This is a genomic window from Streptomyces sp. NRRL S-118 (genome assembly GCF_000716335.1).
Lineage (GTDB): Bacteria > Actinomycetota > Actinomycetes > Streptomycetales > Streptomycetaceae > Streptomyces.
Genome location: NZ_KL591002.1, coordinates 88,155 through 145,825 on the forward strand (window position 1 = coordinate 88,155; position 57,671 = coordinate 145,825).

A 57,671-nucleotide genomic window follows, 5' to 3' on the forward strand; every position below is an offset into this window, starting at 1 on the left:
GTCCCCGGGGGCGGGTGTCGTCCGGTGGTGGGGGCCTGGGCTGGTTCGGGAGGGGGCGGCTCTCCGGGGCCCGCCGTGGGTCGGGTGTCGTTCGGCGTGTTCTGTCCCCGGGGGCGGGTGTCGTCCGGTGGTGGGGGGCGCGGGCCGGTACGGAAGTCGTGGCGGGCGGTCATGCCCCCGTTCACGTGGGCCGATAGGCTCGGCGCCAGGAAACCCGAAGGCGAGTGAGCCGAAGGGGCGCGCGGGCGTCGAAAGGGAGAACGCGCGGAGGTCCGCGAGGTACGAGCGGACCGAGCACGATCGACCGTCGACGCCCGCAGCAGGCGCCCCGGAGGCGAACCGAGCCCCAAAAAGAGGGGGAGCACCATGACGCCGGGGCGCAGGAGCAGTACGTTCACGCGGCTGTTGCGGCACGGGTTCACCGATCCCTCCGCCGCGGAGCGGCTGCTGGAGCTGCCGGCGCTGTCGGCGGTGCGCGAGGATCCGGTGCTGCTGGACGCGCTGGGGGCCACGGCCGACCCGGATCTGGCGTTGCGCGGGCTGGTGCGGCTGGCCGAGGCGCAGCGCGACGGGCAGCTGCTGGGGACGCTGATCGGCGCCAAGCCGCTGCGGGACCGGCTGCTCGGGGTGCTCGGGGCGTCCGAGGCGCTCGGTGACCATCTGGCGCGCCACCCGGAGGACTGGCGGGCCCTGGTGACGTACGAGGCGACGGACCTGCATCCGGGGGTCGCCGACTTCGAGCGCGAGCTCGCGAAGGCCGCGGATCCGGTGTCGCTGCGCGTCGCGTACCGGCGGTGCCTGCTGGCCATCGCGGCGCGTGACGTGTGCGGGACCATCGACGTGGCGGAGACGGCCGCCGAGCTCGCCGACCTCGCCACGGCGACCCTGCGCAAGGCGCTGGCCCTGGCCTGTGCCGCGGCGCCCGGCGATGCGGCCGTGTGCCGGCTCGCGGTGATCGCCATGGGCAAGTGCGGGGGCAACGAGCTCAACTACGTGTCGGACGTGGACGTCATCTTCGTGGGGGAGCCGCGCGACGGCGGCGACGAGGCGAAGGCGCTGCAGGCGGCGACGCGGCTGGCGTCGCATCTGATGCGCATCTGCTCCGAGACGACCGTCGAGGGCGCCATCTGGCCCGTCGACGCCAATCTGCGGCCGGAGGGCCGCAACGGGCCGCTCGTGCGGACGCTCTCCAGCCACCTGGCCTACTACCAGCGCTGGGCCAAGACGTGGGAGTTCCAGGCCCTGCTGAAGGCGCGTGCCGTCGCGGGGGACGCCGAGCTGGGCGCCGCGTACATCGACGCGGTCTCACCGCTCGTCTGGCAGGCCGCGGAGCGCGACAACTTCGTCACCGACGTGCAGAGGATGCGCCGCCGGGTGGTCGACAACATCCCCGTCGCGCAGGTGGACCGGGAGCTGAAACTGGGGCCCGGCGGTCTGCGGGACGTGGAGTTCGCCGTGCAGCTGCTCCAGCTGGTGCACGGCCGCAGTGACGCCACCCTGCACAGCGGGTCGACGCTGGAGGCGCTGAGGGCACTGGCGGCCGGGGGCTACGTGGGGCGGGTGGACGCGTCCCAGATGGACGAGGCGTACCGCTTCCTGCGGGCCATGGAGCACCGGATCCAGCTGTTCCGGCTGCGGCGCACGCACCTGGTGCCGGAGAGCGAGGACGACCTGCGGCGGCTCGGGCGGTCGATGGGGCTGCGGACCGATCCGGTGGCCGCGCTCAACCGGGAGTGGAAGCGGCACGCGGCGGTGGTGCGGCGGCTGCACGAGAAGCTGTTCTACCGGCCGCTGCTGGACGCGGTGGCGCAGCTCGCGCCCGGCGAGACGCGGCTGAGCGCCAAGGCCGCCGGGCAGCGGCTGGAGGCGCTGGGGTACGCCGATCCCGTGTCCGCGCTCCGGCACCTGGAGGCGCTGTCCTCGGGGGTGACCCGGAAGGCGGCGATCCAGCGGACGCTGCTGCCGGTGCTGCTGGGATGGTTCGCGGACTCGGCGGACCCGGACGCGGGACTCCTGGGTTTCCGCAAGGTGTCCGACGCCCTGGGCAAGACGCCGTGGTACCTGCGGTTGCTGCGGGACGAGGGCGCCGCGGCGGAGAACCTCGCGCGGGTGCTGTCGGCGGGGCGGCTGGCCCCCGACCTGTTGCTGCGGGCCCCCGAGGCGGTGGCCATCCTGGGCGCCCCGGAGGGGCTGAAGCCACGCGGCCGCGATCACCTGGAGCCGGAGATCCTCGCGGCCGTGGGGCGCGCGGAGAACGCCGAGCAGGCCGTCGCCGTGGCCCGTGGCGTCCGGCGCCGGGAGCTGTTCCGTACCGCCGCCACCGACATCGTCGCCTCGTACGGCACGGAGGACCGGCCCGCCGAGGTGGACACCGGGGCCTTGGTCGACCGCGTCGGCAACGCGGTGACCGATCTGAACGCCGCCACCATCTCCGGCGCCCTGCGCGCCGCCGTGCGCGAGCAGTGGGGCGAGGAGCTGCCGACCCGGTTCGCCGTCATCGGCATGGGCCGCTTCGGCGGGCACGAGCTCGGGTACGGCTCCGACGCGGACGTGCTGTTCGTGCACGAGCCCCGCGAGGGCGTGGACGAGCAGGAGGCGGCGCGGGCCGCGAACACGGTGGTCGCGGAGATGCGGCGGCTGCTCCAGCTGCCGACCGCCGACCCGCCGCTGGTCATCGACGCCGACCTGCGGCCCGAGGGCAAGAGCGGCCCGCTGGTGCGGACCCTGAAGTCGTACGAGGCCTACTACCGCCGGTGGTCGCTCGGCTGGGAGAGCCAGGCGCTGCTGCGCGCCGAGCCCATGGCAGGGGACCCGGACCTGGGCCGGCGCTTCATCGAGCTGGTCGACCCGCTGCGCTACCCGGCGAAGGGGCTGGACGAGGCGGCCGTACGGGAGATCCGCCGGCTCAAGGCGCGGATGGAGACCGAGCGGATGCCGCGGGGCGCCGATCCCACCCTGCACACCAAGCTGGGGCGGGGCGGCCTGTCGGACGTGGAGTGGACGGTGCAGCTGCTCCAGATGCGGCACGGGCACGAGGTGCCGGGCCTGCGCACCACCCGCACCCGGCGGGCGCTGGCCGCCGCGCTCGAGGCGGGGCTGATCGACGGGCGGGACGCGCGGACACTGGACGAGGCGTGGGTGCTCGCCACCCGGGTGCGCAACGGCGTGATGCTCGTCCGGGGACGGGCCGGCGACACCTTCCCGTCCGACGGCCGGGAGCTGGCCGCGGTGGGCCGCTACCTCGGGTACGGCCCGGGGCACGTCGGCGAGATGGTCGATGACTACCGCCGTACGACGCGCCGCGCGCGGGCCGTGGTGGACGAGCTGTTCTACGGAGCGTGAGGCAGGGTCCCCACCTGGCGCGGCAGCCGGTGGGGGACGCTGCGGTACCAGACGGTCGCCAGGGTGTAGCCGAAGGCGAGGCAGATCATGCCGCCCACCGCGTCGAGCCAGAAGTGGTTGGCGGTGGCGACGATGACGACCAGGGTGAGCGTCGGGTACAGGAAGCCCAGGATCTTCGCCCAGGGCGCCTTCGCGAGCGCGTAGATGGTCAGGCCGCACCAGAGGGACCAGCCGATGTGCATCGACGGCATCGCGGCGTACTGGTTCGACATGTGCTTCAGGTCACCGGAGGCCATCGAGCCCCAGGTGTGGTGCACCAGCACCGTGTCGATGAAGTTCTCGCTGGTCATCAGGCGCGGCGGGGCCAGCGGATACAGGTAGTAGCCGAGCAGGGCGATCCCGGTGGTCGAGAACAGCACCAGGCGGACGGCGGCGTACCGCCCCGGATGCCACCGGTACAGCCACACCAGCACACCGATCGTGACGATGAAGTGCAGGGTGGCGTAGTAGTAGTTCATGCCCACGATCAGCCAGGTCACCGAGTCGATGGCGTGGTTGACCGTCTTCTCGACCGCTATGCCCAGGGCCTGTTCGGCGCGCCAGATCCAGTCGGCGTTGCGCAGTGCCTCCGCCTTCTGCTCCGGGACGGCGTTGCGGATGAGCGAGTACGTCCAGTAACTCACCGCGAGCAGCAGGATCTCGAACCAGATGCGGGGACGCCGCGGCGCGCGCAGCCGCTCCCAGGTGGTGGGGGGCGCGGGCGCGGGGCGCGGGCGCTGCTCCTCGATGGGTGACGGCGGGGCCGCCGTGGGGCCTTCCATTGTTCTCACTGTTGTGTCACCCATGGGCCGAGAGTCTGCCAGATATGTCCACTGGGTCGATCATCCGTCAGTCGGGTCCTCATCGCCATCGATCCGTCTTTCGGATGACCGCTGACCCTGAGGTCCCGAGGCCGTCGACCCGCGCACCACCAGCTCGGGCATGAAGACGAACTCGCTGTGCGGGGCGGGGGTGCCGCCGATCTCCTCCAGCAGGGCCCGGACCGCGGCCTGCCCCATCGCCTGCACGGGCTGGCGGATGGTGGTCAGGGGCGGGTCCGTGAACGCTATGAGGGGGGAGTCGTCGAAACCGACGACGGAGATGTCGCGGGGCACGTGCAGCCCCTCCTGGCGGGCCGCGCGGATGGCACCGAGAGCCATCATGTCGCTGGCGCAGACGATGGCGGTGCAGCCGCGCTCGATGAGCGCGGTGGCGGCGGCCTGGCCGCCCTCCAGGGTGTAGAGCGAGTGCTGGATCAGCTCCTCGGACTCCTCGGGGCCGAGGCCGAGGCGGTCGCTCATGCCGCGCTTGAAGCCCTCGATCTTGCGGACGACGGGCACGAACCGCTTCGGGCCGACCGCCAGGCCGATCCGGGTGTGCCCGAGCGAGGCGAGGTGCGTGACGGCGAGCTGCATCGCGGCCCGGTCGTCCGGGGAGACGAAGGGGGCCTGCACCTTCGGCGAGAAGCCGTTGAGGAGGACGTACGGGACGCCCTTGCCGCGCAGCTGGTCGTAGCGCGTCATGTCGGCGGTGGTGTCGGCGTGCAGGCCGGAGACGAAGATGATGCCGGAGACACCGCGCTCCACGAGCATCTCGGTGAGCTCGTCCTCGGTGGAGCCGCCAGGGGTCTGGGTGGCCAGGACCGGGGTGTAGCCCTGGCGGGTCAGGGCCTGGCCGATGACCTGGGCGAGGGCCGGGAAGATCGGGTTGTCCAGCTCGGGTGTTATCAGCCCGACGAGCCCGGCGCTGCGCTGCCGCAGCCGCACGGGCCGCTCGTAGCCGAGCACGTCGAGGGCGGCCAGCACGGACTGGCGGGTGGCCGCGGCCACACCCGGCTTGCCGTTGAGCACGCGGCTGACTGTGGCTTCGCTGACCCCCGCCTGGGCTGCGATGTCGGCTAGCCGCGCGGTCATAGGATGCGACTGTACCGGCCTCACGTCAGCTTGCCCACCAGACGCAGGAATCAGGGGCCAGGAGTACCGTCCTCCCCTCGGCTCCGTCGGGGTCGTCGTCGGCCAACTCCCGGGCGGGAGGGGGTACTTTCCCGGCGAGGGGGGCCGCGTCGCCGCCGGGGGAGCCGGCCGGCGGAGCGCTGGACAGCAGCGGGCGGCCGGGGGCGGGCAGCCGTACCGGGTCCGGGTTCAGGTTCACCGTGCAGATGAGCGAGGCCCCCTCGGCGCGGCGTCGGAAGGCCAGGACGCCCGGGGGCGCCGGCAGCCACTCGACGCCGTCGCCCGCGCCGAGCGCCGGGTGGGCGCGGCGCAGGGCGAGCGCGCCGCGGTAGAGCTCCAGTGTGGAGGCCGGGTCGCCGGTCTGGGCCTCGACGGACAGCTCGCGCCACTCGGGCGGCTGCGGCAGCCAGCTGCCGGCGGGGCCGAAGCCGTACGAGGGGCCCTGGGAGGTCCACGGGATCGGGACCCGGCAGCCGTCGCGCAGTCCGTCCTGGCCCTCGCCGCGGAGGAACGCCGGGTCCTGCCGGGCCTCGTCCGGCAGCTCCGTCACCTCCGGCAGCCCGAGCTCCTCGCCTTGGTAGACGTACGCGGAGCCGGGCAGCGCCAGCATCATCAGGGTGGCCGCGCGGGCCCGGCGCAGCCCGGCCGCACCGGCGCCGTACCGCGTGGTGTGCCGTACGACGTCGTGGTTGGACAGCACCCACGTGGTCGTCGCGCCCACGGACGTGGTCGCCCGCAGCGAGTCGTCGACGACCCGCCGCAGCGCGTCCGCTTCCCACGGGCAGTTCAGGAACTGGAAGTTGAACGCCTGGTGCAGCTCGTCGGGCCGTACGTACAGGGCGAGCCGCTCCGCCGACGGCGCCCACGCCTCGGCGACGCCGATGCGCTCGCCGCCGTAGGTGTCGAGCAGCCGGCGCCAGGTCCGGTGGATCTCGTGGACGCCGTCCTGGTCGAAGAACGGGAGCTGCTGCGAGCCGATGAGCCGCACCTGCTCGCGGTGCCCGATGTCGGGCAGGCCGGGGGCCTTGACCATGCCGTGCGCGACATCGATGCGGAACCCGTCGACGCCGAGGTCCAGCCAGAAGCGCAGCACCGACTCGAACTCGGCCCGCACCTCCTCGTCGTCCCAGTTCAGGTCGGGCTGCTCGGGCGCGAAGAGGTGCAGGTACCAGCTGCCGTCGGCCACCCGGGTCCACGCCGGGCCGCCGAAGACGGACTCCCAGTCGTTGGGCGGGAGGGACCCGTCCGGGCCCGTGCCGGGGCGGAAGTGGTAGCGCCGGCGGCCCCGGCCGGCGAGGGCCTCCCGGAACCAGGGGTGCTGGTCGGAGGTGTGGTTCGGGACGATGTCGACGATGACCCTCAGGCCCAGCTCGTGGGCGGTGCGGACCAGGTCGTCGGCGTCCGCCAGGTCGCCGAAGAGGGGGTCGACCGCGCGGTAGTCGGAGACGTCGTAGCCACCGTCCGCCTGCGGGGAGGCGTAGAACGGCGTGAGCCACACCGCGTCGGCGCCGAGCGCCACCAGGTGCGGCAGCCGCTCCCGGGCGCCCCGCAGGTCGCCGATGCCGTCGCCGTCGCTGTCGGCGAAGGAACGCACATACACCTGGTAGATGACGGCATCCCGCCACCAGCCGTGCTTGGAAGGGCTTGCAGGGCGCAGATCGTCCGGGGCCGGGGCGGGCGAGGTGAGCTCATGGACCATGTGCGGTTTCCCTCTCGGGTGCGCCGGGACGGGGTTTCGTACAACCAACGAGGTGGGGGGTGGCCATGAAACGGTCCTGCAAGGACTCTGCAACGCATTGCGAAAAGGCTTGCAGAGGCGCCAGGGGGTCCGCAACCCCCCGGAACCGGCGTGTCAAGCGATGTGACGGCAACCGTAGGGACACGTGGATGTAACGATCAGGCGCCCTTGCAGAAATTTGCCGCAAGGTCTTTCGGCGCGTTTTCATCCCTGTTACGTTCCTGCCCAGCCCGGCGCGCCGCGAGGGAGCGGTCTGCAGGAGGCGAGTGACGCCTTCATCTTTCCGGGAACAGTTGAAGGAGTTCACATGCGGCGTGGCATAGCGGCCACCGCGCTGGTCGCGGCCCTGGGCCTGACGATCGCGGCTTGCGGTGGTGACGACGGAGGCAACGGCACGAACAGCTCGGGCGAGCTCTCCGGCACCGTCACCTTCTGGGACACCTCGAACGAAGCCGAGAAGCCGACCTACAAGGCGCTGGCCGAGGGCTTCACCAAGCTGCACCCCAAGGTCAAGGTCAAGTACGTCAGCGTCCCCTTCGGCGAGGCCAACGCCAAGTTCAAGAACGCCGCCGGCGGCAACTCGGGCGCCCCCGACGTCATGCGCACCGAGGTCGCCTGGGTCGCCGACTTCGCCAGCCTGGGCTACCTCGCCCCGCTCGACGGCACGCCCGCCATCGAGAACCAGGTCGACTGGCTGCCGCAGGCCGCCGCGAGCACCAAGTACGAGGGCAAGACCTACGCGGTGCCGCAGGTTATCGACACCATGGCGCTCTTCTACAACAAGAAGATGCTCAAGGACGCCGGCGTCGAGGTCCCCAAGAACATCGACGAGCTCAAGGCCGCCTCGAAGAAGATCAGCGAGAAGTCGCCCGGCAAGACCGGCCTCTACCTGCGCGGCGACGACCCGTACTGGTTCCTGTCCTTCCTCTACGGCGAGGGCGGCGACATGGTCGACGCCAAGTCGAAGACGATCACCATCGACGACCCGTCCGGCGTCAAGGCGTACAAGACCATCAAGGACCTGGTCGACTCGAAGGCGGCGATCACCGACGCCTCCGACGGCTGGAACAACATGCAGAACGCGTTCAAGTCCGGCAAGGTCGCGATGATGCTCAACGGCCCGTGGGCCATCGCCGACGCCCGCGCCGGTGCGCAGTTCAAGGACCCGGCCAACCTCGGCATCGCGCCCGTCCCGGCCGGCAGCACCGACCAGGGCTCCCCCCAGGGTGGCTGGAACCTCTCGGTCTACGCCGGTTCCAAGAACCTCAACGCCTCGTACGAGTTCGCCAAGTACATGGGCTCCGCCAAGGTGCAGCAGCAGACCACCGAGAAGCTGAGCCTGCTGCCGACCCGCCTGTCGGTCTACACGCAGCCGACCGTGGCCGACAACGAGATGGTGAAGTTCTTCAAGCCCGCGGTCGACAAGGCCGTCGAGCGTCCCTGGATCCCGCAGGGCAACTCGCTCTTCGAGCCGATCCGCCTCCACATGGCCAACGTCCTCACCGGCAAGACGACGCCGGAGAAGGCCGCCGCGGAGACCGGTGACGCGTACCGCAAGCTCCTGAAGGACTACAAGTAAGCAGTGAGAAGGGCTGACCGACCCATGGCTGTCGAGACCAGCCAGTCGGTGGCGAAGGCCGCGGGCGCCCACAGCGCCCGCGGCCGCGGCCGCCGCACTGACAACCACCCGGGCGCCGAGCCCCCGGGCAAGCTCCGCAGGGCGCTGTCCACCCACTGGTACGCGTGGAGCATGGTCGCCCCGGTGGTGATCGTGATCGGCGTGATCATCGGCTACCCGCTGGTGCGCGGCTTCTACCTGTCGCTGACGAACGCCAACGAGGCCAACGTCGAGCGCACCATCGGCGTGAACCACATCCCCGCGACGTACGAGTTCGTCGGTCTCGACAACTACACGGCGGTCCTCACCGACGAGGTGTTCTGGAACCGCCTCGGCTGGACCCTCGTGTGGACGGTCACCTGTGTCGCCCTGTCGGTGGCGCTCGGCCTCGCGCTCGCCGTCATGCTCAACCGGAACCTGCGGGGACGCACCTTCTACCGGATGGCCCTGGTCCTGCCCTGGGCCGTCCCGCCGTTCGTCTCGGTCTTCACCTGGAAGCTGCTCTACAACGAGCGCAACGGCCTGTTCAACCAGCTGCTGGCGGGCGGCGGCATCGACGGCGTCTCCTGGCTGAACGACCCCACCTGGGCCAAGGTGGCGGTGATCGCGGTCAACGTCTGGCTGGGCGTGCCGTTCATGATCCTCTCCATGCTGGGCGGTCTGCAGTCCATCCCCGGCGAGCTGTACGAGGCCGCCGAGATGGACGGCGCGAGCCCCTGGCAGCGCTTCCGCCACATCACCCTGCCGGGCCTGCGGCCCGTCTCCGCCACGGTGACGCTGCTGAGCTGCATCTGGACCTTCAACATGTTCCCGGTGATCTACCTGCTCACCCGCGGCGGGCCGGGCGACGCCACCGAGATCCTCGTGACGTACGCCTACCGGCTCTCGTTCGTCGTCAGCCCGCGCGACTACGCGGCATCCGCGGCCTGGGGCGTGGTCATCCTGCTGCTCCTGTCGCTCTTCGCGGTGGTCTACCGCCGCGCGCTCAAGAAGCAGGGAGACATGTGGTGACCGACACGACCCCCACCCCGCGCAAGGTCCGGCTCCGCGGTGAGCGCTCGCCGCTCGCCTCCGCCGGCCTGCACCTGACGCTGCTGATCGCCGCGGTCGTCGCCGTCTTTCCCCCGCTGTGGCTGGTGATCACCTCGTTCAAGCCGACGAACGACGCGTTCGACACCTCGCTCGTCAAGAACTTCACCTTGGCCAACTACAGCCACGTCATCTCCGACACCGAGTTCCTGTCGTGGGTGGGCAACTCCCTGATCGTCGTCGGGCTGACCACCGTCATCGGCGTGTTCATCTCCGCCACCACCGGCTACGCCGTCAGCCGCTTCCGCTTCCCGGGGCTCCGCCCCCTGATGTGGCTGCTGCTGATCACCCAGATGTTCCCGGTCGCCGTGCTCATCGTGCCGCTGTACAACCTGCTGGCCTCGCTCGGCATGCTCAACCAGCCCATCGGCCTCGTCATCACCTACCTCACCGTCGCCGTGCCCTTCTGCGCCTGGATGATGAAGGGGTACTTCGACGGCATCCCCGCCGAGATCGACGAGGCGGGCCGGGTCGACGGCCTGACGCCCTTCGGCACCTTCTGGCGGCTGATCATGCCGCTCGCCAAGCCGGGCCTCGCCGTCACCGCGTTCTACACCTTCATCACCGGCTGGGCCGAGGTCGCCTACGCCTCCGCCTTCATGACCGGTGAGGAGAACCTCACCCTCGCGGGCGGCCTGCAGACCTTCGTCAACCAGTACACCGCCGACTGGGGCTCGCTGACCGCCGCGGCCGTGCTCATCGCCGCGCCCGCGACGATCGTCTTCGCCCTCGTCCAGCGGCACCTGGTCTCCGGACTCACCGCGGGCGCCACCAAGTCGTGACCCCGTTACGCGATCCGCGCCGTACCGCTCCGTCCCGGTCAGCGGCGACCGGTCCGGCCCGTCACCGGGCCGGTCGCCGCCCCCACTCCTTTTTCGATCCCAGGGAAGACATGACCCAGCACCTCGCTGCCCCCGCCGCCCCGACCACCGGCACCACCGGCACGCACACGGGCTGGTGGAGAGACGCGGTGATCTACCAGGTCTATCCGCGCAGCTTCGCCGACGGAAACGGCGACGGCATGGGCGACCTGGAAGGCATCCGCAGTCGGCTGCCCTACCTCAAGGATCTGGGCGTCGACGCCGTCTGGCTCAGCCCGTTCTACGCCTCGCCCCAGGCCGACGCCGGGTACGACGTCGCCGACTACCGGGCCATCGACCCCATGTTCGGCAACCTGCTCGACGCCGACGCGCTGATCCGCGAGGCCCACGAGCTGGGACTGCGCATCATCGTGGACCTGGTCCCCAACCACTCCTCCGACCAGCACGAGTGGTTCCAGCGCGCCCTGCGCGAGGGCCCCGGGTCGCCGCTGCGCGAGCGCTACCACTTCCGCGAGGGCCGCGGCGCGGACGGTGCCGAGCCCCCCAACGACTGGGAGTCCATCTTCGGCGGACCGGCGTGGACCCGCGTCGCGGACGGCGAGTGGTACCTGCACCTGTTCGCCCCCGAGCAGCCCGACTTCAACTGGGAACACCCCGCCGTCCGCGACGAGTTCCGCTCCATCCTGCGCTTCTGGCTCGACATGGGCGTCGACGGCTTCCGCGTCGACGTCGCCCACGGGCTCGTCAAGGCCGAGGGGCTGCCCGACATCGGCGCGCACGACCAGCTCAAGCTGCTCGGAAACGATGTCATGCCGTTCTTCGACCAGGACGGCGTCCACGAGATCTACCGCAGCTGGCGCAAGGTCCTCCAGGAGTACGACGGCGAGCGCGTGCTCGTCGCCGAGGCGTGGACCCCGACCGTCGAGCGCACCGCGCACTACGTGCGCCCCGACGAGATGCACCAGGCGTTCAACTTCCAGTACCTGAGCACCCACTGGGACGCCGCCGAGCTGCGCGGCGTCATCGACGCCTCGCTCGCCGCCATGCAGCCCGTCGGCGCCCCGACCACGTGGGTGCTGTCCAACCACGACGTGACGCGGCACGCCACCCGGTTCGCCAACCCGGCCGGCCTCGGCACCCAGCTGCGCACCCCCGGCGACCGGGAGCTCGGGCTGCGCCGGGCCCGCGCGGCCACCCTGCTGATGCTGGCGCTGCCCGGCTCCGCCTACCTGTACCAGGGCGAGGAGCTCGGCCTGCCGGACGTCACCGACCTGCCCGACGAGGTCCGCCAGGACCCGTCGTTCTTCCGGGCGAGCGGCCAGGACGGTTTCCGTGACGGCTGCCGGGTGCCCATCCCGTGGACCCGGGAGGGCTCCTCGTACGGCTTCGGCAGCGGCGGGAGCTGGCTGCCGCAGCCCGCGGCGTGGGGCGCCCTGAGCGTCGAGGCGCAGGCCGGCGACCCGTCCTCGACGCTGGAGCTGTACCGCAGCGCGCTGCTGGTGCGCCGCGAGCAGCCGGGCCTCGGCGCGGGCGACGGCGTGGAGTGGCTGGAGGCCCCCGAGGGCGTGCTGGCCTTCCGCCGCGAGGGCTTTGTCTGCACCGCCAACACCACCGGCCGGGCGATACGGATCGACGTGCCGGGGCGGATGCTGCTCGCCAGCGCGCGGGTGCGCACCAGTGTGGACGGCACGGCCGAGCTGCCCGCCGACACCACCGTCTGGTGGGCGGTGTGACGGTCCTCGCGCCACGCGGCGACGGACCGGCCGAGCCGCGGGGCGACGGAGGAGGGGGCGCCCCGCGGCTCGCCGACATCGCGGCCCAGGCCGGTGTCAGCGAGGCCACCGTCAGCCGGGTCCTCAACGGCAAGGCGGGCGTCGCGGGCGGCACCCGGACGCGGGTGCTCGCCGCCCTCGACGTGCTCGGCTACGAGCGGCCCGTACGGCTCAAGCGGCGCAGCGCCGGACTCATCGGCCTGGTCATCCCCGAGCTCACCAACCCCATCTTCCCGGCGTTCGCCCAGGTCATCGAGCAGGTCCTGGCCGGGCACGGTTACACGCCCGTGCTGTGCACGCAGATGCCGGGCGGTGCCACCGAGGACGAGCTGGTCGAGCAGCTGGAGGAGCGGGGCGTCACCGGCATCGTGTTCCTGTCCGGGCTGCACGCCGACGCCGCCGCCGACCCGGCGCGGTACGTCAGGCTCGCCGCACGCGGTGTGCCGTTCGTCCTCATCAACGGGTTCAACGAGCACATCGACGCGCACTTCGTCTCGCCCGACGACCGCTCGGCCGCGCGCATGGCCGTGCGGCACCTGGTGGAGCTGGGCCACGAGCGCATCGGCCTGGCCATCGGACCCACCCGGTACGTCCCGTCGCGGCGCAAGGCCGAGGGGTTCGTCTCGGCGCTGAACCAGCTGCTGGGTGTCGACCGGGTGGATGCGGAACTGTGCGTGCAATCCACGCTGTTCGGGGTCGAGGGCGGGCACGCGGCGGCCGGTGTGCTGCTCGACCAGGGCTGCACGGGGATCGTGTGCGGCAGCGACCTGATGGCGCTCGGCGCCATACGGGCGGTGCGGGGGCGCGGTCTCGACGTGCCGCGGGACGTGTCGGTGGTCGGGTTCGACGACTCGCCGCTCATCGCGTTCACGGACCCGCCGCTCACCACCGTGCGCCAGCCGGTGCAGGCGATGGCGACCGCGGCGGTCGACGCGCTGCTGGAGGAGATAGACGGGAACCCGGTGCAGCGCACCGAGTTCGTGTTCCAGCCGGAGCTGGTGGTACGCGGTTCCACGGCGCAGCCGGGGCCGCAGCCGCGGTGAGGAGGCCCGGGACCTGCCCTGTTCGGGGCGGCGGGGTCTTCTTCGGCCCCGGGCCTCCCGGTATGTCACCGGCCGCGGAACAGCCGGCGTGGGACCGGCCCGATCGGCCGGGCGCGTGGAGCCCCGGGGTGGTGGGGACCCTCGGCCGACCGGACCGGAGCGCTGGTTGAAAGTAGCACCGCTGCAACTGCTTGCGAAAGGTTTTGCAGCGCGGAAACCGGCGGATTTCCGGGGTGTAACCGGACTGTGTCCAAAGGGTTGACCGTACGCCGACGGGCTCGTACGGTCTCGACCGAAAACTCTTGCTGCTTTTTTGCAGCAAGTGCCTTCACCCCCACGGCCTTACGGGCATGGCGCGTTGCCGTACGAGGCTGCACCGACGCATCCGCACCTCCCTTCCCCAGGAGGAAACATGGCCAGCAAGCCCGTGGCCGCCGCGCTCGCCCTCGTGGCGGGAGCCGCAGTGGCCGTCACGGCACCCCCCACCCCCGCGCAGGCCGCGCCGCCCGGCACCAAGGACGTCACCGCCGTGATGTTCGAGTGGAACTTCGCCTCCGTGGCGAAGGCGTGCACGGACACCCTCGGCCCGGCCGGTTACGGCTACGTCCAGGTCTCGCCCCCGCAGGAGCACATCCAGGGCGCGCAGTGGTGGACCTCGTACCAGCCCGTCAGTTACCGGATCGCCGGCCGCCTCGGCGACCGCGCCGCCTTCCAGTCCATGGTGAACGCCTGCCACGGCGCGGGCGTCAAGGTCGTCGCCGACACCGTCATCAACCACATGGCGGCCGGCTCCGGAACCGGCACCGGCGGTTCGGCGTACACCAAGTACGGCTACCCGGGCCTGTACTCGTCGCCCGACATGGACGACTGCACCGCGCAGATCAGCAACTACCAGGACCGGGTCAACGTCCAGCACTGCGAGCTGGTCGGCCTCGCCGACCTCGACACGGGCGAGGAGTACGTCCGCAACAAGATCGCGGGCTACATGAACGACCTGCTGTCGCTCGGCGTCGACGGCTTCCGCATCGACGCCGCCAAGCACATGCCGGCGAACGACCTGGCCGCCATCAAGGCCAAGCTCACCGATCCGTCCGTCTACTGGAAGCAGGAGGCGATACACGGCGCCGGCGAGGCGGTCTCGCCCAGCGAGTACCTCGGCAACGGCGACGTCCAGGAGTTCCGCTACGCCCGAGACCTCAAGCGGGTGTTCCTCGGTGAGAACCTCGCGTACCTGAAGAACTTCGGCGAGGCCTGGGGCCACATGGAGTCCGGCAGGTCCGGCGTCTTCGTCGACAACCACGACACCGAGCGCCAGGGCGACACGCTCACCTACAAGAACGGCTCCGCCTACACGCTCGCCAGCGTGTTCATGCTGGCCTGGCCCTACGGTTCCCCGGACGTCCACTCCGGCTACGAGTGGACCGACAAGGACGCCGGCCCGCCCAACGGCGGACAGGTGAACGCCTGCTACAGCGACGGCTGGAAGTGCCAGCACGCCTGGCGCGAGATCGCCTCGATGGTCGCCTTCCGGAACGTGGCCCGCGGTCAGGGCGTCACGAACTGGTGGGACAACGGCGGCGACCAGATCGCGTTCGGCCGCGGCGACAAGGCGTACGTCGCCATCAACCACGAGACGTCCGCCCTCACCCGCACGTTCCAGACCTCGCTGCCCGCCGGCGACTACTGCGACGTCCAGGGCAACCGGACCATCACCGTCGGCGGCGACGGCCGGTTCACGGCGACGCTCGGCGCGGGCACCGCCGTCGCGCTCCACGCCGGGGCGCGCACCTGCGGGGCCGGAACCACGACCCCGCCCCCCACGGCCACCGGCGCGTCCTTCGCGGTCAACGCCACCACCGTGCCCGGCGAGAACATCTACGTCACCGGCGACCAGCCCGCCCTCGGCAACTGGAACCCCGCGTCCGCCCTGAAGCTCGACCCGGCCGCGTACCCCGTCTGGAAGCTCGACGTCACCCTCCCCACGGGGACGTCCTTCGCGTACAAGTACCTCCGCAAGGACGCCGCCGGGAACATCACCTGGGAGAGCGGCGCCAACCGCACCGCCACGGTCCCGTCCGGCGGAAAGGTCACCTTGAGCGACACGTTCCGCACGTGACCCGGTGAGGGTGCCGCCCCGCGGGGGCGGCACCCGCCCGCCCTCCCTCCCGGCTCCGGCGGGCCGGGAGGGACCCCTCGCCTCCGGCGACACCTTGTCCCCCTCGGTTGCGGCGCGAAGCCGCCGCGTCGCCGGGTCCGGGGCGGCGCCCCGGACCCCTTCCTCCACCGGCCGCCGGCCGACAGCCGCGGGCCCGGGCGGGGTGGGAACCGACTCGTTAAGGAGAATCCTTGTTCCACATCAGACGGCGACGGCGAAGCGCCGTCACCGCGCTCGTCACCGCCCTCGGCGCGGGCCTCGTCCCCGCCCTGCCGGCGGCCGCCGTGACCGCCCCGCCCGCCCCGCCCTCCGACAAGGCGCTCGCCGCGCAGCCCGCGCGCCACGACCTGACCCGCGAGCAGTTCTACTTCGTGCTGCCCGACCGGTTCGCCAACGCCGACCCGCGCAACGACCGCGGCGGGCTCACCGGCTCCCGCCTCGCCACCGGGTACGACCCCACCGACAAGGGCTTCTACCAGGGCGGCGACCTCAAGGGCCTGACCGAGAAGCTCGACTACATCAAGGGCCTGGGCACCACCGCCCTCTGGATGGCGCCGATCTTCAAGAACCGGCCCGTCCAGGGCACGGGGAAGGACGCCTCGGCCGGCTACCACGGCTACTGGATCACCGACTTCACCCAGGTCGACCCCCACTTCGGCACCAACGAAGACCTGGAGAGGCTGATCGACAAGGCCCACGCCAAGGGCATGAAGGTCTTCTTCGACGTCATCACCAACCACACCGCCGACGTCATCGACTACCAGGAGAAGTCCTACGAGTACCTCTCCAAGGGCGCCTTCCCGTACCTGACCCGGGACGGCGTCCCCTTCGACGACAGCGACCACGCCGACGGCACCGTGCCCTTCCCGAGGACCGACCTCGGCACCTTCCCGCGCACCCCCGTCGTCCCCGCCGGCCAGAAGGACGTCAAGGTTCCCTCCTGGCTCAACGACCCCGCGATGTACCACAACCGGGGCGATTCGACCTTCGCCGGGGAATCCTCCACGCACGGCGACTTCGCCGGCCTCGACGACCTGTGGACCGAACGCCCCGAGGTCGTCGCAGGCATGGAGAAGATCTACCAGCGCTGGGTGCGCGACTTCGACATCGACGGCTTCCGCATCGACACCGTCAAGCACGTCAACAAGGAGTTCTGGACGCAGTGGGCCACCGCCCTCGACGCGTACGCCGCGAAGCGCGGCCGGGACGACTTCTTCATGTTCGGCGAGGTGTACTCCGCCGACCCCGCCTTCACCTCCCAGTACGTGCGTGAGGGCCGCCTCGACGCCACCCTCGACTTCCCCTTCCAGGCAGCCGTCCGCGGCTACGCCTCCCAGGGCGGCTCCGCCGCACAGCTCGGCCGGCTCTTCGGGGACGACTACCGCTACACCACCGACAAGGCCAACGCCTACGAGTCGGTGACCTTCCTCGGCAGCCACGACATGGGCCGCTTCGGCACCTTCCTCGCACAGGACAACACCCGGGCCGACGACGCCGAGCTGGTGCGCCGCTACCGGCTCGCCAACGAGCTGATGTTCCTCTCCCGGGGCAACCCGGTCGTCTACTCCGGCGACGAGCAGGGCTTCACCGGCGCGGGCGGCGACAAGGACGCCCGCCAGCCCCTGTTCGCCACGCGGGTCGCGGACTACCTGGACGACGACCAGCTCGGCACCGACCGCACGCACGCGTCCGCCGCGTACGACACCACGCACCCGCTCTACCGGCAGATCGCCGAGCTGGCCGCGCTCCGCAAGGCCCACCCGGCCCTCGCCGACGGCGTCCACACCGAGCGCTACGCCGCCGACGGGCAGGGCGTCTACGCCTTCTCCCGCACGGACGCGGCCTCGCGGAGCGAGTACCTCGTCGCCGCCAACAACGCCACCGCGCCGAAGACGGTGACCGTCCCCGCCGGCTCCCCGGACACGGACTACCGCACCCTGTACGGCGGCGCGGGCACCCGCACCAGCGACGGCGACGGCAAGCTCACCCTCACCGTGCCCGCCCTGTCCTCCGTGGTGCTCAAGGCCGCGAAGCCGCTGCCGGCGCCGGCCGCCGCGCCCGCGATCGACCTGAAGGCCCCGGCCGCCGGCGCCGCCGGCACCGTCGAGGTCACCGCCGACGTCGACGGCGGCGCACTGAACCGGGTCGTCTTCGCCGCCCAGCAGGGCAACGGCAGCTGGCAGGTCCTCGGCTCCGCCGACCACGCCCCGTACAAGGTGAACCACACCGTCACCGCGGGCGAGGGCGCCCCCCTGCGCTACAAGGCCGTGGTCGTCGACAGCGCGGGCCGCACCGCCGGCGACCTCGCCACGACCGTCGCCGGCCGCGCCCCCGCCGAGCCGGCACCGACCGCCACCCAGCGGGACTACGCCGTCGTCCACTACCGGCGCGCCGACGGCGACTACACCGACTGGCGGCTCTACGCCTGGGGCGACATCGCCGACGGCGAGGCCACGACCTGGCCCGAGGGGCACGCCTTCACCGGCCGCGACGCCTACGGCGCCTTCGCCTGGGTCAAGCTGAAGCCCGGCGCCTCCAGCGTCAGCTACCTCGTCATCGACAAGGACGGCAACAAGGACGTCTCCGCCGACCGCACCATCGACCTCTCCACGTCCGGCGAGGTGTGGATCGAGCAGGGCAAGGAGGCCGCCGCGACCCAGCCGCCGGCCGGCGCCTACCCGCCGCAGGACACCACCAAGGCCCTCCTGCACTACCGCCGCGCCGACGGAGCGTACGACGGCTGGGGCCTGCACGTGTGGACCGGCGCCGCACAGCCCACCGACTGGGCGAAGCCGCTGCAGCCCGTCCGCACCGACGCGTACGGCGCCGTCTTCGAGGTGCCGCTCGCAGCGGGGGCCACGTCGCTCAGCTACATCCTCCACAAGGGCGACGAGAAGGACCTGCCCGGCGACCAGTCGCTCGACCTCAAGGCGAGCGGCCACGAGGTGTGGCTGCTGGGCGGACGCGACAAGCACCTGCTGCCGCAGCCCCTGGGCAGCGGCGCCGCCCTCGACCTCACCAAGGCCACGGCGGTCTGGATCGACGACACGACCGTCGCCTGGAACGGCAGCCCCGCCGCCGCATCCACCCAGCTGCAGTACTCGCGCACCGGCTCCATCGCCGTCCGGGACGGCGTGCTCACCGCGGACGACGCGCGCCTGCTCCGGCTGAACCGCACCACGCTCACCGAGGCGCAGCGGGAGAAGTTCCCCCACCTGGCGAAGTACACCGCCCACACCGTCGACCCACGCGACCGCGACCGGATCCGCGAGGCCCTGCGCGGACAGCTCGTCGCCACCCAGTACGCCGCCAACGGCGCACTGCTGTCCGCGACCGGTGTGCAGACCGCCGGCGTCCTCGACGCCGTGTACGCGGCCAAGGCCCGGCAGAAGGCCCTCGGCCCGGTGTTCCGCCACGGCAGGCCCACGCTCTCGGTGTGGGCGCCCACCGCCCAGCAGGTCGCCCTCGAACTCGGCGGCCGGCGCGTGCCGATGAAGCGTGACGCCACCACCGGCGTCTGGTCGGTCACCGGTCCGGCGAGCTGGCGGAACAAGCCGTACCGCTACCTGGTCACCGTCTGGGCGCCCGGCGCCGGGAAGGTCGTCACCAACAAGGTCACCGACCCCTACTCCACCGCGCTCACCACCGACTCGGTGCACAGCCTGGTCACCGACCTCGCCGCCCCCGAACTCGCCCCCAGGGGCTGGTCCGGGCTGCGGAAGCCGGCCCCGGTCCCGCTGCGCGACGCGCAGATCCAGGAGCTGCACATCCGCGACTTCTCGATCGGCGACCCCACGTCGAAGCACCGCGGCGGCTACCTCGCCTTCACCGACACCTCGTCGGACGGCATGAAGCACCTGACGTCGCTGGCGAGGAGCGGCACCTCCTACGTGCACCTGCTGCCCGCCTTCGACATCGGCACCATTCCCGAGAGGAAGTCCGCGCAGACCACGCCGGAATGCGACCTCCCGGCGTACGCGCCCGACTCCGACGAGCAGCAGGCGTGCGTCGCCAAGGCCGCCGCCAAGGACGGCTTCAACTGGGGCTACGACCCGCTGCACTACACCGTCCCCGAGGGCTCCTACGCCTCCGACCCGGAGGGCACGCGCCGCACCGTCGAGTTCCGGCGTATGGTCCAGTCCCTCAACAAGGCCGGGCTGCGCACCGTGATGGACGTGGTCTACAACCACACCGTCGCGAGCGGCCAGGCGGAGAAGTCCGTCCTGGACCGCATCGTCCCCGGCTACTACCACCGGCTCCTGGCGGACGGCTCCGTCGCCACCTCCACCTGCTGCGCCAACACCGCCCCCGAGAACACGATGATGGGCAAGCTCGTCGTCGACTCGGTCGTCACCTGGGCCAAGGAGTACAAGGTCGACGGCTTCCGCTTCGACCTCATGGGCCACCACCCCAAGGCCAACATGCTCGCGGTCCGCGAGGCCCTGGACGCGCTGACCGTCGAGAAGGACGGCGTCGACGGCAGGAGCATCGTCCTGTACGGGGAGGGCTGGAACTTCGGCGAGATCGCCGACGACGCCCGCTTCGTCCAGGCCACCCAGAAGAACATGGCCGGCACCGGCATCGCGACCTTCTCCGACCGGGCCCGTGACGCCGTCCGCGGCGGCGGCCCCTTCGACGCCGACCCCGGCGTCCAGGGCTTCGCCTCCGGCCTGTTCACCGACCCCAACGGCTCCGCGGCCAACGGCACCCCGGCCGAGCAGAAGGCCCGCCTGCTGCACTACCAGGACCTGATCAAGGTCGGCCTGTCCGGCAACCTCGCCGGCTTCACCTTCACGGACACTCGGGGCAAGGAGGTCAAGGGCTCCCAGGTCGACTACAACGGCGCCCCGGCCGGCTACGCCGCCGCCCCCGGCGACGCCCTCGCCTACGCGGACGCCCACGACAACGAGACCCTGTACGACGCGCTCGCCTTCAAGCTGCCGGTGACCACCTCGCCGGCCGCCCGCGCCCGTATGCAGGTCCTCGCCATGGCGACCGCCACGCTGTCCCAGGGCCCGGCGCTCTCCCAGGCCGGCAGCGACCTGCTGCGCTCCAAGTCCCTGGACCGCAACTCGTACGACAGCGGTGACTGGTTCAACGTCCTCAACTGGGACTGCCGGGCCGGCAACGGCTTCGGCCGGGGCCTGCCGCCCGCGGCCGACAACAAGGACAAGTGGTCCTTCGGCCGGCCGCTGCTGTCGTCGCCGTCCCTGACGGTCGGCTGCCCGGAGATCACGGGCGCCTCGGCCGCCTACCGGGACCTGCTGCGGATCCGCACCACGGAGAAGGCCTTCAGCCTCTCCACGGCCGACGAGGTGCAGTCCGCGCTCTCCTTCCCGCTCTCCGGCAAGGACGAGACCCCGGGCGTGATCACCATGCGTCTGGGCGACCTGGTCGTGGTCTTCAACGCCACGCCCGAGCGGCAGGCCCAGACGGTCCCGGCCCTGACCGGGAAGGGCTACGCACTGCACCCGGTCCAGGCGCGGGGAGCCGACGCAACCGTCACGTCGTCCGCGTACGACCGGGCGACGGGCACCTTCACGGTCCCCGCCCGCACGGTCGCGGTCTTCACCCAGCGGTGAGCGCGGTGGTGAGCCCCGTGGCGAGGCGCACATGAGCGGCCCGAGCCCCGGCGTGAGCCCCGCCACACGATGAGATTCCGCGGCGCCCTGATCCATGATCAGGGCGCCGCCTATCGTGGTGAGGACCGCACGATCCGTACGAGCGCGGGAGTGACCGCCCATGCCTCAGATAGCCGTCGACTACTCCGCCTCCCTCGACGAGGCGTTCGACCGGCGGGGATTCGCCCTCGCCCTGCACCCGGTGCTCGGCGAGACCGTCGGCGCCAACCCCGCGGTGTGCAAGACGCGGTTCCGGCGCGCCGAGGAGACCGTCGTCGCCGACGGCACGACCGAGCAGGCGGTCGTCCACGTCGCGGTGGGACTGGCCCCCGGCCGCCGCGAGGAGGCCAAGGCACGGCTCACGGAGGCGGTCCTCGCGCTCGTCCCCGAGCACCTGAAGCCGGTCGACGGCCTCACCGTGCACATCTCCGCCGAGGTGCACGACTTCACGCCGTCCTACCGCCGGCGCTGAGCGGGCACCTTCGGCATCAGCATGCCGAGCCGGCCGACGAGGTCGCCCAGCGGCCCGTCGGCCGGCTCGTCCGCCAGCATCCGCAGCAGGATCCCGGCCATCTCCTCGTCGTACGCGGCGCTCACCGCCGCCAGCGCCGCGAAATCGTGCACCAGTTGGCGCTCCAGCTCGGCGCGCGGGATCCGGCGCCCGTCCAGCCACAGCAGCGCCGTCGACTCGGCCAGCGACACCCACGACCGCACGACCAGCTCCAGGCGCGCGGGCGGGTCCGTGACCCCGAGGTGGGCGAGGATCTGCTCGTACGCGGCCTGCCGCACCTCGTCGATCATCGCGTTCGTCGGTGACACCGCACGGGAGCAGTCCGCTCCCGCGGGCACCGCCGGACCGCCGCGCATCAGCGCCGAGAAGCCCGGCCCGTGCTCGTCCACGAAGGCGAAGAACCGTCCCATCACCCGCAGCAGCCGGGCCCCCAGCGGCCCCTCGTGCGGCTCCTCGAACCGGGCCGCCAACTCGTCCGCCGCACGGCGCAGGGCCGCCTCGTACAGGCTCTGCTTGCCCGGGAAGTAGTGGTACACCAGCGGCCGGGAGATGCCCGCGGCGGCGGCGATCTCATCGATCGACACGTCCTCGGGGGCACGGTGGCTGAAAAGCTCCAGCGCCACGCCGATCAGCTGACGTCTGCGCTCCTCGACACCCATCCTGCGGCGCACCCCGGTCGTCATGCCGCACAGCCTAACGGTCCCTTCGAACGGTGCCCGCTACACCTTCCGTTAGGCTCCCCGGACATGAGCCTCTCCGACCAGGAAACGCCCCGTACCGGACTCTCCCCGCGCCAGGCACGACGCCTGCGGATCGCCGCCGCGTCCGTCCTGCTGGTGGCGATGGCGGTGGTTCTGGTCCTGCGGCTTGCCAGCCGCACCTCCGTCCTGGTGGTCGGCGTGTACGGGCTGGCCATGATCCTGTGCGGGGTGGTCATCGAGCTGAGCCGCAACGGACGCACCCGGCTGGGCACCTGGCTGCTCGGCACCGGCCTGCTCGCCGCACTGGCCGCCGACTGGCTGCTGCTGCCCTGAGACGGTGCCTCGTATCCGCGCCGGGCGCGGGCGGCCCCGCTCCATGACCGGCCCGATCCACAGGACAGTCCTTGGTCAGAGGTCCAGGACGAGACGCCCGCCGCGGGAGCGCGAGACGCAGATCAGCATCGAGTCGTGGCGCTCGCCGTCCGTCAGCAGCTCGTCCCGGTGGTCCACCTCCCCCTTCAGCACCCGCTGCTGGCAGGTCCCGCAGAACCCCTGCTCGCACGAGTACGACACGTGCGGCACCTCCGCCCGCACGGCCGCGAGCACCGACTGGTCCGACGCGACCTCCACCGTCCGGCCGGAGCGGCGCAGTTCGACCTCGAAGGCGCCCCCGCCCTCGGCGGCAGCCCCCGGCGCGAACCGCTCCAGACGCGGGGCGCGGCCCTCCGGCAGCGCCGCGCCCACCGCGTCCATCAGCCCGTCCGGGCCGCAGCAGTAGACCTCGGTCCCCTCGGGGACCTCGCCCAGGAAGGCGGCCACGTCCGGCAGCCCGGCCTCGTCCTCGGCCACGACCGTGACGTTCCCCAGCTTCTCCACCTCGTCCAGGAACGGCATGGCCGACCGGCTGCGCCCGCAGTACAGCAGCCGCCAGTCCGCGCCCGCCTCCCGCGCAGCGCGCACCATCGGCAGCACGGGCGTGATCCCGATGCCGCCCGCGACGAAGACGTACGACGGCGCGGCGACGAGCGGGAAGCGGTTGCGCGGCCCGCGGATCTCGACCTCCGCCCCCTCGTGCAGCTGCTCGTGCACCTCCCGCGAGCCGCCCCTGCCGTCCTCGACGAGCCGGGCGGCGATGGTGTACGAGTCGGTCTCGGCCGGGTCGCCGCACAGCGAGTACTGCCGTACGAGCCCCGACGGCAGCACCAGGTCCAGGTGCGCGCCCGGCTCCCAGGGAGGCAGTCCGGTGCCCTCCAGGCGCAGCCGGACGACCCCTTCGGCGGGCGCGGTGCGTTCGGTGACCAGGGCGCGGCGGCGGGTGGTGGACGAGCGGCGGCTCCGGCCCGACACCGGCTCCTCCAGGGCCGGCAGCGGCCACAGCGGGGACGCCTGGACGCGGCGCCGCAGTGCCCGCCTCACCAGCAGCGCCGCCCCCGCGGCGACGACGACGGTACGCAGACGTGGCGGCATGGCTCAGTGACCTCCGTTGGCGGCCGGCGACGAGGCGAGGTAGGCGACGGCCTGGGCCGTGCTGCCCTCCTGGGAGGGGTGGTAGGCCCTGCCGAGGTACCGGGGGATGGAACGCAGCATGGCCGGGGTCGACGGGAGGACCCCCTGCTGCCCGCGCCGGACGAAGTCCTGCAGCGACCCCCTGCCGCCCGGCAGCGCGGGATCGTTCTCCAGGAAGAAGCGGATCCCGCGCTGCCAGAGGAACACCAGCGCCGAGAACGCCGTCGCCCAGGTCCGCACCCGCCGCCGGTAGCCGCCGTCGACGTGCTGGAAGAGGTCGAAGGCGACCGCGCGGTGCTCGACCTCCTCCGCGCCGTGCCAGCGCAGCAGGTCCAGCATCATCGGGTCGGCGCCGCGCCGGTCCAGCTCCTCGGCGTTGAGCACCCAGTCGCCCAGGAAGGCGGTGTAGTGCTCGATCGCGGCGATCAGCGCGACACGCTCCATCAGCCACCACCGCCGGGCCCTGCCGGGCGGCAGGGTCCGGTCCCCGAGCAGCTTCTCGAAGAGCCAGTCGACCTGCGCGGTGTACGGGGTGGGGTCCAGTCCCAGCATCTTCAGGTGCGGCAGCACGTCGTCGTGCGCCTGGGAGTGGACGGCCTCCTGGCCGATGAACCCGATGACGTCCTCGCGCAGCCGGTCGTCCCGGATGTACGGCAGGACCTGCCGGTAGACGTGGATGAACCAGCGTTCCCCCGCCGGGAGCAGCAGGTGCAGCACGTTGATGGTGTGGGTGGTGAACGGGTCGCCCGGAACCCAGTGGAGCGGGGTCTCCGCCCAGTCGAAGGAGACCTTCCGGGCCTTCGGTACGGTCCGTTCGGCGGGTATCGCCGCCGGCTGCGTATTGGACATGGCGTCAATGTACTGATGGGTACGCGCCGGGAACAGGGTCGTGCAGCCGGTGGTTCACCGGCCGGTCAGCGCAGCACGCCGATCTTCGAGCCGTCCTCCAGCCGCCCGCCGAGCTCCACCCGGGCGGCCGGCTTGCCCTCGACCGGCACCGCGATCCGCCGGCCCTCCTCGCGGCCCTCCACCGCACCCGCCACCTCGACCGACGCCACCCGCGGGCTGCCGGCCGCCACCATGTACCACTGCCCGGCCGGCGACTTCCACAGCGCGCCCGCCAGGACGTGCGGCTCACGCGCCCCGCACGCCGGGGAGTCGTCCGCCTGCGCCACCACCGAGCCCGGCGTCGCCGTGCCCCGCTCCGCCTCCGGCGCCTGGAACTGGGCCAGCACCTTGCCACCCGTGCCGCGCCAGGTCTCCGCACGCGTGCACAGCCACCGGGCGGGCCCGGCGTCGCCCGTCCCGGGAAGGTCCTGCTCGGCGAAGCGCCAGGAGTTCACCGACCGCACCCCGTGCGAGCGGACCACCGGCAGCAGACAGGCCGTCCGCGCCCACTCCGCGCGCGCCGCGTCGTCCGTGACGTCCGCGGGCGCGGACGGCGGACCGGAGGTGAGCCGGGCCGGGGTGAGCTCGCCGAGGTCGGTCAGCAGCCGGGTGGCCACCCCGTCGCGCACCTCCAGGGCGTCCCACGTACGGCACTGGCTCGGCGCGACCGGGCTGAGCATCGGCTCGGTGACACCGTGCGCGTCCCGCTCCAGCGGACGCGCCGCCTCCGACGGCCGCAGCAGGTCCCGCACGGCCACGCCCCGCACCCAGGGAGCCGTCAGGTAGCGGACGTTCGCGTTCGTACGGCCCACCACCAGAGCGCCCGCGGACGCCGTGTCCGCGCCGTCCGTCCGCACGAAGTCCAGCGCCGCCCCGGCCGTGCCGTCCTTCGGCTCCGCGTACCGCACCACCCGCAGTCCGTCGTGGAACAGCACCACCCGCGCCTGGTCCACGTCACCCGCGAACAGCAGCTGCGGCGGCCCCATCGGCGGCCCGGGCGGCGTCCCCGGCGCCGCCGACGCCTGAACGGTCGGCCCCGGCCTCGCCCACACGGCCAGCGCCCGGCGCAGCAGCGCCGTGTCGCCGACGAGACCGCCCCGTGCGGGCCACACCGAGAAGTCGGTGCGCGCCGAGCGCTGCCACAGGGCCGGGGCGACGCGCCGCACATGAGCCGGGTCCAGCGCCGCCTCCGACACCGGGTTGCGGGCGTACGCCGGAGCGGCCGCCCCGTCGGGACCCCAGCCGTCGCCGGGCAGGCCCAGCAGCGTCCCGCACACCACCGCGGCGGCCAGCGCCGCCAGCGCCGCCCTGGTGTGCTGGCGGCGCCGCATCAGATCGGTCGGGCGCGCCTGGAGGGAGCACGGGTCGAACTCCGCGGACTCCAGCAGCCCGGCGCCGCTCGTGCCCCGGGCCGCGTCCACCCCGTCGGCCTCGGCCAGCGCCGCACCCGGGTCCTCGACGCCGGCGGCCGCCAGCACCCGGCGCACCTCCGCGTCCCCCTGCCGCTCCAGACCGCGCAGCACGTACGCCGCGCGCCCGGCGCCGGACAGCGACGCCAGCCGCTGGTCCAGGGCCAGTTCGTCGGCGCCGCCGGAGCGGGGGAACAGCCGCAGGCCCCACACCTGGGGCAGCAGCGGCGGCAGCTGCGCCCGCTTGGGCCACGCCCGGCGCCTCAGCGGCAGGCCCGCCTCCAGAGCCTGGCGCAGCATCTGCCCGCGCACGTACGCGTACCCGGGGTCGACCGCGTCCTCGGCCGTCCGCCGCTGGCCCGGCATGGCGGGGCCCACGGGGCCGCGGCGTCGCGGCAGCGAACGCTGCACGAGCGCGTGCGCGGTCAGGACGCGGCGGTTGCGGCCGAGGGACGGCGGCAGCACCAGATAGGCGATGCGGACGAGCCGGGGGTAGTGCTCGACGAGCGCCGCCTCGGCCTGTTCGACGTCGACGGGGGCGGGGATAGCCAGTTCCTGGGTGCTCACGTTCAGCAGAACGAGCGAATCCTGCGATGGTCACCTGCCCCTGCGGTGGTCACCTGCCGCTCGTGCCCCAGCCGGTCGGCCGGCTGAACACCGCGGTGCCGCGTTCCCCGCCGCCGCCGTTCGCCGCCGTCATGAACAGGCCCGCGTCCTGCACCGGGGCCGCACCCCGCACCCGGACGGTGGCGACCGTACGCCAGGTCGCACCCCCGTCCGCCGAGCAGGCGCCCGTGTAGGCGTCGCCCGCGCGCGACAGCCGCAGGAGGAGCGGTACCCGGCAGCCGGGGCCGGTGATCCGCCGGTACGCGTCGAGGGCGCCGTCACCGTCCGCGTCGTACGTCAGGGCCACCCCGCTCGCGGGCGTGACCGCCAGGTTGAGGAACCCGGGCGCCGAGGGCCCCGGGAGCGAGTCCCGGACGACGATCCCGGCACGCGCCCAGTCGCCGGTCGGGTCCTGCGCGTCCACCCGGACCGTCAGGGTTCCGCCGTCCGCCAGGGCGCCCTCCCGGTAGAGGGCCCCGAACTCGGCGACGCCCTTCCAGAGGTCCTGGCCGCCGCCGTTGACGGCGTACCGGTCGCCGAGCTGCCCGAAGACCGCGCCGTTGGTGCTGTACGTGCGCCAGGACGCGTCCAGGGGGCCGACGGCGTACAGGCTGCCCCGGTGCACGGTGGTGACCGGCTCCTCGCCCGCGGGGCCGTACGTGGTGCGCAGCTCGTAGGGGAGCGGTTCGACGGGCTCGGCGAGGGGGCGGTCCGGGGCGGTGACCCCCCAGGAGACCTGCCCGCTGCCGGCCGCCGGGACGGAGGGCAGCTCCAGGGGCGGCTGGTCGCCGAAGCCGGTGAGGACGAAGCCGGCGCGGCCGGTGGCGCGCAGGCCGTTGACGTTCCGCAGGGTGGCGGTGACCAGCCCGCCGGCGCCGGGCGGGAGCCCCGCCGGGTCGCAGGAGACCGTGACGTCGCCCTGGAAGGGCGCCGCGGCGAGGACGTCGTGGACCTTCCGGGCCGTGCGGTACGGGTCGTGCGGGGGCCGCACGGGGTAGGTCCGCGTCCCGTACGTCCAGCGCTCCTCCCTCGCGTACCAGTCGAAGTCCTTCGGGGCGCGGCCCTCGGCGAGGGCGTCCGCCAGCTCGTCCAGGTAGGCCCGCCACTGCGGGAGGTGGACGTCGGCGATGAGACCGGACCAGTCGCGGTTGGCGTAGTTGGCCAGGCGCCCGCCGTCGGCGGTGGGCCGGTCCGCCCAGGTGGTGACCAGCACGCGGGCGGTGCGCTCCAGGCCCTCGCGGCGCGCGTCCGCGAGCCAGGGCCCGAGGAGGAAGGCGCGGTGCGAGCCGGACATCTCGTCGCTCAGCCGCATCAGCTCCAGCCACAGCCGGGACAGCGCGCGGAAGGTGTCGAGATCCCGCTGCGCGTACGCGGCCCTCAGCAGCCCGATCAGTTGCCAGGAGCGGTTGGCGATGGCCTGGCGGCCCAGGTCGGTCAGGTCGTACCGGTACGCGTCGGAGCGGCGCAGCGGCTCCCGCACCCCGAGCAGAGCGGCGAACGCCCGGTCGAAGTCGGCCGGGTCGAAGGCGGGGGAGTGGGTGGCGTAGTACGCGCCGGAGCGGGCGGTCAGGCTGGGCCGGGCCGCGAAGACCGAGTCGTGGGGGCGGCCGTCGCGGCTGGTGATGCGGTACGCGGTGTCCCGCAGGACCGCAAAGGCCTCGCGCGCGCGGGGGTCGCGGCCGCCGTAGCGCAGGTCGGCGTACGCCTCGAACCAGCGGGCGCGGTCCACGGGCTCGCGCCGCCAGGCGAGCTCCGAGAACAGCTCCAGGGCGGCCGGGTCCCGCTCGGCGGCCTCCGGCATGTACGCGGTACCGGCGAGCGCGGATCCGGGCTTGTCGCGCCACGCAGGGAAGCGCTCGGTCCACACGTGGGTCCTGGCCCCGAGGGTGGTGCGGCCGCCGAAGTTGGGGATGGTGCCGAAGGCGTACGGGACACCGCCCCAGTCCCGCTCGCGGTCGGTGACGGTCTCCAGGTCGGACAGCCCGTCCACGACGAGCACCGTGCGCCTGTCCAGGGCGTCGAGCAGGTCGCGGCGCGGATTGGACTGCCAGCCGAGGACGATCCACAGGGCGCCGGGGCGGGCGCGGTGGAGGGCGGCCTCGACGGCGCGGGCGGCGTCCGGGACGGGCACGTCGCCGGGGGAGCCGCCCTCGTGCAGCAGGTCCATCTTGAAGTGCCGTACCTCGCCGAACAGGTCGGCCTGGTGGCGGTAGAAGGCGTCGGCGAACGCGGTGAAGGCCGCGGTGCGCGGGTCGAGCCAGTCCGGCCGGCGCAGCCCCGCCCAGACGCCCTGCGGCACGGTCCGGGCGCCGGGGTTGCGGGCGGCGAAGCCGTCGGGGACGGTCCCGAAGCAGCCGGGCAGGACCGGGTGCATGCCGAGCTCGCGGATCCGGTCGGTGATGCGGCGGCCCAGTGCCGCGCGGCGGGCGATCAGCCCGGGGGCGAGCGGGCCGCCGTAGCCGCTCATGTTCTGCAGCAGCCACCAGGGCTGGTGCGAGGGGGCCGGGAGCCAGGCGCGGGCCTCGGCGTCGGAGTAGCCGAAGTCCTGGAGGAGCCGGTGGTGTACGGCCTCCTGGCCGACGGTGACGAGGACCTCGTTGCAGCCGTGCAGGGCGAGCACGTCGATCAGCCGCTCCCAGCGCGGCCAGTCGGCGTACGGGGCGGTGTAGCCGTCGTGCGTGTCGTTGAACGCGAACCGGTGCGGGACGGTCGCCTCGTGCGCGAGCGGGGCGGGCGGCGCGGGGAGCCGGCGCGGGAGGTCCAGTTGGGAGCCCGACCAGGAGATGTGGGCACCGCACACGTACTTGAGGTACCAGTGGACCCCGGTGAGGAGGGTGGCGGGGCTCGTGCCCGCGACCTCGACGCGGCCCGGGGCGCCGGTGACGCGGAACCGTTCCGGGCCGTCCGTGAGGGGGATGAGGCGGAACTGGTCGGCGTGGCCGGGCAGGAGCCGTTCGAGGGCGGCGCGGGCGGGCCCGGCGCCGGTCGCGTTCGCCATGGCCGTCCCGTTCCCGGCGAGGGCGGCGCCCACGCCGATTGCTCCGGCGGTCCCCAGCAGCGTACGTCTCGACACTCCGGACACAGCGCTCCTCCATGGTGCTGACGCGACATCAGGTGCGATGAGGGACGCACGTTACCCCGGGTTCCGGCCCGGAACAGGGGTGCGAACCGGCACGATGGCCAGATGCGCACGGAACGACGAACGAGTACGGCACGGGTGGCTGCTGCCGCCCTGATATCCCTGGCCCTCCCGGTCCTCGCGGCCTGCGACGCCGACGGTGGGACGGCGGACGCGGCGCCGCCGACGGCGACGGGCACGCTGGAGCAGCTCGCGGCGAAGGCCGCCTGCGAGCCGGAGATCTCGACGGACGCCGAGGAGCTCCGCCAGGCGAAGTGCGAGACGCGGGACGGCGCGTACGTCCTGACCACCTTCGCCACCGACCGGGGCCAGCGGGAGTGGATCAACGAGGCCAACGACTACGGCGGCACGTACCTCGTGGGCCGCAAGTGGGTGGTCTCGGGCGACGAGAAGGTGGTCACAGCACTGCGCGGCCGGCTCGGTGGCGACGTGGAGACCGGCTCGTCGCACCACTCGGGGAACAGTGGTGGTGGGGGAGACGAGGGGTCCCACTCGGGGCACCACGCGAGCTGACCGCGCAGGTAAGGGGGGATGGACCGGACGGTGCACCCCTGATCCCCCGATCACCGGATCGGGGGATCAGATGGTCAGGCGCACCGGCGTCCGTCGTTGATGCAGTTCACCATCTGGTTCATCAGCCGACTGTTGAAGACGTTGATGAAGTCTCCGTGGTCCGTGATCGGCTTGTGCAGCTGCTCCGGGAACGAGTCCACGGCGAAGACGGTCCCCTGCGGAATGTCGTAGACGATCCGCTGGACCAGCTGCGGAATGGCCTGGAAGCCCTGCGGGCACTGGCCGTTCCCGTCCGCGAAGGCGACATGCGTACGGTGGTTGGCGCTGTCGGTGTTCTGACCGTCCCAGCAGCTCTGGAACTTGAAGGTGCGCACCACCTGGCTGCCCTGCGGGCAGATCGGGTACTTGTCCTTGAGCTGGCGGTCCTCGAATCCCGTGCAGCTCCACGACGCATTGGCGTTGGCATCACCGTTGGTGAACGCCTTGGCATCCCCCGTGATGATCCGCAGGAAGCGCGGCATCGCGGTCACCTTCGAGACCGGACTGCCGACGAAATTCATGGTGACCTGGGAAGGCGTCAGGATTTCGCCGACGTTCTTGTCATTGCCGCCGCCGTCGGCATTGGCGTCGTTCTCGTTCTGCCCGTTCTGCAGGCGCAGGACCGGCCAGAAATAAGTCGACTTGTCACCTTGGTTACGGCAGGTCGTCTGACCGCGGGCCAGGTCGTCGTCGCTGGCGAAGGCGTCGTTGGCCTGGTTGCCGACGTAATCGTGCATGTGGTGCGCGCCATTGCTCACACCCGGCGCCACGATGACGTTGTCCGGGTTGAACTTGCCGTTCTCGTTTCGGCCGCAGTCGGTGACGAAACTGCCGCGCGAGGCGCCGCGGAGCTGGCGGGCTTGCTGGACATTGGGCTGGACGGACTGGATGTCGACGAAGTCGCCGGCGACCGGCCCGTTGCCGGCCTGTCCCTGCCCTTGGCCCTGATCCTGGCCGTTGCCCTGATCCTGGCCCTGATCCTGGCCTTGGTCCTGGCCCTGATCCTGGCCCTGATCCTCGCCGTTGTCCTGACCCTGATCCTGGCCTTGGTCCTGACCCTGATCCTGGCCGTCGCCCTGGCCGTCGTTGTCGCCGAGCGTCGTGTCGTCCGCCTGCAGCTTGCAGGGCGCCAGGCTCGAGAGGTTCTCGGGCCGCTCGCCGTTGCGGCCGATGGCGATGACGATCCGTTCGATGGCGGCCAGCCGTTTGTCCTTCAGCGGATTGAGAATGGCGTTGTCGGCGAGCCGGGGATCCTGCTGGATCCGTTCCTTCTCTTCGGCGAACCGCTGGTAGGCATCGGTGATCTGGCTGTCCATGTTCGCCAGTTCCCGGTCCACTTCCCCGCGTGCCTGGTCGGGCACCTCGGGAAGACCGTTGGCGACTTCGGGGCAGTCGATGGTCGAGACCTGTTGTCCGGTGTTGAGGGTGTTCTGTTGCTGAGGCGGCGGGCTGGACCAGCCCTCACCCGCGGATGCGTAGAAATTGGCCGCTATCAGCCCACCCCCGCCCAGTATCAGGGCAGCCGAGGCGGCAATCGCCCGGTTGGCCAGCGTTGAGCGTTTTCGTGTGCGTCCCATGGAACTCCAATCCCGGGAGGGGAGAACCGCTCCGTTGCATACGGGTGGGGCGCACGGCCTGTTCAGCGCGCCGCGGCTTTCGTAGAAATCTCCGTCCGCAAAGCGGGCGAACCGTTACAGCCTCAGCCCCAGCGCCGCAGCCTCCTGCTGCGGACTCACCCCCACCACCGGCCGGTCCGGCCGCTGCGGCGCCTCGCCGCCACGGCTCCGCAGCCACGCCCAGGTGTCGGTGACCGTCTGCGCCACCGGCCGGCAGCGCAGGCCCGCCGCGAACGCCTTGGACACATCGCCGCGGTGCATCGCGTCGTGCGCCTCGCCCGGTGGCAGCCAGACCGGCAACTGGGTCCAGGGCTCGATGCCCGCGCCGAGGACCGCCTCCGGCGCGGTCCAGCGCAGCTGCGCGTCCGAACCGGTGGCGCGCACGCACGCGTCGAGCAGCCCGCCCATGGTCGTGTGCCCGCTCGGGCCGGTCAGGTTGTACGGGCCGCACAGCCCCGCCTGTACCGCGTCCAGGAGCCACTCGGCGAGGTCGCGGGCGTCGATGCACTGCAGCGGCAGGTCGCGCGGGCCCGGGGCGAGGACCGGTCCGCCCCGCGCGATCCGGTTCAGCCACCACGGCAGGCGGCCCACGTTCTCGCCCGGTCCGAGGAGCAGCCCCACACGTGCGAGCAGCGTCCGCCCGGCGCCGAACGCCTCCAGCGCGGCCAGTTCCCCACCCCGCTTGGCCTCGGCGTACGGCACGTCACCGGCCGCGTCCGGGGACGCGGCGACGAGCGGGCCGTCCTCGGTCAGCCCGGCCGGCATGGGCCAGGCGTACACGGAGCGGCTGGAGACGTACACGTACCGCCCGGCGCGCGGGGCGAGCAGCCGGGCCGCGTCCCGCACGGCGACGGGCGCGGCCGCCCAGGTGTCGACGACCGCGTCCCACCGCCCCTCGGCGAGCGGTGACAGCCCGCCGGGCGCGGTCCTGTCGCCGAGCAGGGCGGTCACGCCGGCGGGCGGCTCGTGCCGCCCCCGGTGGAACACCGTGACCTGCCACCCACGGGCCAGCGCGGCCTCCGCCACGGCGCGGCCCGCGAATTCGGTACCACCCAGGATCAGAAGTCTCATGCCGGCGACTGTGCCCCGCCGCGCCCGCACGGACCAGCGTTTCTGCTCTCAGGCGACACCCCCGGGACCTGCCTGTCAGGCGCCGGGTCTCGCGCCCGGCGCGACTCAGGGCCCGGGTCGCGTCGACTCACGCCCGGCGCGCATCCGACTGCGAACCGGGGATGCGGCCCGACCGCCGCCCGGCAAGTACCCGGACTCGCACCCGGCGACCCAGCGGCACCCGCCAGTCAGGCGCCGCGTCTCGCGCCCGGCGCGACTCATGGCTCGGCCCCGCGACGCACCGGACTGCGGCCCGGCGAGGCAGCCTGGCTGCCGCCCGGCGCGCACCGGGATGCCACCCGGCAGGCACCCGAACCTTCGCCCGGCGTGCACCGGGATGCCGCCCGGCTCGGCAACCCCACCCCGCCCGGTGACGCACCCGGACTCCCGCGCGGTGCGTCGGGGTGGCAGCATGTGCGGACGATGACGGATCCCCGGTCGCCCCTGCGGGCCCTGCGTGCCGCGCTCTTCGCGGCGGTGTGCGTGGCATTGGCCGCGGTGGGGCATTCGTCCATGTCTGCGCATTCCCTCCCGCCGGTCACGCTGCTCCTCGCCTTCGGGGTGACGGCGGGCCTGGCCTGGCTGGCGGCCGCCCGGCGCCGGGGCGCGCCCTTCATCACCGCGGGGCTGCTCGCGCTCCAGGCCGTGCTGCACGTGACCTTCGGCGCGGGCCGGTCCCACCAGGGCCACGGCCACCCCCACGGCGGCCCGCACCCCACCACCGGCATGCTCCAACCGGCCCACGGCGCGGCCCCGCCGACCGGGCACCACACCGCGCCGCCGGCCACCGCCGCCGGAGCCGACGCGGCGCACGACGGCGCGTCCGGCCTCGTCCGGGCGCTTCTCGACGCGGTCGGGCTCGGGGGGGCCTCCGCCGGCATGCTGGCCGTCCACCTCCTCGCCGCCGCGGTCTGCGCCTTGTGGCTCGCCCGCGGCGAGGCCGCCTTCTTCCGCCTCGCCCGCGCCGTCGGGGCCCTCGGGTTCACGCCGTTGCGGCTGCTCCTCGCCGCCGTGCTGCTGCCCGAGGCCCCGCGCCCGCCGCGCGCCGGGCGCCCGCCGGCCGCGTGCCGGCACCACGGAGTCGTCCTCGCGCACAGCCTGTCACGGCGCGGGCCGCCTGCGACCGCCGTACCCCGCGCCACGGTCCCCGGAGCCGCACACGTCTGACCGGGGGCCGCTTCCCCCTGCAGACAACGCCGACTCCTAGGACAGTCATGGCCATTGACGATCAGGCGATACCCGCCGCAGCACCACGGACCACCCCGTCCCCTGCCAGCCCCACCGAACCTTCCCGGCCGACGACCTGGAGCGCCCTGCGCCCCCTCGTCCTGCGCCTCCACTTCTACGCGGGCCTCCTCATAGCCCCGCTCCTCCTCGTCGCCGCCGTCAGCGGACTGGCGTACGCCCTCTCCTTCCAGGCCGAGAAGGTCGTCTACCGCCACGAGCTGCGGGCCCCGGTCGGCGACCAGGTCTTCCCGCTCTCGGCCCAGATCGGCGCCGCCCGCGACGCCCACCCCGAGGCAACGGTGACGGCCGTGTGGCCGTCGGCGGAGGAGGGCGCCACCACCCGCGTCCTCATGAGCAGCCCGGAGGTCGAGGAGGGCATGTCCCTCGCCGTGTTCGTCGACCCGTACACCGCGGAGGTACGCGGAGCCCTGCCCAGCTACGGCAGTTCGGGCGCCCTCCCGCTGCGCGCCTGGATCTCGCAGTTCCACGCGGACCTGCACCTCGGCGAGCTCGGCCGCAACTACAGCGAGATGGCCGCGAGCTGGATGTGGGTCGTCGCCCTCGGCGGCCTGCTGCTCTGGCTCGGCCGCAGGCGCAGCACCAAGCGCGCCCTGTTCGTCCCCGAGCGGGGCCCCAAGTCCCGCCGCCGCACCCTCTCCTGGCACGGCTCCGTGGGCCTGTGGGCGGTCACCGGGCTCGTCCTGCTCTCCGTCACCGGGCTGACGTGGTCGCGGTACGCGGGGGAGAACGTCGACCTGCTGCAGAACAAGTTCAGCGGTCCCACGCCCACCGTCTCCGCGGCCCTCGGCGGCGCGGCCGCGGGCGGCGGCGCGGACGGCGGCCACGAGGGTCACGGCGCCGGAGGCCACACGGCCCCGGCCGCCACCGGACCGGACGTCGGCATCGACAAGGCCGTCGAGTCGGCGGCGGCCGCCGGAGTGTCCGGGAAGATCGCGGTGACCCTCCCGGCGGACGGCAAGGGCTACGTCGTCAAGGAGACCGACACCCAGTTCCCGGTCCACCTCGACTCGGTCGCGATCGACCCGGCCGACGGCACGGTCATGGACGAACTGCGGTTCGCGGACTACCCGCTGTTCGCCAAGCTGACCCGCATCGGCATCGACGCGCACATGGGTGTCTTCCTCGGCCTCGCCAACCAGCTCGCCCTGGCCGCCCTCATGGTGGGCCTGATCCTCCTCATCCTGTGGGGCTACCGGATGTGGTGGCTGCGCAGGCCCACCAAGGAGCGCACGCGGGGCTTCGGCCGCCCGGTGCCGCGCGGCGCCTGGCGCAAGGTGCCGGTCACCCTGCTGCTGCCGATGGCGGCCGCGACGGCACTGGTCGGCTGGTTCGTACCGATGCTGGGCATCAGCCTGCTGGTGTTCCTCGTGGCCGACGCGGTGCTGGGCCTGGTGGCCCGCCGCCGCGCCGCCTAGCCGCACCATCCGGGCGGGCCGTCCGGGCGCACACCGCCGGACGGCCGCCTGAACACGCCTCTCAGGGCGCGTACTTGTAGCCGACCCGCCGCACGGTCTGGATCGTGCGGCGGTGCTCGGCGCCCAGCTTCCGCCGCAGCCGGGCCACGTGGACGTCGACCGTCCGCCCGTCACCGACGTGGCCGTAGCCCCACACGGTGGTCACCAACTGGTCGCGGGTGTGCACCCGGTGCGGGTTCGCCACCAGGTGCGCCAGCAGCTCGAACTCCAGGTACGTGAGGTCCAGCGGCCGGCCGTCCACGAACGCGGTGCGCCGGGAGGAGTCCACGGTCACGGGGCCCTCGACCGGGGCGGCGGCCACCACCGGTGCCGGTTCCTGCTGGTCGGCGGGGACGAGGACGAGGTAACCGACCATCGGCGGCTGCCCCGGCAGTGCCGGCACGGCGTGCGCCGGTGCGGGCAGCCAGGTGGCGCCCGGCGGCAGGAACTCGGTGACGTCGACGACCTCGTCCCGCCCGATGGCACGCAGCCGGTGCCGGCCGGGGGCGTGAGCGGAGGAGGGGACGGGAGAAGGAACGGGAGCGGAGAGGGTACGGGTGTTCGCCATGGTGGGCTCAGCTCTTTCGCGCGAAGGGACGGAAGTACGTCATGGCGCGACGGCCGAAGGCCTCTCGGACGGGACAGGTGCCGCCGAAGGCGTTAGAGGGCCGACGCGTTCCTCGCGCGGCAACACACCCGGTCGAAGTCGTGGTGCTGACGGGACGGCCAGAACGGCTCCAGGTCGCTGCGACCCGTCGCGGCGTACGCGGTGCTCCGAAGGCTGGCCATGGCCCTATTCAACCAGAAGCCGCCTTGGACGTCTCCCTGTTGTCCCACCACGACCGCAGCCGGCGCTCCACCGGCCGTTCCACCGCGTGGTGCAGGGCTGCGGCGGCCGCCACCGAGACGAGCAGCAGCGGCACGTACCAGAGAAGGTTGGTCCAGGCCACCGGCTGCAGGCCGTAGACGTCCCGCAGCGCGTAGATGAAGGTGGCGTGCACCAGGTAGAAGGCGAAGGACCACTCGCCCAGCCGAACCAGGGTGCGCCCGCGCAGCAGCGAGCGGCGTCCCTGGACATCGCTCCACGCCACCGCCGCGATCATCGCGGCGCAGGCGACAGCGATCCACTCCGCCTCGGCTGTTCGCGCGGCGTCCGCGGCGAATTCAGCGACTGCGTTGTCGAACGAGCGGCCCTCGCTGACCAGGAGCCATCCGACCAGCACACCGGCGCCGAGATAGCACCACAGCGGCCTCAGAGGTACCCGCCACCCCGCGAGCAGGGCGCGTGCGATGCCTATGCCGATCACGAACTCACTGAGCCGTACGACCGGATGCGGCACCTGACCGAGCCACGACGTGGGCCAGTGCCACACGGCCGCCCGGTAGAGCAGGGCCGCGGCGAAGGTGAGGACCGTCAGGAGCAGCGCGCCGCGGACCCGCATCCGGCCGAAGAGCCGGTGCAGCGCCGGGTGCAGCGCGTAGAAGAAGTACTCGCACGTCAGCGTCCATGCCGCGGGGTTGCCGGAGAACGTGATGGTGGGGTCCAGCGACCAGCCCTGGAGGAGCACCACCGACAGCAGCAGGATCCCGGCGCTGAGCGGTTTCACCCACCAGTCGGCAGGATCGGGACTGAGGCTGTAGAAGACCGGCACGGCGAGAAGCAGCGCCACCAGGTGCGACGGATGAATGCGGGCGAGGCGCCGCCAGTAGAACGCCGGCACCGTGACGCCGGGCCGGGCGGACCAGGTCAGGACGAACCCGGACAGGACGAAGAAGAGGGTGACGCCGTACGTCCCGAACGCGAGCACCTTGTGCACGGGCAGCGGGGCCAGGTTGGTCATGTGGTGCGCGAAGACGGCGAAAGCCGCCCACCAGCGCAAACCGGTCAGAGAGTCGAGCCGGGGAGCCGGCTCGGCGCTGCCCCCGGTCGCCCGGCGAGGGCCTGGAACCCGCCCGGCGCCGATGGACACCGTCGTCAGCGACTGCGTCATACGGGTGGCCTCTTCATACGCGAACGGGTGAACAACCCGGCGAAGTGTAGCGGCCGACGCAAAGCGGGGCGCGCACCGGTCACCGGTGAGCGCCCCGTCCTCGGCGGCGGAGGATCAGACCTGGCCGGCCTTCTCCAGGGCCGCGCAGCAGGTGTCCACCAGCAGGCGGGTGACCGTGTACGGGTCGACGTTGGCGTTCGGGCGGCGGTCCTCGATGTAGCCCTTGCCGTCCTTCTCGACCTGCCACGGGATGCGCACGGAGGCGCCGCGGTCGGAGACGCCGTAGGAGTACTGGTCCCACGGGGCGGTCTCGTGCAGACCGGTCAGGCGGTCGTCGATGCCGGCGCCGTAGTTCTTGACGTGGTCCAGCGGCTTGGAGCCCTCACCGAGCGCCTCGCACGCGGTGATGATGGCGTCGTAGCCCTCGCGCATGGCCTTCGTCGAGAAGTTGGTGTGCGCGCCGGCGCCGTTCCAGTCGCCCTTGACCGGCTTCGGGTCGAGGGTCGCGGTGATGTTGAAGTCCTCGGCGGTGCGGTAGAGCAGCCAGCGCGCGACCCACAGCTGGTCGGAGACCTCCAGCGGCGACAGGGGGCCGACCTGGAACTCCCACTGGCCCGGCATGACCTCGGCGTTGATGCCGGAGATGCCCAGGCCCGCCTTGAGGCAGTTCTCCAGGTGCGCCTCGACGACGTCACGGCCGAAGATCTCGTCGGCGCCGACGCCGCAGTAGTAGCCGCCCTGCGGGGCCGGGAAGCCGCCGACCGGGAAGCCGAGCGGACGCGTGCCGTCGAAGAAGGTGTACTCCTGCTCGATGCCGAAGATCGGCTCCTGGTCGGCGAACCGCTCCGCGACCTCGGCCAGCGCCGCCCGCGTGTTGGACACGTGCGGGGTCATGTCCGTGTTGAGGACCTCGCACAGGACCAGGATGTGGTCGCCGCCGCGGATCGGGTCCGGGCAGGAGAAGACCGGCTTGAGGACGCGGTCGGAGGCGTGACCCTCGGCCTGGTTGGTGCTGGACCCGTCGAAGCCCCAGATCGGGAGGTCGGCGACGCCGGTGGCCGCGCCCGCCGCGAGTATCTTCGTCTTCGAGCGAAGCTTGGCGGTCGGCTCGGTGCCGTCGATCCAGATGTACTCAGCCTTGATGGTCACGGGGGGCCTCATCCTGTGCGGGTGCAGCGGTATGCCGCGCAGCTTGGCAAGAGGGGATTTCCCGGCCGTTGCCCGTTTGTGAACCCCGTGTTACTCAGCTTCCCCGTGTTTCCCGCACTCGCTGTGCCACGGTGTGCGCATTGAGCAACGATGCGAATCCCGCGGCCCGGATCCGGGCCACGAGCTCGGCGTACCCGGTGCCGAGCGCCTCCGCCGTGCGCCCCAGGTGCCAGTCGCAGTCCGCCAGCCGCCGCAGCAGGTACCCGCGCCGGATCTGCTTGTCGGACAGCCGGAACGTCTTCAGGTACACCGCCCGCCCCTTGTGGTCGGTGATCACCTCGCCGATGTGCTGCTTCTGCCCCGCGTTGTGCAGGAACGGCGGCAGGAAGCGGTACAGCTCGTACGGACCCGCTCCTCGCACCCGCTCGAAGGCGTACGACGTCCGCAGCAGGTCCCGCGCCATCAGCGTGTCGTGCGACTCCGTCCACGCCCGCTCCTGCGCGCGGGCCGCGGCCCGGAGGTCCGCCAGGCTGCGCAGGTGGCCGGTGTCGCGGATGCGTGCGGTGAACTCCGGCACCGGCGCGCCGTACAGGGCGTACTGGTGCACCGTCTCGCCGTACAGGTCCTCGATCAGGGACGGGTGCAGCGCGCGGTAGTCGTCCGGGTGCGGGACGACGAAGGCGGCGGCCAGCGTGTCCGCCGCGTACACCATCACCCCGCACTGGCCCGGATGGATCTCGAACACGCGCAGCGCCTCTCCCAGTCCGCGCACCTGCCACCCGGCGTACGCGGCCTCCGCGCGCGGCGAAAGACCCTGGCGCACCGCTTGCCGGGACCACTCGTCCCACACCACGGACGGGCCGCCGAAGTGCAGGGCCAGGTAGCCCTCCAGGGCGAGGTGGAGCGGGAGGAAGCGGAGCCTCTTCCCGCCCCGCTCGCCCTTGGCCATGCGGTGGTGGCGCCGGACCGGGACGCAGCAGGGCGGCTCCGCGTCGTCGCCGAACTGCGTCCCGTACGCCGCCGACTCGCCACCCCGGCCACCGCCGGACCAGTCCGCGACGAAGCCGTGCGGGATGTACGAGACGTACTCGGTGCGCGGTCCGGCGTCGACCGCACCCGCCCCGTACCCGCCGTACACCTCCCGGTGCAGCCGCAGCCCCTCCACCGGCTCCTCCCGCACCAGCGGCACGAGACGGATGCCGCCCCATACCTGCGCGGGCCGGGCGGTCAGCCCCGTGAGATCGATCCGGGTCACGCCCCCGCCCCCTTCGTCCGGTTCGTCCTTGCAGCCCCGTTCGTTCTTCTCGTGTCCCGAAGGAACAGTTCCACCCGCCGGTCCAGATACGCCTGCAGATCGGACAGCCCCGTGCGCCCCTCCGCGAACTGCGCGATCTCCACCAGCGCGGGCAGGTCCTCCGCGTCACGGATCCCGGCCGTCGGCACGCTCGGGGCGAGACGCCGCACGTCGAAGCCTTCGGCGTCGTATACGGGGTTCACATGCACCACGCTGGTGCGGCGCTCGGCGTCGAGCCGGGTCCGCCACACCCGCAGCACCTCGCCCGCCAGGCCCGGCGGCGCGTTGTCCCACCCGTCCGAGACGATGACGAGCCGCTCCGGCACCGCTTCCAGCGCGTCGAGGATCCGCGTACCGAGCGGCGTCGGCCCCCAGGGGCGCACCAGGAGGGCGTCGGTGCCGCCCGACGTCCACAGCGGTGTGTACGTCGTCGCCAGCGCCTCCAGCAGGAAGTGGCAGCCCAGCGCCACCGCGAGCGGACGGCGCCGCTTCTCGCCCGACCCGGACGAGGAGTAGCTGTCGTCGAGGACCGCCGCGACCCGCCCCCACGTACCGGCGTACGGCCCCGCCGCCCGGCGCGCCGCCGCCCGCAGCGCACCGGTCAGCTCGGCGCGCCGGGCCACCCGCTCCTCCGCGCGCAGCGACAGCGCGTACAGCGCGAGCCGGGTCAGCGGCATGACGGACAGGTCGGCCGCGGCCGGCCCGGTACGCCGGGTCCGCAGCCGCTCCAGGCGGGTCATCCGCGGCGCGATCCGCTCCAGGAACACCTGGCGGGGGATGCCGTGCCGGGCGGCGAACCCCTCGGCGACGGTGAACGGCAGCTCGTAGACCGCCGACTGCTCGTGGTGGGCGCGGCGGTGTGCGTCGAGGAACGCGTCGTCGTACCGGACGCGCCGCTTCGGCGCGAACAGGAAGTCGCCCACCTCGTCGTGCGGGAGCGCGAGGTGCGCGTGACGGGCGGCGCTCTTCAGGCCGGACCGGTACTTGACCGCGTCGTACGCCGGATCGGGGCGGGCCGCCAGCCAGTCGCGGAGCACCGCGCGCGTACGGCGGTTGTTCACCTTCGCGGCCCGCAGCGCGCGGAAGAGGCGGTAGACCCGCTGCGGAGGCAGCGTGGCGAGGCGCGCCGCGATCAGCCGGCCCTCCGCGCGCTTCTGCTCCGGACCGCCGGCATCGGCCGCCGTGCGCAGCAGCTGCTCGATGATGAGGGCGGCGTTGTGGTCGTTGATGTCGAGGGCGAGCGCGGCCGCGTAGACGGGCCGGTAGTTGACCCGTACGTACGCGTGGAGGAAGGACAGCGACAGCCGCTGCTCGTGGGATCCGGAACGGAACTCCCGCTGCCCCGTCGCCGTCACGGCAGCGTTGACGAACAGCAGCACGTCCTCGGCCGCTATGAGGTCGGAGAACGTCTCCGCCATCGCCCTTCCCCCCGGTGTTGCGCGAAAGCCGGTGCCGGCCGGGGAATGAGGGCGCGAACAGCTGAATCGTTGCTTTACAGGGCAAGTCCCGGAAGTCGCGCCGGAGTCCCGCGGCCGGCCCCCGCAACGTAGCACCGGTGACCACGCCGGTCCGAACCGTTTAGGGCGGAGGCGCGGCTCGCCGACCGAAGCCGCGCCTCCTGTCGGCGGGGCCCGCCGGGGGCCCGTCCGCGTCAGCCGACGCGCTCGATGCGGGCCTTGCGGATGAGGAACTTGCCCGGCTCGCGGACCTGCTCGAACGCGGCGTTGTTCAGCAGGGCGCAGCTTCCGGAGACGGAGGTGACCTCGACGGTGGTGGACTTGTTGTTGTCGAGGTTCGTCACCTTGAGCTTGGTGCCGACGGGGAACTGGTTGCTGGAGGCCGCGGGGGCGCCGCCCTCTCCGGAGAGGGTCACGGTGGACCCGGCGCAGACGACCTCACCCGCGGCGCCGCCCTGCCCGCCGCCGTTGCCGCCGGCCGCCTGCTCCGCGCCGCCGTTGCCGCCGGCTCCCTGCTCTGCGCCGCCGTTCTGGCCGGCCGCCTGGCCTGCGCCGCCGTTGCCGCCGGCTGCCTGGCCCGCGCCGCCCTGCCCGCCGCCGTTCTGACCGGCTGCCTGGCCTGCGCCGCCGTTCTGACCGGCTGCCTGGCCTGCGCCGCCGTTCTGACCGGCTGCCTGGCCTGCGCCGCCGTTCTGACCGGCTGCCTGGCCTGCGCCGCCGTTGCCGCCGGCTGCCTGGCCCGCGCCGCCCTGGCCGACTTCGCAGCCCGCCGCGGCCTGCTGGCGCTTGATCTGCTCGATGACCGCCTGCCGGTTGGCGATCCGTGCCTCCGACTGGGCGTCGGGGTTGGCCTGCTGCCCGGCGATGAACTTCTCGTTGTTGCTCAGCGCGGTGGCCAGTCCGTCGCAGGCGACCGACGCCTGACTGGTCCCGGTCATCACCACCGCCGTACCGCCGACCAGCGCTGCCGCGCCGGCGAACAGGGCGATCTTCTTCTTCGCGCTGAGGGTCTTCTTGCGTGACACGTGGGGGCTCCTGTCCCCGGCCGCACGGGGGAGCGGCGGCCGGATGGGTTCCGTGTGTGCCCCTACGTACGAGTAGTAAGCCGGTTTTTCTCAACTCGCTTTTGTCACAAGCGTTTCAGCGGGAGCGGTCGAGCGCGTCCCGGACCGCTTCCTCCGTCCGTCCGACCACCGCCGAACCGTCGTCCGCCGTGATGATCGGGCGCTGGATGAGCTTGGGATGCTCGGAGAGGGCCGTGATCCAGCGCTCGCGCGCAGAGGCCTCGCGCGGCCAGTCCTTCATGCCGAGCTCCTTGGCCGCGGCCTCCTGCGTGCGGGTGATGTCCCACGGCTCCAGCCCGAGCCGCTCCAGCACACCCCGGATCTCGTCCGCGGACGGCACGTCCTCCAGGTAGCGGCGGACGGTGTACCGCGCGCCTTCCCCGTCGAGCAGCTCCAGGGCTCCGCGGCACTTCGAACAGGCAGGATTGATCCAGATCTCCATGGCCGACACCGTACCGTCCGACCCCTCACAGCCGGTCCGGCCAGGGCCGATTGTCAGTGGTCGCCGGTAAAATCGGGGTAGTTCGTGAGGGCCCGGGGGAGGGCCCCCACACCGCGTACCAGGAGGTCGCCGATGGCTGTCGCCGCGGTCCGGACACTGCCCCTCGAACCCTGGAAGCCTCTGCACAGGAAGCCACTGCCCGCGGGCCGTCCCCGCGAGTGGTACGTCTCCCACAACCGCCGCCTCAAGGCCATGCGCCTGGCGATCGCCCTGCTCGACTCGGGCGTCTACCACCCCTCGAAGGCCGACGACGACACGATACGCACCACCGCGGCCCGCGTCGGCGTGCACCGGCCGTCCGACGCCACCTGCCGCATGGTGCGCACCCTGATCCGCTCGGGCCGCTGAGCGGCCCACCACCTCCCGTGCCCACCCGCTCGTGCCCACCCGCCCGTGCCCGCCGCCTCCCGGGGCGGCGGGCACGGGCCTGAGCCGTCACCCGGACAGGTTTCCTCCATGACCCTTCCGCGTCCCCGTATGACCGGCGAAGAGCGCAGGCGCCGTATCGCCGTGCGCCACCACCTGGCCCAGGAGGCCCGCGCGGGCACGGTCGAGCAGGTCGCCGACTCGCTGACGGCGCTGCACGGCACCGACCCGGCCACCGTGCACCTGGCCGCGGTGGCCAGACTGGCCGGTGCGGCCGGTGACCCGGTCGCGGCCATGGAGCGGGCGCTGTACGAGGAGCGCACCCTGGTGCGGATGCACGCCATGCGCCACACGGTCTTCGTCGTCCCGGCCGCGCTGGCGCCCGTCGTCCAGTCGTCCACCACCGACGCCGTCGCCGCCCGGGAGCGGGCCACGCTCATCAAGCAGCTGAAGGCCGGCAGCTCCCTCGACGAGGCATGGCTCGCGGACGTCGAGAAGTCCGCCCTCGCGGCCCTGGAGCGGCGCGGTGAGGCAACCGCCGCCGAGCTCGCGCGGGACGAGCCGCGGCTGCGCGAGCAGTTCCTGTACGGCCCCGGGACCCGCTACGAGCAGCCGCAGACCGTCTCCACGCGGCTGCTGCGGCTGCTCGGCACCGAGGGCAAGGTGGTGCGGGGCCGCCCGCTCGGCTCGTGGACGTCCAGCCGGTTCCGCTGGGCGGTCGCCCCCGCGCTGCCGGGCATCCCGCCGGCCGAGGCGCAGGCCGCGCTCGTCCGGCGGTGGCTGGCCTCCCACGGCCCGGCGACCGAGGCGGACCTCGCCTGGTGGACCGGCTGGAAGGTCACGGACGTCCGCAAGGCGCTCCGGGCCGTCCACGCCGTCGGGACCGACCTCGACGAGGGCGCCACCGGGTACGTACTGCCCGACGACACCGGTCCGACCGAGGAGCCCGCGCCGTGGGCCGCGTTCCTCCCGGCGCTGGACCCCACCCCCATGGGCTGGCAGCAGCGCGACTGGTACCTCGACCCGGGCCATCGCGCCGAGCTCTTCGACCGCAGCGGCAACATCGGCCCCACCGTCTGGTGGAACGGCCGGATCATCGGCGGCTGGGCCCAGCGGCCGGACGGCGGGCCGGTCTGGCGCCTCCTGACGGACCCCGGGAGCGAGGCGGCGAGGGCGGTCGAGGAGGAGGCGTCCCGTCTGCACGCCCGGCTGGCCGGCACCCGCGTCACCCCCCGCTTCCGCACCCCGCTGGAGCGCGCCCTCTCCGCGTGAACGCCCGCCGCCGGCGGAGGTGGGCCGCCGTGCCGGCCCCGGTCCTCTTCCGCCGGTCACGGCGACACTGCCGACTTCCGGGCCCCCGCCGAACATCCGGGCACCCGGACCCGGGCTTCACCCTCCGGGAACGGCCGTCGGCCGTGCCTTCCGGTGAGGGAAGAGCACGGCCGACGGCCCACGGACGGCCCAGGCGAGCGGAATCCGCTCCGGCCTGCGGCGATCTTAGATGTCGAAGTACAGCTCGAACTCGTGCGGGTGCGGGCGCAGCTGGATCGGCTCGATCTCCTTGGTGCGCTTGTAGTCGATCCACGTCTCGATCAGGTCGGACGTGAAGACGCCACCGGCCTGGAGGTACTCGTTGTCCTCCTCCAGCGCGTTCAGCACCGAGGCGAGGTCGGTCGGGACCTGCGGGACGCCCGCGTGCTCCTCGGGGGCGAGCTCGTAGAGGTCCTTGTCGATCGGCTCGGCCGGCTCGATCTTGTTCTTGATGCCGTCGAGGCCGGCCAGCAGCAGCGCCGAGAACGCCAGGTACGGGTTGGACGACGGGTCCGGGGCACGGAACTCGACGCGCTTGGCCTTCGGGTTCGAGCCCGTGATCGGGATGCGCATCGCGGCGGAGCGGTTGCGCTGCGAGTACACGAGGTTCACCGGCGCCTCGAAGCCCGGCACCAGGCGGTGGTAGGAGTTCACCGTCGGGTTGGTGAAGGCCAGCAGCGACGGGGCGTGCTTCAGGATGCCGCCGATGTAGTAGCGGGCGGTGTCGGAGAGACCCGCGTAGCCCTGCTCGTCGTAGAAGAGCGGGTCGCCGCCCTGCCACAGCGACTGGTGGACGTGCATGCCCGAGCCGTTGTCACCGAAGATCGGCTTCGGCATGAAGGTCGCGGTCTTGCCGTTGCGCCAGGCGACGTTCTTCACGATGTACTTGAAGAGCATCAGGTCGTCGGCCGCGGCGAGCAGCGTGTTGAACTTGTAGTTGATCTCCGCCTGGCCGGCGGTGCCGACCTCGTGGTGCTGGCGCTCGACCTGCAGGCCGGACTTCTCCAGCTCCAGGGAGATCTCGGCGCGCAGGTCGGCGAAGTGGTCGACCGGCGGGGCCGGGAAGTAGCCGCCCTTGTAGCGGACCTTGTAGCCGCGGTTGTCCTCGAGCGCACCGGTGTTCCAGGCGCCGGCCTCGGAGTCGATGTGGTAGAAGCCCTGGTTCGCGGAGGTCTCGAAGCGAACCGAGTCGAAGACGTAGAACTCGGCCTCGGGACCGAAGTACGCGGTGTCCGCGATGCCGGTGGAGGCGAGGTAGGCCTCGGCCTTCTTGGCGATGTTGCGCGGGTCGCGGCTGTACTGCTCGCCCGTGATCGGGTCGTGGATGAAGAAGTTGATGTTCAGCGTCTTGTCACGGCGGAAGGGGTCCACCCGCGCCGTGGACAGGTCGGCGCGCAGGGCCATGTCCGACTCGTGGATGGCCTGGAAACCGCGGATCGACGAGCCGTCGAAGGCGAGCTCCTCAGCCGGGTCGAACGCCGTCGCCGGGATCGTGAAGTGCTGCATCACGCCCGGAAGGTCGCAGAACCGGACGTCGACCATCTTGACGTCGTTGTCCTTGATGAACTTCTTGGCTTCGTCGGCGTTCTGGAACATCCAACTCCTCCTACTCCCACCCAGGGAGGGGCGGGGTTGCAGCTCGGTCGTGAGGCCAGTGCGGTGGCACACGCTGGTTCCGACCCTAGGTACCCGGGATTTCTCAGGCATGACCCATTTGTTTCGGTGAAGTTAACCAGCAGCCTGGCCGGTAACACGGCAAGGACCCGGGCGCAAGTGATCGAAAGCGGGCACAGTACCGTGGTCGGGTGGACAACAGGCAAGCAATCGGATCGTGGCTCTCCGGACCGCGCGCGGCCGCCGAGGACATGGGTGTCGACTTCGGTTACCGGGGGGAGCGGCTCGGGCTGCCGCAGGAGGGGCCGGGCTCCATCGCCCCGCTCGGGCGGCGCTTCGGAGCCCTGTTCATCGACTGGACGCTCTGCGTGGTGATCGCATACGGGCTGATCGCGCGGGGTGACCAGACCGCGGCCGGCAACTGGGCCGTCGTCGTGCTCCTCGTGCTGAGCCTCCTCACCGTCGGTACGGTCGGCAGCACTCCCGGCAAGCGGATCTTCGGGCTGCGCGTCATCTCGGCCGACGGGGAGCGGCTCGGCATCGTCCGGGTGGCCGTCCGCAGCGTGCTGCTGTGCCTGGCCATCCCCGCGCTCGTCTGGGACCGCGACGGCCGCGGGCTGCACGACCGCCTCGCACGCGCCGTCCAGGTCCGTATCTGACGCCCCTGCCCCGCTCCGGCCACCCCACCGCGGGCACGGTCCGCGTGGTACGGGAGGCATCCCCCCGGGACGGCCGGCCGGGCGACCTGCGGGGACACGGCGCTCCGGCCGGATCGCCGGCGCGGCCGCGACGGGCGCACGCACGAGCCGACGGAAGAGGGGCGCTCCGCCAACGCGGAGCGCCCCTCTTCCTGTGTCCGTCGGGCGTCGGCCTAGCGCATCCGGCCGCCGCGCGGCATCCGCATGCCCTTCGGCATGGGCCCCTTCGGCAGCGGCATGTTGCTCATCAGGTCGCCCAACGCGCGCAGCCGGTCGTTCGCCTGCGTCACCTGCGGGCCCGAGAGCACACGGGGCAGCTTCAGCAGGGTCACGCGCAGCTTCTTCAGCGGGACCTGGCCCTCGCCGGTCCCCACGACGATGTCGTGGACCGGTACGTCGACGACGCGGGCCATCCGCTTCTTCTCGGCCGCCAGCAGCGACTTCACCCGGTTCGGATTGCCCTCGGCCACCAGCACGATGCCGGCCTTGCCGACGGCGCGGTGCACCACGTCCTGGTTGCGGTTCATCGCCACCGCGGGGGTGGTCGTCCAGCCGCGGCCCACGTTCTGCAGGACGGCGGCCGCCGCACCCGGCTGGCCCTCCATCTGCCCGAAGGCCGCCCGCTCGGCGCGGCGCCCGAAGACGATCGCCATCGCGAGGAAGGCCAGCAGGAAACCGAGGATGCCCAGGTATACCGGGTGCCCGATCAGGAAGCCGATCGCGAGGAGGACGCCGAAGACGACGATCCCCACGCCCGCGACGACAAGACCGACCTTGGGGTCGGCCTTTCGGGTCATCTTGTACGTCAGGGCGATCTGCTTCAGTCGCCCGGGGTTCGCAGCGGCGTCAGCGCCGTCTGAGTTTGCCTTCCTCGCCATGCTGTGAAGTTTACGTGGCCGAGGAAGTGCGGCCCGACACGCCCTCCAGTACGTGCTGGGCCTCGACCCGGTCCCTGGCCCGGGCGCGGTCCTCCAGGACGGACGTCCAGGCGTTGCGGCGGGCCGTGCGCTGGCCCGCGCCCAGCAGCAGCGCCTCCAGCGTGCGCAGGGCGTCGGTGACGGAGGGGAACGCGTGGGCGTGCACCTCGCGGGGCGTGCGCAGTGCACGCACCTCGCGCAGATCGCGTACCTCGTGTGCCTCACGTACCTGGTGAGCCATGGTGGTGGGTCCCCCCTCGGAGCGGGTTCGTCGGGAGCGGAACGCAAGCGCGTGTGCACTGCGTACGAACAGCATCACAGATTGGTGTTACCAAGGCATGACCGAGCGGTCAAACACCGATGAAACGTTCAGGCAGGCGCCATGGACACGGCCCGGAAGGCCGGCGCGGCCCGTACCGTCCCCACCTGCGGGGACGGTACGGACCGCGTCGAACCGGACGTTACTGGCCGGTAATAGCTTGTGCTCGGATTCACACGGCGGTGCTCCGCCGCGGCGTCAGGCGACGGTCTCGCCCCGGCGTTCCATGGCCTGCTGGAAGAGGCGGCCGGCGCGGTACGAGGAGCGGACCAGCGGGCCGGACATGACGCCGGAGTAGCCGATCTCCTCGGCCTCCTCCTTCAGCTCCACGAACTCGTGCGGCTTCACCCACCGCTCCACGGGGTGGTGGCGCACCGACGGCCGCAGGTACTGGGTGATCGTGATCAGCTCGCAGCCCGCGTCGAACAGGTCCTGCAGCGCCTCGCTGACCTCCTCGCGGGTCTCTCCCATGCCGAGGATCAGGTTCGACTTGGTGACCAGCCCGGCCGCGCGGGCCTCGGTGATCACCTTCAGCGAGCGCTCGTAGCGGAAGCCGGGGCGGATGCGCTTGAAGATCCGCGGCACGGTCTCGACGTTGTGCGCCAGGACCTCGGGGCGGGCGGAGAAGACCTCGGCCAGCTGCTCGGGCTCGGCGTTGAAGTCGGGGATCAGCAGTTCGACCTTGGTGCGGCCGGCCGGCCTGTCCGCCGTCTGCGCGTGGATCTGGCGCACGGTCTCCGCGTACAGCCAGGCGCCGCCGTCCTCCAGGTCGTCGCGCGCGACGCCGGTGATGGTGGCGTAGTTCAGGTCCATCGTGACGACCGACTCGCCCACGCGGCGCGGCTCGTCACGGTCCAGCGCCTGCGGCTTGCCCGTGTCGATCTGGCAGAAGTCGCACCGCCGGGTGCACTGGTCACCGCCGATGAGGAAGGTGGCCTCGCGGTCCTCCCAGCACTCGAAGATGTTGGGACAGCCCGCCTCCTGGCAGACCGTGTGCAGTCCCTCGCTCTTCACCAGCTTCTGGAGCTGGTTGTACTCGGGGCCCATCTTCGCCCGGGTCTTGATCCACTCGGGCTTGCGCTCGATGGGGGTCTGGCTGTTCCGGACCTCCAGGCGCAGCATCTTGCGTCCGTCGGGAGTGACTGCGGACACGGCTGGCTCCTACGGCTTCGATTCCTCGGCGAACACCAGGGTACGCCCCATAAAAATGCGGCCTTGTCGGCGGCTGTCGTTACGCTTGGCCAACCTGTGGCCACGGCGTGACATTCCCCGTGGCTAGGCGACGGCCGCCTCGCCGGGGGCGCCGGCCCCGTCGATCACCCGCGGCCTCGGCTCCGCGTTCTCCAGCACGTCCCGCAGGTGCCTCTCCGCCACCGGCAGCACGTCGGCGATCGTCAGGTCCCGGCCCAGCTCCTGAGCCAGCGAGGTCACACCGGCGTCGCGGATGCCGCACGGGACGATCCGGTCGAACCAGGTGTTGTCCGGGTTCACGTTCAGCGCGAAACCGTGCATCGTGACGCCCTTGGCCACGCGGATGCCGATCGCCGCCAGCTTGCGGTCCTCGCGGCGCTGGCCGGCGTTGGACGGGGCGTACTCCGGGCCGTTGAGGCGCGGGTCGAACTCGTCGTCGTGCAGCCGCGGGTCGAAGTCCAGCGACAGGCCGCCCAGCGAGGGGCGTTCCTCCACCGGGTCGCCGAGCACCCACACACCGCTGCGGCCCTCGACCCGGGTCGTCTCCACGCCGAACTCCGCCGCGGTGCGGATCAGCGCCTCCTCGAGGCGGCGCACGTGCGCCACCACGTCCACCGGGCGCGGCAGCTTCAGGATCGGGTAGCCGACGAGCTGGCCCGGGCCGTGCCAGGTGATCTTGCCGCCCCGGTCCACGTCCACGACCGGTGTCCCGTCCAGCGGGCGCTCGCTCTCCGCGGTCCGCCGCCCGGCCGTGTAGACGGGCGGGTGCTCGAGCATCAGGCAGGTGTCCGGGATCTCGTCCGCGAAGCGAGCGGCGTGGATCTCACGCTGCTTGTCCCACGCCTTCCGGTATTCGACGGCTTCCTCGCCGAATCCCAGACGGACGAATCGGAGCTCACTCACGGCACGCCTCCCTCTTGTGTGCGAATCGCGCCTCGGCCACTGTACGGCGGCACCGGCCGTGGCGGTCGGGCAGGGCGTTCGGGGCCCGTTCCGGCCGGGGATCCCGCACCGCGGCCCGTCCGCCCCCGCCCCGGGGTCCGTCCGTGGCCCGGTCCGCGGAGGCTTCGGGGCGGCTCCCGGACCGCCGGTCCGGTGTGGGCGCGGGGCGTGCCGGGGGGTGCGCGGAACGTCAACCCCCTGCTCCGTCAGCGCGGGTCCAATCCTCACACGATCGGATGAATGTGGGGCGAACGTGGCGGTCCGGGCGTCGGCGGCAGTTAAATTCGCGCCGTTCCAAGGGGGTCTGCACCCCGGCCCGGAAGCATCCGGAAGGTACCCGGAAGGCAAGGCAGGAGAGCGCACACCTGATGACGGATCGCCCCCCGCAGCGCACCCCCAACCGCCAGCTCGCCGCCCTCATCGCCGAGGCCGGTTTCTCCAACGCGGGCCTGGCCAGACGCGTCGACCAGCTCGGTCTGGAACACGGCCTCGACCTGCGGTACGACAAGACCTCGGTCACCCGCTGGCTGCGCGGGCAGCAGCCGCGCGGCACCACACCCGCCCTGATCGCCGAGGTCTTCACCCGGCGCCTGGGGCGGCGTCTGTCCGCCCAGGACCTGGGCCTCGACGCCTGCGCGCCCGTGTACGCCGGGCTGGAGTTCGCGGCCTCCCCCGAGGAAGCCATCGACATCGTCAGCGGCCTGTGGCGCAAGGACTCCGGCAGCCACGCCGAACTGCGCAAGATCGCCTTCACGCCGGCCGGGCTGGTCGTCCCCAGCCGGGACTGGCTGATCGGCCGCGCCGACGAGCGCGTGGGGCGCGGCGAACCCCCGCAGCCCGCCGAGATCCGGGTCCCCGTCCAGGGCCGGGGAACCGTGCCCCGCCAGCGTGCCACCGAGCGCACCGACCGGGGCACCGACCGCGCCCCCGGCCAGCGCGTCACCGGCGGCGACATCGCCGCCCTGCGCTCCGTCGGCGAGCTCTTCCGCACCCTCGACCACGCCTACGGCGGCGGCCACGCCCGCCAGGCCCTCGTCCGCTACCTGGAGCACGAGGCCGAGCCCATGCTGCGCGGCGTCTACGGGGAGACCGTGGGACGACGGCTGTTCGCCGCGACCGCCGACCTCACCCGGCTGGCCGGCTGGACGTCGTACGACATCGCCGCGCACGGACTCGCCCAGCGGTACTTCGTGCAGGCGTTGCGGCTCTCCCAGGCCGCCGGCGACCGCGCGTACGGCTCGTACGTACTGATCACCATGAGCCGCCAGGCCGTCCACCTCGGCCACGGGCGGGAGGCCGTGCAGCTCGCGCGCGTCGCCCAGCAGGGCGTCGGCTCCGCCGCCCCGCCCGTCGTCCAGGGCCTGCTCCACTCCGTCGAGGCGCGCGGGCACGCCCTGCTCGGCGAGGTCCGGGCATGCGCCGCCGCGCTCGTCCGGGCGGAGCGGGCGCTGGACGGGGCCAGGCCGGGCGACGACGTGCCCTACTGGGCCCGGTTCTTCGACGAGGCGGAGCTCGCCGACGACGCCGCGCACTGCCACCGTGACCTCCACCAGTACCGGGCCGCCGTCCAGCACGCGGAGCGCGCGCTCCAGCTCCGCGCGCCCGCGTTCGCCCGCAGCCGCCTCTTCTGCCGCGTCGTACTGGCCTCCGCCCGCCTGGGCCTCGGCGAGCTCGACCAGGCCTGTGCGCTCGGGGCGGAGGCCGCCCAGCAGGCGTCGGAGATCCGCTCGGCCCGCGCCGTCGAGTACGTACGCGACTTCGAGCGCCGCCTGGAGCCGTACAAGGACGCCGCGGCGGTGCGGAACTACCGCGACCGGGTCGGCGCCATCGGGATCTGAGGCCGGCCATCTGCCGGTGCCGGACCATCTGCCGGCGTCCGGCACCTGCCCGCCTGACACCTGACGCCGGGATCGGGGCGTCAGCGTCCGCTGCGGTCGGCGCCGGGGTCAGCCGCGCAGGGACACGCCGAACCGGGTGCGCAGGCGCCTGATCTCCCACCAGACCAGCGCCGTCACCGACGCGGGACCGCCGAGCAGGGCGCTCATCCGCACCAGCGGCGGCCCCGGCGGCAACTCGGCGATGGCCAGGTTCAGGGCCGCGAACTCCCATACGAGGACGCCGGTGAGCAGGGCCGGCAGCGCGGCGTGCACCTGCGTCGTGTTGAACGCCGTGCGCACCGCCGTCGGGGACGAGAGCACCACGAAGAACACCAGCCACAGGACCGGTGCCAGCAGCGCGACCACCAGGACGGCGACGGGCACGCTGTCCGGGAACTTCCGGTGGAGGGCGAACATCCCCAGCAGCAGGGCCGGTACGGCCGTGAAGGCGCCGAAGTAGCACAGCACCGCCCGCCGTGCCGGGCGCAGCCGGGACCACATCCCCGGCCGCGCGGCCGGCGGCGCGAAGCGGAAGAGGACCGCCAGCACCAGGGGCGCGGTGAGCAGCAGCAGCCACGGCGTGGTCATCAGACGCAACGTGAACTGGTCCTGCGCCTCCTCCCAGTCCTCGGACGTGCCCCACACCGCCAGGATGGCGAAGGACGCGGCGAGCGCCAGCCCCGCACGGATCTTCTGCAGGAGCACCAGGTCCGGATCCAGCAGGCGGCGGGCCCGGTCCACGGGGAAGACCAGCAGGGACGCGCGGCGGGCCGAGCGGGCCAGGGGGTAGGTGAGCAGCAGGACCACGAAGGGCCAGCCGCAGCACAGCACCAGTCCCCAGATGCAGCCGGGGATGCGGCGGACGATCCCCAGCAGTTCCCTGAGGGTCGGCCACTCGTCCTCGCGGAACCGCCGCCACAGCGACGGGCGCGGCGGGGGCGGATACGGCCCGTACGGGGCGTACGGGTGGGGGTGGTCCGGCGCGTGGCCGTACGGCGGGAAGGGGGCGGAGGGCGGACGGGGGCCGTGCGGCGGGTAGGGACCGGCGGGCCCGTACGGATTCCCCGGTGGCGGCCATGGCGGGCCGTAGGGACCTTGCCCCCCGATCGTCACGCCGACATCCCTCCTGCACTCGCGCGTTGATGAAGCGTCCAGGACAGTCAACTGCCAAAGACCCGCCCGCACACGGGGATCGGGGCAGGTGCCCGGCAAACGCCCGGGAAACGCCCTGCCGCCGCCCCGCACGGCCTGGCAGGATCGCGGCATGCGCACCGTGTACGCCTTGTTCGTGGGCATCGACGACTACCCGGGCGCGCCGTTGCGCGGCTGTGTCAACGACGTGCGGGAAGCGGAGGGCTGGCTGCGGCGGCACGGCGGTCCGGCCACCCGCGTACGGACGCTGCACGACGCGCAGGCCACCCGGGCCGCGGTGGTGCGGGCCATCGAGGAGCACCTCGGGCGGGGCGGCCCCGGCGACACCGCGCTGCTGTGGTTCAGCGGGCACGGCAGCGAGTGCGCGACCGACGACCCCCGTGAGGCGACCGGCATGTGCCAGGCCCTCGTCTGCCACGACAGTCTCGACGCCGGCGGCCAGCCGCTGCTGCAGGACACCGAACTCGGCGCCCTCCTCGACGCGATCGCCGGGCGCGGCGTCCACGTCGTCGCCGTGCTCGACTGCTGCCACGCGGGCGGCGCCACCCGCGAGACCCTCGCCGGAGCCACGGCGCGCGGCGTGGAGTGGCGCCCGTGGTGGCGCACGAGCGGCCACCCGGGCGGCGCCGCGGCGCGTGCGGATCGCTCCGGCGGCGGCACCGGTGGCCCGCGGGACGGCGGTGCGCCGGGCGGGCCCGAGCCGCGGCGGCACGTGCTGCTCGCCGCCTGCCGGCCCCAGGAGCGCGCCCATGAGGCCGAGCTCGACGGGCGGGTCCGCGGCTGCTTCAGCCATGCGCTGCTCCAGGCCCTGCACCGGCTCGGGCCCACGGCCGCGAACGGCTCGCTCCACGCCCTCGCCGAGACGCGGGTGCGGAGCCTGCATCCCTTCCAGCACCCCGGGCTGCGCGGTCCGCACGACCGGAGCTTCCTGCACGGCGACACCGTCCCCGGCTCGCCGTTCCTGCTCCGGCACACCACTTCGGGCTGGGAGGTCGACTGCGGGTACGCGCACGGACTGCGGGCCACCGGCGCCGAGTTCACGCTCCTCGGGGAGGACGGGCGCCGGGTCGCCGTCACCGCCGTACGCCCGGAGTCCGCCCTGGTGGAACCCGTCGACCGGCGACCGCTGCCCGCCGAGCGGGACCGGGTGTACCCGGTGACCCCGTCCGCCCTGGCCTTCCCGCCCGCCGCCGTGACGGTGCTCGGCCCGCCCGGCGCCGTACGGATGGTGTCGGAGGCGCTCACCGGGGCGCCGCTGCTCGCCGAGGGCGGGGACGGGCTGCCGCTGCGCGTCGAGGCCGACGGTGACGGCCGGGCCCGGGTGTCCGGCGGCGACGGGCACCCTCTGGGACCGCTGCCGCTGCGGACGGCCGCCGACGCCGGCCGCCTCGCCGACTGCCTCACCCACATCGCCCGCTGGCACCACATCCGGGACCTCGCCAACCCCGATCCGTGGCTGTCGTCGCTCGTCCGCGTCACGATCGAGCCGCTCGTCGGCACGGTCGGGCACACCGCCACTGGCGAGACCGTCTGCACGTACACCGCCGACCACCGGGAACCCCAGGTGCGGGTCCGCGTCCACAACGACTCACCGCTGGAACTGTGGTGCGTGCTGCTCGACCTGACGGACAGTTACGGCTCGTCCCCGAGCCTGTACGAGGGCGACTTCATCGGGCCCGGGCGCGCGGGCCTGGCGCGGCACGGGGAGCCCGTATGGCTGCGCCTGCCGCCGGGGCGGGCCGTGGTGCGCGGCGCCTCCACCCGCGACTGGCTGAAGGCGATCGTCGCGGAGAACGAGCTGAACACCGCGCCCTTCCGGCTGCCGCCCTGGTCCCCGGCCGCACCGGGAGCGGCGCGCGGCGCGACGGCCCCGGCGGGCGGCGGGCTGCTCCGGCTCGCCCCACCACGCGGCAGCCGCGACGCGGGCGGCCCGGCGCACGAGGTGGGCCGGTGGGGCACCGCCATGATCGACCTGCGCACCGTGGTCCCGTAACCGTTCGGCGGGCCCGCTTCCCTGCACCGGTGCCGCCGCAGGACCGACGGAGGCGGACAGGTTCCCCCCACGGGCGCCTCAGCCGTCCGCGGCGCCTTCGCCGGCGGCTCACCGGGCCTCGGGAGTTGCCCGGTAGGGGCGGCATGGAAGCCCGACCGGAAGCGCCCGGCTGCCGTGGCCTCGGCGGGCGCGCACCGGAGGCGCGCGCGGCGCCCCCGGCCCGTCGTCCCCTCAGCGGCCCAGGTGGGTGAAACCCGCCCATCCGGTGAGGTCGTCGCTCCTGACCAGCGGCACCCGCTCGGCCAGCCGCGGGGGCATCCCGGGCGGGGCCTGTCGCCGGTCGTCCAGCATCCACAGCTGCGCGCTGCGCAGGGCCTGGCCGGGCGGCAGGCCGTCCCGGCTCATGTAGTGGTGCGTCATGTACATCAGCAGGGACGTCGCCTCGTCGGGCACCGGCCACAACGACCCCACCACCGAGCGGGCGCCCGCCACCAGGAACGCGGTCGCCAGGCTGTAGGCCTCGTCGTAGCCGCGGCCCGACACGTTCGTACGGCAGGCCGCCAGTACGACCAGGTCCAGGTCCCGGTAGCGGTCCGTGCCCTCCGTCAGTTCCTCCGCCGCCAGCCGCCCGCCCGACAGGTCCAGGTAGGTGCTGTGCCGCGCGCCCTGGCGGACCACCCCGTGGCACGCGAGGTGCAGCAGGCCGCCGCGCTGGCGGCGCAGCCAGCCGGTCACCGCAGCCGGCGTGGCGGTGCCGGGGCCGAGCAGCTCGCCGTCCGGGTGGAAGGTGCGGTGGATCGCCTCGGCCTCCTCGCCCGCGTGGTGCAGGTCCCGGGTCGGGTTGCCGACCACGAGGGCCTGCCGCCCGGCGCGGGCACCGGTACCCGCGCCCGTGCCGGGCCGGGCGGCCACCTCGCACAGCAGCCGGGCGGACGGCACGTACGAGATCCGGGCCTGCTCGCAGGCGTGCCCGGGGCGCGTCCGCAGCCGGTGCCGTACGGGGACGCGCGCCGCGTGCCACGGCACCATGCCCAGCTCGGCCATGGGCACCAGGACGACGGCGGGGACCGTGCCGTAGCCGCGCGGCACCTTCCCGAGCAGCGGCTCCATCACCGCCTGCCCCGCCCAGTCGCAGAGCCGCTCCAGCGCGGCACGGGCCGGACCGGCGGTGTCCGGCTCCGGGGGCGGGGGAGCGGCGGGCGGGCCGCCCGCGTCACGCCCCGGCGCCCCGACGGCCCGGTACCGGGTCAACGGCTCGGCATCCTCGGTCAGTCCGGGCAGCGGCAGCGCACGGACCGATCCGTCGGCGTGGACCATGAGGGCCGTACCGGGCAGCCGCTGGTCGTGGAGCAGGCCCTCGCCGCCGGGCAGCAGATAGACCAGCGCCGTCGCGGACAGCGCCCGCAGCGCCGCGCCGATGTCCGCGGGCGACGGCACGTCCAGCAGCCGCCGCCGCTGCGGGGAGGCCGCGAGCGCCTCCAGCACGCGCCGCCGCAGCCGGCTGGACGGGCCCGACAGCGCGGGACCGCCGGTCAGCACCGCGTCCTCGCCCAGCTCGGGGGCGGGCGAGCCGGTGCCGCGCCACTCGTCCGCGAGGTCGGACCGGCCGAGCGCGGTGAGCATGTCGGGCACGGTGGTCGCCACCGTGGCCGCGTGCAGCACGAGTCCGCGCCCCGCGTCCAGGGCGCCCACGGCGTCCTCGACCGCATCGTCGGCCAGGCACCAGCGGGCGACGTCCAGGGCGTACTCCCCGGCGCGCCGCCCGGTCTCCGCGGCGTGCGCCGTACCCGACTGGAGCAGGACGCTCCAGGCGGCGGCGCGCAGCGCGTCCAGGCCGACGCTCCGCGACCGGTCGTGGTTGAGCCGCGCCGCCCTTGTGCCCGGCGGCTGCACGTCGCCCCGGA

43 protein-coding genes (1 of these 43 only partly in view) are annotated in these 57,671 nt (G+C 73.0%); 18 read left to right on the forward strand and 25 right to left on the reverse strand.

Annotated features, from left to right (window positions below):
- Positions 1–366 precede the first annotated feature (366 nt).
- Entirely contained in the window at positions 367–3,342 is a 2,976-nt protein-coding gene (locus tag IH00_RS0103870; protein WP_031069541.1) for a bifunctional [glutamine synthetase] adenylyltransferase/[glutamine synthetase]-adenylyl-L-tyrosine phosphorylase, read from the forward strand.
- On the opposite strand, the gene IH00_RS0103875 is transcribed toward IH00_RS0103870, so the two are convergent.
- Genes IH00_RS0103875 through IH00_RS0103885 form a run of 3 tightly spaced genes read right to left on the reverse strand, consistent with a single transcriptional unit; the run spans position 3,330 to position 7,032 of the window.
- The gene (locus tag IH00_RS0103875) at positions 3,330–4,187 is read right to left on the reverse strand and encodes a phosphatase PAP2 family protein (protein ID WP_031069543.1); all 858 of its coding nucleotides are present in this window, start codon (positions 4,185–4,187) and stop codon (positions 3,330–3,332) included. The two genes, IH00_RS0103870 and IH00_RS0103875, sit on opposite strands and share 13 nt — an antisense overlap.
- 36 nt (positions 4,188–4,223) lie before the next feature.
- Positions 4,224–5,294 (reverse strand): LacI family DNA-binding transcriptional regulator, encoded by a 1,071-nt coding sequence (locus IH00_RS0103880; RefSeq protein ID WP_031069546.1) that lies wholly within the window; start codon positions 5,292–5,294, stop codon positions 4,224–4,226.
- Positions 5,295–5,319: 25 nt separating this feature from the next.
- Entirely contained in the window at positions 5,320–7,032 is a 1,713-nt protein-coding gene (locus IH00_RS0103885) for a glycoside hydrolase family 13 protein (RefSeq protein WP_078887545.1), read from the reverse strand.
- Positions 7,033–7,378: 346 nt separating this feature from the next.
- Between IH00_RS0103885 and IH00_RS0103890 the strand changes: the two genes are divergently transcribed.
- From IH00_RS0103890 to IH00_RS0103925, 8 genes are all read left to right on the forward strand, one after another.
- Positions 7,379–8,650 (forward strand): extracellular solute-binding protein, encoded by a 1,272-nt coding sequence (locus IH00_RS0103890; protein ID WP_031069550.1) that lies wholly within the window; start codon positions 7,379–7,381, stop codon positions 8,648–8,650.
- Between the two features lie 24 nt (positions 8,651–8,674).
- Positions 8,675–9,700, forward strand: coding sequence for a carbohydrate ABC transporter permease (locus IH00_RS0103895; protein WP_031069552.1), 1,026 nt, complete (start codon positions 8,675–8,677; stop codon positions 9,698–9,700).
- On the forward strand, positions 9,697–10,560 hold the full coding sequence (locus IH00_RS0103900; RefSeq protein WP_031069553.1) for a sugar ABC transporter permease: 864 nt from the start codon (positions 9,697–9,699) through the stop codon (positions 10,558–10,560). Before IH00_RS0103895 ends, IH00_RS0103900 begins: the two co-directional genes overlap by 4 nt.
- A 110-nt stretch (positions 10,561–10,670) precedes the next feature.
- Positions 10,671–12,332, forward strand: a complete 1,662-nt coding sequence (locus IH00_RS0103905) for a glycoside hydrolase family 13 protein (protein WP_031069555.1) — start codon at positions 10,671–10,673, stop codon at positions 12,330–12,332.
- Positions 12,317–13,414, forward strand: a complete 1,098-nt coding sequence (locus tag IH00_RS0103910; RefSeq protein WP_031069558.1) for a LacI family DNA-binding transcriptional regulator — start codon at positions 12,317–12,319, stop codon at positions 13,412–13,414. The genes IH00_RS0103905 and IH00_RS0103910 overlap by 16 nt, the downstream gene beginning before the upstream one ends.
- 412 nt (positions 13,415–13,826) lie before the next feature.
- Positions 13,827–15,530 (forward strand): carbohydrate-binding module family 20 domain-containing protein, encoded by a 1,704-nt coding sequence (locus IH00_RS0103915; RefSeq protein WP_031069560.1) that lies wholly within the window; start codon positions 13,827–13,829, stop codon positions 15,528–15,530.
- A gap of 239 nt (positions 15,531–15,769) precedes the next feature.
- Entirely contained in the window at positions 15,770–21,151 is a 5,382-nt protein-coding gene (pulA, locus tag IH00_RS0103920; RefSeq protein ID WP_420710860.1) for a pullulanase-type alpha-1,6-glucosidase, read from the forward strand.
- A 160-nt stretch (positions 21,152–21,311) separates the two neighbouring features.
- Positions 21,312–21,662: a 5-carboxymethyl-2-hydroxymuconate Delta-isomerase gene (locus tag IH00_RS0103925; protein ID WP_031069565.1), complete on the forward strand. Its 351-nt coding sequence runs from the start codon at positions 21,312–21,314 to the stop codon at positions 21,660–21,662.
- Here the strand turns inward: IH00_RS0103925 and IH00_RS0103930 are convergent.
- Complete coding sequence (locus tag IH00_RS0103930) at positions 21,647–22,384, reverse strand: TetR/AcrR family transcriptional regulator (RefSeq protein WP_031069567.1); 738 nt, start codon at positions 22,382–22,384, stop codon at positions 21,647–21,649. The genes IH00_RS0103925 and IH00_RS0103930 overlap by 16 nt on opposite strands.
- Positions 22,385–22,447: 63 nt before the next feature.
- Between IH00_RS0103930 and IH00_RS0103935 the strand changes: the two genes are divergently transcribed.
- On the forward strand, positions 22,448–22,735 hold the full coding sequence (locus IH00_RS0103935) for a hypothetical protein (RefSeq protein ID WP_031069569.1): 288 nt from the start codon (positions 22,448–22,450) through the stop codon (positions 22,733–22,735).
- A 75-nt stretch (positions 22,736–22,810) separates the two neighbouring features.
- Here the strand turns inward: IH00_RS0103935 and IH00_RS0103940 are convergent, their stop codons facing one another.
- The 4 genes from IH00_RS0103940 to IH00_RS0103955 form a co-directional block, all read right to left on the reverse strand.
- Positions 22,811–23,869 carry a PDR/VanB family oxidoreductase gene (locus IH00_RS0103940; RefSeq protein WP_031069571.1) on the reverse strand — a complete coding sequence of 353 codons (1,059 nt, stop codon included), beginning with the start codon at positions 23,867–23,869 and terminating at the stop codon, positions 22,811–22,813.
- A gap of 3 nt (positions 23,870–23,872) precedes the next feature.
- A complete protein-coding gene (locus IH00_RS0103945) occupies positions 23,873–24,757 on the reverse strand; it encodes a metal-dependent hydrolase (protein ID WP_031069573.1) in 885 nt (294 codons plus the stop codon).
- Between the two features lie 65 nt (positions 24,758–24,822).
- A complete protein-coding gene (locus IH00_RS0103950) occupies positions 24,823–26,781 on the reverse strand; it encodes a hypothetical protein (protein WP_107064394.1) in 1,959 nt (652 codons plus the stop codon).
- 40 nt (positions 26,782–26,821) lie between these two features.
- The gene (locus tag IH00_RS0103955; protein WP_031069576.1) at positions 26,822–29,893 is read right to left on the reverse strand and encodes an alpha-N-acetylglucosaminidase; all 3,072 of its coding nucleotides are present in this window, start codon (positions 29,891–29,893) and stop codon (positions 26,822–26,824) included.
- 102 nt (positions 29,894–29,995) lie between these two features.
- Here IH00_RS0103955 and IH00_RS0103960 point away from each other — a divergent pair, with 102 nt between their 5' ends.
- The gene (locus tag IH00_RS0103960; protein WP_031069579.1) at positions 29,996–30,463 is read left to right on the forward strand and encodes a hypothetical protein; all 468 of its coding nucleotides are present in this window, start codon (positions 29,996–29,998) and stop codon (positions 30,461–30,463) included.
- Between the two features lie 74 nt (positions 30,464–30,537).
- Here IH00_RS0103960 and IH00_RS0103965 read toward each other — a convergent pair whose 3' ends face one another.
- Together IH00_RS0103965 and IH00_RS0103970 are read right to left on the reverse strand one after the other, a co-directional pair.
- Positions 30,538–32,079 carry a DUF1996 domain-containing protein gene (locus IH00_RS0103965; protein WP_031069581.1) on the reverse strand — a complete coding sequence of 514 codons (1,542 nt, stop codon included), beginning with the start codon at positions 32,077–32,079 and terminating at the stop codon, positions 30,538–30,540.
- Positions 32,080–32,193: 114 nt separating this feature from the next.
- Positions 32,194–33,189 carry an NAD-dependent epimerase/dehydratase family protein gene (locus tag IH00_RS0103970; protein ID WP_031069582.1) on the reverse strand — a complete coding sequence of 332 codons (996 nt, stop codon included), beginning with the start codon at positions 33,187–33,189 and terminating at the stop codon, positions 32,194–32,196.
- A 552-nt stretch (positions 33,190–33,741) separates the two neighbouring features.
- Here IH00_RS0103970 and IH00_RS0103975 point away from each other — a divergent pair.
- Together IH00_RS0103975 and IH00_RS0103980 are read left to right on the forward strand one after the other, a co-directional pair.
- Positions 33,742–34,395 (forward strand): hypothetical protein, encoded by a 654-nt coding sequence (locus tag IH00_RS0103975; RefSeq protein ID WP_039946351.1) that lies wholly within the window; start codon positions 33,742–33,744, stop codon positions 34,393–34,395.
- A gap of 47 nt (positions 34,396–34,442) precedes the next feature.
- Positions 34,443–35,891 (forward strand): PepSY-associated TM helix domain-containing protein, encoded by a 1,449-nt coding sequence (locus IH00_RS0103980; RefSeq protein ID WP_031069586.1) that lies wholly within the window; start codon positions 34,443–34,445, stop codon positions 35,889–35,891.
- A gap of 61 nt (positions 35,892–35,952) precedes the next feature.
- Here the strand turns inward: IH00_RS0103980 and IH00_RS0103985 are convergent, their stop codons facing one another.
- From IH00_RS0103985 to IH00_RS0104020, 8 genes are all read right to left on the reverse strand, one after another.
- Positions 35,953–36,498 (reverse strand): winged helix-turn-helix domain-containing protein, encoded by a 546-nt coding sequence (locus tag IH00_RS0103985; protein WP_031069589.1) that lies wholly within the window; start codon positions 36,496–36,498, stop codon positions 35,953–35,955.
- Between the two features lie 92 nt (positions 36,499–36,590).
- Complete coding sequence (locus tag IH00_RS44975) at positions 36,591–36,719, reverse strand: hypothetical protein (RefSeq protein ID WP_267882540.1); 129 nt, start codon at positions 36,717–36,719, stop codon at positions 36,591–36,593.
- Positions 36,720–36,727: 8 nt separating this feature from the next.
- Positions 36,728–37,921: an acyltransferase family protein gene (locus IH00_RS0103995; RefSeq protein WP_078887546.1), complete on the reverse strand. Its 1,194-nt coding sequence runs from the start codon at positions 37,919–37,921 to the stop codon at positions 36,728–36,730.
- A gap of 114 nt (positions 37,922–38,035) precedes the next feature.
- Positions 38,036–39,070, reverse strand: coding sequence for a glutamine synthetase (glnII, locus tag IH00_RS0104000; protein ID WP_031069593.1), 1,035 nt, complete (start codon positions 39,068–39,070; stop codon positions 38,036–38,038).
- 94 nt (positions 39,071–39,164) lie between these two features.
- Entirely contained in the window at positions 39,165–40,325 is a 1,161-nt protein-coding gene (locus IH00_RS0104005) for an ARPP-2 domain-containing protein (protein ID WP_031069595.1), read from the reverse strand.
- Positions 40,322–41,782: a hypothetical protein gene (locus IH00_RS0104010; protein WP_052411160.1), complete on the reverse strand. Its 1,461-nt coding sequence runs from the start codon at positions 41,780–41,782 to the stop codon at positions 40,322–40,324. Before IH00_RS0104010 ends, IH00_RS0104005 begins: the two co-directional genes overlap by 4 nt.
- A 233-nt stretch (positions 41,783–42,015) precedes the next feature.
- On the reverse strand, positions 42,016–42,846 hold the full coding sequence (locus IH00_RS0104015; RefSeq protein WP_031069599.1) for an RlpA-like double-psi beta-barrel domain-containing protein: 831 nt from the start codon (positions 42,844–42,846) through the stop codon (positions 42,016–42,018).
- Between the two features lie 115 nt (positions 42,847–42,961).
- Entirely contained in the window at positions 42,962–43,327 is a 366-nt protein-coding gene (locus IH00_RS0104020; protein WP_031069601.1) for an arsenate reductase family protein, read from the reverse strand.
- Positions 43,328–43,459: 132 nt separating this feature from the next.
- Between IH00_RS0104020 and IH00_RS0104025 the strand changes: the two genes are divergently transcribed.
- Entirely contained in the window at positions 43,460–43,735 is a 276-nt protein-coding gene (locus tag IH00_RS0104025) for a hypothetical protein (protein WP_031069602.1), read from the forward strand.
- 129 nt (positions 43,736–43,864) lie between these two features.
- Positions 43,865–45,025 (forward strand): winged helix DNA-binding domain-containing protein, encoded by a 1,161-nt coding sequence (locus IH00_RS0104030; protein WP_234334761.1) that lies wholly within the window; start codon positions 43,865–43,867, stop codon positions 45,023–45,025.
- Positions 45,026–45,250: 225 nt separating this feature from the next.
- Here IH00_RS0104030 and glnA read toward each other — a convergent pair whose 3' ends face one another.
- Entirely contained in the window at positions 45,251–46,660 is a 1,410-nt protein-coding gene (gene glnA, locus IH00_RS0104035; protein ID WP_031069606.1) for a type I glutamate--ammonia ligase, read from the reverse strand.
- Between the two features lie 209 nt (positions 46,661–46,869).
- Here glnA and IH00_RS0104040 point away from each other — a divergent pair, with 209 nt between their 5' ends.
- The gene (locus tag IH00_RS0104040) at positions 46,870–47,337 is read left to right on the forward strand and encodes an RDD family protein (RefSeq protein WP_078887547.1); all 468 of its coding nucleotides are present in this window, start codon (positions 46,870–46,872) and stop codon (positions 47,335–47,337) included.
- Positions 47,338–47,549: 212 nt separating this feature from the next.
- On the opposite strand, the gene IH00_RS0104045 is transcribed toward IH00_RS0104040, so the two are convergent.
- The 4 genes from IH00_RS0104045 to lipB form a co-directional block, all read right to left on the reverse strand.
- A complete protein-coding gene (locus IH00_RS0104045; RefSeq protein ID WP_031069610.1) occupies positions 47,550–48,254 on the reverse strand; it encodes a DUF4191 domain-containing protein in 705 nt (234 codons plus the stop codon).
- Between the two features lie 10 nt (positions 48,255–48,264).
- On the reverse strand, positions 48,265–48,459 hold the full coding sequence (locus IH00_RS0104050) for an SCO2195 family GlnR-regulated protein (RefSeq protein WP_031069612.1): 195 nt from the start codon (positions 48,457–48,459) through the stop codon (positions 48,265–48,267).
- A gap of 351 nt (positions 48,460–48,810) precedes the next feature.
- The gene (gene lipA / locus IH00_RS0104055; RefSeq protein WP_039946200.1) at positions 48,811–49,764 is read right to left on the reverse strand and encodes a lipoyl synthase; all 954 of its coding nucleotides are present in this window, start codon (positions 49,762–49,764) and stop codon (positions 48,811–48,813) included.
- A gap of 123 nt (positions 49,765–49,887) precedes the next feature.
- Complete coding sequence (gene lipB / locus IH00_RS0104060) at positions 49,888–50,706, reverse strand: lipoyl(octanoyl) transferase LipB (protein WP_031069615.1); 819 nt, start codon at positions 50,704–50,706, stop codon at positions 49,888–49,890.
- Positions 50,707–51,113: 407 nt separating this feature from the next.
- Between lipB and IH00_RS0104065 the strand changes: the two genes are divergently transcribed.
- Positions 51,114–52,583: an NsdA family TPR-like regulatory protein gene (locus IH00_RS0104065; RefSeq protein ID WP_031069618.1), complete on the forward strand. Its 1,470-nt coding sequence runs from the start codon at positions 51,114–51,116 to the stop codon at positions 52,581–52,583.
- A 108-nt stretch (positions 52,584–52,691) separates the two neighbouring features.
- On the opposite strand, the gene IH00_RS0104070 is transcribed toward IH00_RS0104065, so the two are convergent.
- A complete protein-coding gene (locus tag IH00_RS0104070) occupies positions 52,692–53,735 on the reverse strand; it encodes a hypothetical protein (RefSeq protein ID WP_031069621.1) in 1,044 nt (347 codons plus the stop codon).
- A 151-nt stretch (positions 53,736–53,886) separates the two neighbouring features.
- Between IH00_RS0104070 and IH00_RS0104075 the strand changes: the two genes are divergently transcribed.
- The gene (locus IH00_RS0104075) at positions 53,887–55,767 is read left to right on the forward strand and encodes a caspase family protein (RefSeq protein ID WP_031069623.1); all 1,881 of its coding nucleotides are present in this window, start codon (positions 53,887–53,889) and stop codon (positions 55,765–55,767) included.
- A 231-nt stretch (positions 55,768–55,998) separates the two neighbouring features.
- Here the strand turns inward: IH00_RS0104075 and IH00_RS0104080 are convergent, their stop codons facing one another.
- A protein-coding gene (locus tag IH00_RS0104080; RefSeq protein ID WP_031069626.1) for a CHAT domain-containing protein crosses the window boundary here: on the reverse strand, positions 55,999–57,671 show its 3' portion. Its footprint extends 1,198 nt past the window's final position; the window shows 1,673 of its 2,871 coding nt (coding positions 1,199–2,871); its start codon lies off the right edge, out of view — the gene reads right to left on this strand; its stop codon occupies positions 55,999–56,001.

Excerpts from the sequence above, each read along its gene's own strand:
- IH00_RS0103980 (WP_031069586.1), top strand. The coding sequence starts at position 34,443 with ATGGCCATTGACGATCAGGCGATACCCGCCGCAGCACCACGGACCACC.
- IH00_RS0104020 (WP_031069601.1), bottom strand. The coding sequence starts at position 43,327 with ATGGAGATCTGGATCAATCCTGCCTGTTCGAAGTGCCGCGGAGCCCTG.
- IH00_RS0103925 (WP_031069565.1), top strand. The coding sequence starts at position 21,312 with ATGCCTCAGATAGCCGTCGACTACTCCGCCTCCCTCGACGAGGCGTTC.
- IH00_RS0103945 (WP_031069573.1), bottom strand. The coding sequence starts at position 24,757 with ATGTCCAATACGCAGCCGGCGGCGATACCCGCCGAACGGACCGTACCG.
- IH00_RS0103965 (WP_031069581.1), bottom strand. The coding sequence starts at position 32,079 with ATGGGACGCACACGAAAACGCTCAACGCTGGCCAACCGGGCGATTGCC.
- IH00_RS0103870 (WP_031069541.1), top strand. The coding sequence starts at position 367 with ATGACGCCGGGGCGCAGGAGCAGTACGTTCACGCGGCTGTTGCGGCAC.
- IH00_RS0103975 (WP_039946351.1), top strand. The coding sequence starts at position 33,742 with ATGTCTGCGCATTCCCTCCCGCCGGTCACGCTGCTCCTCGCCTTCGGG.
- IH00_RS0103930 (WP_031069567.1), bottom strand. The coding sequence starts at position 22,384 with ATGACGACCGGGGTGCGCCGCAGGATGGGTGTCGAGGAGCGCAGACGT.
- IH00_RS0103880 (WP_031069546.1), bottom strand. The coding sequence starts at position 5,294 with ATGACCGCGCGGCTAGCCGACATCGCAGCCCAGGCGGGGGTCAGCGAA.
- glnA (WP_031069606.1), bottom strand. The coding sequence starts at position 46,660 with ATGTTCCAGAACGCCGACGAAGCCAAGAAGTTCATCAAGGACAACGAC.
- IH00_RS0104030 (WP_234334761.1), top strand. The coding sequence starts at position 43,865 with ATGACCGGCGAAGAGCGCAGGCGCCGTATCGCCGTGCGCCACCACCTG.
- IH00_RS0103875 (WP_031069543.1), bottom strand. The coding sequence starts at position 4,187 with ATGGGTGACACAACAGTGAGAACAATGGAAGGCCCCACGGCGGCCCCG.
- IH00_RS0103885 (WP_078887545.1), bottom strand. The coding sequence starts at position 7,032 with ATGGTCCATGAGCTCACCTCGCCCGCCCCGGCCCCGGACGATCTGCGC.
- IH00_RS0103935 (WP_031069569.1), top strand. The coding sequence starts at position 22,448 with ATGAGCCTCTCCGACCAGGAAACGCCCCGTACCGGACTCTCCCCGCGC.
- IH00_RS0104010 (WP_052411160.1), bottom strand. The coding sequence starts at position 41,782 with ATGGCGGAGACGTTCTCCGACCTCATAGCGGCCGAGGACGTGCTGCTG.
- IH00_RS0104065 (WP_031069618.1), top strand. The coding sequence starts at position 51,114 with ATGACGGATCGCCCCCCGCAGCGCACCCCCAACCGCCAGCTCGCCGCC.
- IH00_RS44975 (WP_267882540.1), bottom strand. The coding sequence starts at position 36,719 with ATGGCCAGCCTTCGGAGCACCGCGTACGCCGCGACGGGTCGCAGCGAC.
- IH00_RS0103905 (WP_031069555.1), top strand. The coding sequence starts at position 10,671 with ATGACCCAGCACCTCGCTGCCCCCGCCGCCCCGACCACCGGCACCACC.
- IH00_RS0103960 (WP_031069579.1), top strand. The coding sequence starts at position 29,996 with ATGCGCACGGAACGACGAACGAGTACGGCACGGGTGGCTGCTGCCGCC.
- IH00_RS0104025 (WP_031069602.1), top strand. The coding sequence starts at position 43,460 with ATGGCTGTCGCCGCGGTCCGGACACTGCCCCTCGAACCCTGGAAGCCT.
- IH00_RS0104045 (WP_031069610.1), bottom strand. The coding sequence starts at position 48,254 with ATGGCGAGGAAGGCAAACTCAGACGGCGCTGACGCCGCTGCGAACCCC.
- IH00_RS0103890 (WP_031069550.1), top strand. The coding sequence starts at position 7,379 with ATGCGGCGTGGCATAGCGGCCACCGCGCTGGTCGCGGCCCTGGGCCTG.
- IH00_RS0103970 (WP_031069582.1), bottom strand. The coding sequence starts at position 33,189 with ATGAGACTTCTGATCCTGGGTGGTACCGAATTCGCGGGCCGCGCCGTG.
- IH00_RS0103895 (WP_031069552.1), top strand. The coding sequence starts at position 8,675 with ATGGCTGTCGAGACCAGCCAGTCGGTGGCGAAGGCCGCGGGCGCCCAC.
- IH00_RS0103940 (WP_031069571.1), bottom strand. The coding sequence starts at position 23,869 with ATGCCGCCACGTCTGCGTACCGTCGTCGTCGCCGCGGGGGCGGCGCTG.
- IH00_RS0104075 (WP_031069623.1), top strand. The coding sequence starts at position 53,887 with ATGCGCACCGTGTACGCCTTGTTCGTGGGCATCGACGACTACCCGGGC.
- IH00_RS0103915 (WP_031069560.1), top strand. The coding sequence starts at position 13,827 with ATGGCCAGCAAGCCCGTGGCCGCCGCGCTCGCCCTCGTGGCGGGAGCC.
- IH00_RS0103985 (WP_031069589.1), bottom strand. The coding sequence starts at position 36,498 with ATGGCGAACACCCGTACCCTCTCCGCTCCCGTTCCTTCTCCCGTCCCC.
- IH00_RS0103995 (WP_078887546.1), bottom strand. The coding sequence starts at position 37,921 with ATGACGCAGTCGCTGACGACGGTGTCCATCGGCGCCGGGCGGGTTCCA.